This is a genomic window from Chryseobacterium sp. ERMR1:04, assembly GCF_001297705.1.
Classification (GTDB): Bacteria; Bacteroidota; Bacteroidia; order Flavobacteriales; family Weeksellaceae; genus Chryseobacterium.
The window spans coordinates 288,358-346,028 of the sequence record NZ_LIRF01000003.1; the positions used below are offsets into that span (position 1 = coordinate 288,358).

A 57,671-nucleotide genomic window follows, 5' to 3' on the forward strand; every position below is an offset into this window, starting at 1 on the left:
CTTTGAATGAATTAGTGGTTGTAGAAGCGGTATAAAGATTTTCATTATCTACAATTTTATTATTTAAGTTACCAACTGCGACTGCACCACCAGTACCAGCATCTGTAAAATCGGCTGTCATTTGGGCAATGATCTCTTGTGCTACTATAAACTGCCCGTTAACTACAATAACAGTACCTGTAGAATTAGGTACACCTGCAAGATTTTGCCATGTAGGAGCTACCCCTGGTCCATTGGATTTTAATACCTGACCAGCAGTTCCTGCAGATCCTGCGGTAGAAGCATTGCCGCCTACGTTAAGCTCATTAACAAGTTGAAGCGATCCATTAACGTGTAATGTTTTTTGAGGGGTTGTAGTACTGATACCAACTTGCGCATATGATAATGTGATAAAACCTGATATCATCATTACAATAGATAAATTTAATTTTTTCATAGTGTTTGCTTTATTTTATTATACAATAATACGTAAATTTAGAAAAAAAATAATTTAAATGAAAATTATTTTTTACCTATTACCCATAAAATAAGCGCTCCAAAAAAATGAAGCGCTTATCTACAAATACAAATTATGAAATATTAAAATATATTTCTATTTTAATCTTTTTACGGATACTTGTGTTACGGGGCCAGAACCTGTACTTCCTGAACTTAATTGTTTCAAAGTTGTACTGGCAGTCGTGTTGGTTTGTCTAAATGAATACGTCTTTGATGCCAACATAGGAACAGAAGTTATCAGTGTATATGTTTGCAAACCTCCTGAACTTGCTGTAAAAAGATCATTCACACGTGCTATCCATGAATTGGCTGTATTATCCCATACTCCTAAAACGGGAGACGAGGCATTAGTTGTTGAAAGTTGCCCATTGATAGTAACCTGATATACTCCATCAGCAGATACTTTAAATGAATTGCTAGTCGCTGAAGCAGTATAAAGGTTTTGATTGTCTATAATTACGTTATTTAAGTTTCCTATAGCAACTGGTGCTCCGCTACCATCTGTAAAATCAGCAGTCATCTGTGCTGTTATTTCTTGAGCTACGATAAGTTTTCCATTGATTACAATGGCAGTTCCTGTGCCTGAAAAGTTTTGCCATGAAGGAGCTGCGCCTGGTCCGTTAGAAGCTAGCAGTTGACCTGCCGTTCCAGCAGATCCTGCGGTAGTAGCATTGCCTCCCACATTCAATTCATTGACTACTTGTAGAGATCCATTAACATGTAGGGTTTTCTGAGGGGTGGTGGTACTAATACCAACTTGAGCATAAGATTTCATTGAAAAAGCCGATGTGGCCATTACAAGAGGTAAAATAACTTTTTTCATAATGTATGTTTTTTTATTATAATTTCTGAGCAGAAATGGTTTTGTGTTTACTTTATCTCAGCTCAACAATTGAAATATGGAGAATTATAGTTTTTAAGATTAATATTTTTCTTAACGACACGAAATTAATTAAATATTAGGTTAATCGATTAATCAAAATATGAAATAAAAAAATGAAGTATTTCATTTCAATTAAAATATTTCTATTTTTTATAATAATGTCTAAGAAAGGTTTTATTTTCTCATTGGCGTGTTTTTTTAATTTTTATAAATAAATATAAAATAGTATTATGTAGTAAATATAAAATTATTTTTTTTATAATCTATAGAATTATTTGATAATTTTTTGTTAAAGTGTTGTAAGTCTAAAGTTTGTGATATTAATTTGATATTTAATTCCCTTTATCCATAGTACTTTTATTGTTTTATTAAACACTACATCGATACACTAAAGTTTTATTCAATTGCTAAAAAAACACCATAGCAGAGGCTATAGTGTTTTAAATTTTTAGAACATTGAAAAATAGTGAATTAAGCCCCCATATAAGTTATTGTAAAAGATCGAGTACTGATGGTATAATTGGTTCCTGTACATCCATTACATGGAATTCCTCCAAGTTGCACAACCTGACCCTGATTTAAGTATAAAACAATAACTCCACCAGAATTATAGGTATTGCCTGGGGCATTTACATTCGATAAAGAAGAATATTGATATTGCGTATTATCATATTTAACATTCCAGGCAAAGCTATTACCGCCTTTATTAGGAGCCATCATGCTTTGTAATGATACCTGATAATATCCTGCTTTAGGAACAGTATATTCATTATTAGCGGTGTTCCAACCCCCATCATTGGTACTTGTTGTAAATGCAAATTTATTAAAACCACTTGCATCATTGATAACATAGCTATTAGAAGCTGTTCCTGCAGCCACAACGGTTGGAACGAAAGTATTGGTAGAAGTTGTGGAAAGCCTTACCCAAACATTTCCGTCAAAATAATAAAAGCCGGTACTTCCAATATTAATGGCTGCTCCTGATTGTGAGCCTGTTGAAATACTGTTAACATAAATCATAGTGGAAGTTTGAACATTGGCCATGTTTTGTGCTCTTTCTCTGTCTACTCTTGGAATGAGTATTCCATCTGCATTGGTGGTATTACCGGTGGCATTTTTCGCTGTAATATCTAACGTAGACGCAGGAGAAGGGGTGTTTATTCCTACCTGTGCGTATGTTGCAATACTTGTTGAAAATAGAGCGATTAAAGAGTAAATTTTGTTTTTTTTCATTGTGTTGTGTATTTAAATTTATAATTAATTATGTTCGTATTGTTGCTGTGTCGCTGTGAACCAGTGGCATATTTTACATAAACTCTCTCATTTAATTAAAAAATAGTCTGAATAGTGTAAGTGTTTTTAGTTTGCACAAAAATCCTATTCAGTTTTAAATTAATTGAATGTATAAAAGCGGGTAAATAATTGTGGGAGGATTGTCTTAGTGGACAAATTTAATATAGACAACTTAGGTGTTATCAGTAAATAGAAAGGTTTGTTTTTTTATCATTGTGTGTGTAAGTTATTAATTGGGCGCTGCTTTTGAAGAGTAGCTATTTTTTTTCGCTGCAAAGGTATTTATTTTTATTACAATAACAAATGTATTTTTGTTTTTAACAAATAAAAAAATAGGAATTAAAATGTTTTAATTTTAATCAATTGATTATTAGCTGTTTAATATGTATTAATTAATTGTTAATAGTTTTGTTTATTCTCTTTAACTTGAATAAAAGAGATGATACCATATTTTTTTGAATGAAAAATGCCCCTAAAAAGTACTCAACTTTTCAGAGGCAGTGTAAAAGTTAGGTTATTAAAAACCTAACTTATATATAAAAGCTTAATAAGCTCCTTTTTCAATAAAATGGGCAGCCACTTTTTCAGTTAATGCCACCACATTTGGATTGTTGGTATATTTCGTGAATCTTCTTAATCCTGAAAGCATCATTCTCTGTTCGTCTCCTTCTGCGAAAGAAATAATTCCTTCTTTAGCTGCAGAAATGATTTTCTCCACCGCCTTATAAAGGTTTAATTGAGCCATTGCCGCTTCTACAGAATCAGGAGAGAAGTGTTTTTCAGCTCTTAAAATTGCAGATTCAGCCATGTAGATCTGGTTAAGAATTTCAGAAGCATTTAATAATAAATGTTGCTGTTTCTCAATATCCATCATATATTTTTGAAGCGCAGCACCCGCAACCATTAAAAATACTTTCTTAAGATTGGCAATGATTGTTTTTTCTTCACTCATGAATGCAGAATAATCAGGCACTTCAAATGACGGAATTCCCATCAATTCTTTGCTGATTGCCATTGCAGGAGATAATAGGTCTAATTCTCCCTTCATTGCTCTTTTAATTAACATTCCAACAGCTAGCAATCTGTTGATTTCGTTGGTTCCTTCATAAATTCTTCCAATTCTTGCATCTCTCCATGCAGCTTCCATTGGAGTATCTTCTGAGAATCCCATTCCACCATAGATCTGGATTCCTTCATCGGCTGTATTTTGAGTAAGGTCAGAAACAAAAACTTTTAGGATAGATGCTTCTACAGCGAATTCTTCAACTCCTTTTAATTCGGCTTGCTGATGATCCATTCCGCCAGCAACCAATTCTTCAATCTTATCTTCTACATTTTTTGCTAAACGGTAAGAACCTGCTTCACTTACAAAAACTCCGGTAGACATTTCAGCAATTTTCTTTCTGATCGCTCCGAAAGTTGAAATAGAAACACCAAATTGTTTTCTTTCATTTGAATATTGAATAGAATGGTTCAGGATTCTTCTTTGTCCGTCAAGATTGGCCGCAGCTAGCTTAATTCTACCTACATTCAGAGCATTCAAAGCGATTTTGAAACCATTGTTTCTTTCGCCCAACATATTCTCTACAGGAACCTTCATGTCATTGAAGAAAACCTGACGGGTAGAAGACGAACGAATTCCTAATTTATGTTCTTCTTCACCAAATGTTAAGCTGTTTGGATCTTCTAATTCTGAACGATTAATCACAAAACCTGTGATATTTTTATCATCATCAATTTTAGCAAACAAAGTGAAAGTATCTGCAAAACCTGCATTGGAAATCCACATTTTCTGTCCGTTGATGATGTAATGTTTTCCATCTTCAGATAATTTTGCTCTTGTTTTTCCTGAGTTTGCATCAGAACCTGCATCAGGCTCAGTCAAACAGTAAGCACCGAACTTTGTCCCGGTAGCTAAATCCGGAAGATATTTCTTTTTCAATTCTTCACTTCCGTAAAGTAGGGTAGGAAGCGTTCCGATTCCGGTGTGCGCTCCATAAGCTGTTGCCAATGAACCGTTTCCTCCAGATACATAATCGCAAGCTAACATAGTGCTTACGAATCCCATTCCAAGACCACCGTATTCTTCAGGAACTGTAATTCCTAACAGTCCCATTTCTCCTAACTTACGCATTGTTTCTTCAGTTAATGCATAATCTTTTTTCTCGAAACGATCGTGCTGTGGGATCACTTCTCTATCAATAAATTCTTTAGCAGAATCACGAAGCATTCTTTGTTCTTCGCTTAATTCTTCAAGACTGAAAATTTCGTTTGCAAGGATTTCCTTGATCAGGAATTCTCCTCCTTTTAATGTAGCCATATGTTATTTTTTATTTTTTTTAGTTATAATATTCTTTATTAGCTGCTAAATCAAGCCAGCCTTTTTTATCATTTTTGTCAGTAACTTCAATAAAGTTTCCTACTCGAGCTCCTATCTTTTTATATGTTGGAACCTTATTATAAAGAAAAATACCATATAAATTATCTTTTCTGAAAACAATAAGTGGTTCATTTTCCAAATACTTTATTTCATCATATTCAGGAGGCAACAATTGTATTGCTTCTGCTTTTTTGTCGTAAGTATTTGTTTTACTATATTCTCGAGGAGCGTAAACCTGTAAAACAACTGGTTCAATAAGATTTTTTGCTTTTCCTTTTTTCTTTTTATTATTGTTTGGGTTGACCGTTGATCTTTTTTTATATTCTTTATTAGTCAATTTCTCGCCCTTTTCTACTATCTGATCTTCATTTAGCTTATCTCTTAAAGAATCTTTATTGTATGTATATAATCCGTATTTATTCCCATTTTTAGCAATAAACCAATTATCCTGATCATGATTATACTTTTCAATTATTCCTTGTGTATATTTAAAGCTTTGAGATAATACAGGGACTATTAATGGCTTTTCTTCAATTAAAATATTTTCAAATGATATTTTATGTATTGTTTTAAAACTGTCACATGATATGGATGAAGATAAGATCCAATTTATTTCATTTTCTTTTTTTTCGAAAGCTGTATCATGGTAACATTTTCCTGTTCCGCATTCGATAGTAATTGTTTCGAAAGGTATATGATTATTTCCTAAAAAATCTAAATTTTCCGCAGTATTGCTATGTAAAACATTAATATAATCACCGAAAATATAATAAGACTTTATGTTGTCCAAAGGTAATTTTTCAAGTTTTGAATTTAGTATTTCAGTTTTACCATTATTTTGAAGTATTACAAAGTTTTCTTCCGTTTTTATGCTGTCATAGTTTTGATCTAAAAGTCTTGCTCCGAAGTACGAATACAAATTATATTTTCCGTTATTTTCAGCTACAGAATAAAAAGAATCAGTGTTAAAATTTTCATATACACTTTCGTAATCAATCTTTTCATTACTGTTTAATTCATAAGGGATTTCACGGACATAAAATCCTGTTTTTGTCATTATAAATGATTGATCGGAACGATCGGAAAGTTTAAAAATAGGTTTGTCTCTATTCAAATTAAGAATAAATGCTGCAGAGTAATGAGAATTTTGAAGTCTCCATTTTTCAACATTATCATCATCTTTTACAATATACGTTCCGAATCCTTGACTTGAATTTGTACCAAATCTATATCTTTGATTGACGAAAATTTCAGGTGTTAGAAAAAAGGATTTATATAAAATGTTTTTTTCTTTGTCGTGATACGTAAAAACCTTCCCAGCAACAAATTTTTGAAGCTTTTTAATACTTTGAGATTTTATGTCATCCGTATTAATAACTGTTTGATAAGTATTGTTTTCTTTTTGAATATCTTTTTGTGTGAAAATATTCTCACCTTTTCCTTTGATAATAGTATAAGCACGGTACCTCCTTTTATCTTTACTTACTTTATAATTATCATAAACCAACTTGTAGTTTTCTTTTTCATTAGCATAAAGGTCAAAATTAGTCCCTATTTTAACATAGGCAATGTTTTCATAATCAATAATTTGCTGAATACTAATATTCGAATTTTTTATTTTTTGTTTTTCAACGGCAAAACCATTTTTTGTTTTATAGCTATATTGTTGATGGTTAAAAATTTCATCCTCAATTATATTTTCAGGGGATATTAGATTAATTAATTTGCCATTTTCATCAAAATCTTTGACATGTATTAGAAAATAATTTCCTTGATATGCTTTTTCCTGAGCCGGTTGAAGATTTTTCCAGAAAATCTTTTCAATGAACTGATCCTTATTGATTAATTGCTCATTATTAACCTTGGCAACTTTATAATGATTCTGATATTGAATGGTCTGAATGAAATTTCCATTCTCATTATAAATTCGGTTTTCATGAGTATCATTTAAAATCTTTTGAATGTTCCAAAGTGAACCATCAGAATAGCTAAATTTTAATTCTACACCGCTGAACTTCTTGATGTCATCCTGCTTCCATGAATTCGGATAGGTGAAACTACTGTTTTGATCAAATCCATTTTCATCATACCAATATGCTGTACCAATTCTTTCATTGATATTGTTTTTCAGAGAATACCATTGATTCTGAAGATTACCGTTACCGTAAAAATCACGGTTATAAATAATGGAATCGATTGGAGTTGTTTCCTGAATCCTGTAAAAAGCGGCATTATCTTTTGTCGTCTCTTTCCATGACCTGTCAAAATAAGTTGTTTTGTTCTGTTGAGAACTCACCAAAACAATTGTAAAAAGAGATAAAAAAGATAATTTGTTTTTCATGGAGTTTTAAAATTTGGGAAGAAAGAAAGTTCGATCTTCCCAATATAATTTTTATAGCAATTCGAATATACTCGCTGCTCCTTGCCCCGTTCCAACGCACATAGAAACCATTCCGTATTTGTTTCCACGTTTTCTCATTTCGTCAAGCAATTGAACGGTTAATTTGGTTCCGGTGCATCCAAGTGGGTGACCTAACGCGATAGCGCCACCGTTTACATTCAGAATATCAGGATTTAAGTTTAATTCTTTTTTGATGGCAACAGATTGTGATGCGAATGCCTCGTTTAATTCGATTAATTCAATATCTTTTAATTCCAGCCCTGCTTGTTTCAATGCTTTTGGAATCGCATAAATTGGACCCATTCCCATGATTCTTGGTTCAAGACCTGCAGCTGCATAAGCCACTAATCTAGCTTCCGGTTCAAGGCCTAGTTCTTTTACCATTTCTTCACTCATTACCATTACGAAAGCGGCTCCATCACTCATTTGAGAAGAGTTTCCGGCTGTTACGCTTCCTCCGTTGGCAAATACAGGTCTTAGCTTAGCTAATCCTTCCAGAGAAGTGTCTTTTCTTGGACCTTCATCCACCGAAAAATCAAACTTTTTAGTCTGCATTTTCTGATTCTCATCCAGGAAATTATATTCAACAGGAATTGAAACAATCTGGTTAGCAAATTTACCTTCCTGATTGGCTTTTAGAGCTTTCATATGAGATTCAAAAGCGAACTGATCTTGCTCCTCTCTTGTAATATTGTATTGTTTGGCAACCTCTTCTGCTGTGTAACCCATTCCCCAATAATAATCAGGGTTTGTTTTTGCAATTTCTGTTTCAGGAACAGGCTTATAACCACCCATCGGAATATAAGACATTGATTCTGTACCTCCTGCAATGATGCAGTCAGCCATTCCTGCCTGAATTTTTGCAGAAGCAATCGCAATTGCTTCACTTCCTGATGCGCAATATCTGTTGACGGTAACTCCGGGAACTTTGTCTGTATTCAATCCCATTAGAGAAATCAAACGAGCTACATTCAAGCCCTGTTCGGCTTCCGGCATTGCGTTTCCTACGATAAGGTCATCAATTCTGTTTTTGTCTAATTGCGGAAGTTCAGCCATTAATTTTTCAATTACGGTTGCCGCCATTACATCGGGTCTCGTGAATCTTAAACTTCCTTTTGGAGCTTTTCCAACGGCAGTTCTGAACCCTTTTACTATATATGCTGTTTTCATATTTTTTATTGATTAATATTATTTTCTGAGAGTTTTTTGCCTCGTAGAGGTAAACTGTTCATAGCTATTTGTTTGTTTTTGCTTTGCGGAGCTCCGTAGGAGCGACCTGTTAATCTTCAATCCATTCAAATAAATATTTCGAATCATATTCAATTTCAAATTTTGACATAAAACCCAAATATTCTTCTTTAAATGTTTTCTTTTTATGATGCTCTTCTTGGTTTAAAATATATTTAATAACAGAATCTACACTGCTTTTAGAATAGGAGAAAGCTCCATATCCTTCCTGCCAGTTGAATTTTCCATTACTCCAATTTTTATCATTAATAAATTTTGAAGAACCGGCCTTAATGTCTCTTACTAAGTCTGAAATTGAAATAACAGGACTCATACTTACAAGAAGATGGACGTGATCCGGCATTGCAAAAACTGCGAATAATTTTTGATTTCTATTGGAAACAATACCTGTAATAAATTTATGTAATTCTTCTCTGTTCTCTTTTGAAATCAGGTTTTGTCTTCCTTTGACAGCGAAAACAATTTGAATATAAATTTGTGTGTATGTGTTTGCCATAAAACTAACAGGTCGCCTCTACGAGGCTCAATGTTTTTCTAAAATTATTCTGCTGCTATTAACAGTTCGCTCCTACGGAGCTCTCTATTAATTTCTCAATGGTTTTCCGTTCTGCAACATGTACTGAATTCTCTCCAATGTTTTTCTTTCCCCACAAAGCTGTAAGAATGTTTCTCTTTCAAGATTCAACAAGTATTGTTCAGTTACAATTGTTGGTTCAGAAAGATTTCCTCCGACCATTACGTTGGCTAATTTATCGGCAATTTTTTTGTCGTGTGCAGAGATAAAGTTTCCTGTCAACATTTGGTCAGTTCCAACATAGAACATTCCCAATGCATCTTTACCTAATACTTTTACTTTCTGTTCGATTGGTTGAGTATAGCCTTGTTCAGCTAATAATTTTGCAATCTTTTTAGCTTCTGCAATCTGTCTGTTTTTGCTTACGGAAACGATGTCTTTTCCTTTTTCAAGGATTCCCATATCATAGGCTTCATAAGCAGAAGTTGCTACTTTACCCATTGCGATGTTCATGAAAGCTTCACGAAGTCTGTTATTTTTTACATCATCGCTGTGGAATTCTCTTGAAGTTCTCAAGGTCAATTCTTTCGTTCCACCACCACCAGGAATTACACCAACTCCGGTTTCTACCAATCCGATGTAAGTTTCTGCTGCTGCAACCACTCTGTCAGCGTGCATGGTCATTTCACAACCTCCACCAAGCGTCATTCCGTGAGGAGCAACAACAACAGGAATAGAAGAGTAACGAACTCTCATCATTGATTTTTGGAAATAAGCAATCGCCATATTTAAATCATCCCAATCTTGCTCGATAGCCATCATTAAAATCATTGCTAAATTTGCTCCAACAGAGAAATTTGTGCCTTGATTTCCAATTACTAATCCGTCATATTCTTTTTCAGCTAAATCAATTGCTCTGTTTAATCCGTCCAACACTTCGCCTCCAAGAGAATTCATTTTAGAACGAATTTCGAAGTTGATAATTCCGTCGCCTAAATCTTCAATAGAAGCGCCTGAATTACTCCAAAGTGTTTTGTTTTTTCGGATATTATCTAAAATAATAAAAGAATCCTGACCCGGAATTTTGTTGTATTCACCTGAGTTTTTATCAACAAAGATACTTTGTCCTTCATCATTAACTTTATAGAAAGTTTCTACATTTTTAACCCAGTCTGATACTTCATAACCAGCATCTTTAGCCAATTCAATACCTTTTTGAACGCCAACGGCATCCCAGATTTCAAACGGACCGTTTTCCCAACCGAAACCAGCTCTCATAGCATCATCGATCTTGTAAACTTCATCAGAAATTTCAGGAACTTTATGCGAAACATAAGCGAATAATGCACCTAAAGATTTTCTGTAAAGCTCTCCGGCTTTATCTTTTCCACCAATTAAGACTTTAAATCTGTCAATTGGTTTATCAATATTTTTAGTTAATTCCAACGTAGGAAAAGATGATTTTCCTTGAAGTTCATATTCTAAGGTCTCAAGATTTAATCCGTGAATTTCAGATTTTCCATCTGCACTTTTCACTTTTTTGTAGAAACCCTGTTGCGTTTTTGAACCTAACCATTTATTATCAACCATTTTCTGGATGTAATCAGGAAGGGCAAAAACATCATTGAAATTATTGGTTTCAGCGCCGCTTTGACGAACGCCATTCGCAACCATCACCAAGGTATCTAAACCAACAACATCCGCTGTTCTGAACGTCGCAGATTTTGGACGACCGATTACAGGACCTGTTAATTTATCAACTTCAGATACCGTTAATCCTAACTTTTGAACGTTGTGAAGGAGATCCATTATAGAGAACACTCCAATTCTGTTGGCAATAAATGCAGGAGTATCTTTTGCTAAAACAGTTGTTTTACCTAAGAATTTAGCTCCGTAGCTCATGTAGAAGTCAATTACTTCTGGAGCAGTATCATTTGTTGGAATAATCTCTAAAAGAGGAAGGTATCTTACGGGATTAAAGAAGTGTGTTCCTGCAAAATAATGTTTAAAATCATCGCTTCTTCCTTCTGTTAAGAAATGAATAGGAATTCCAGATGTATTGGAAGAAATTAACGTTCCAGGTTTTCTGAATTGTTCAATTTTTTCATAAACTGATTTTTTGATGTCTAGTCTTTCAACCACCACTTCAATAATCCAGTCTGTATTTTTTATTTTTGGTAAATCATCATCAAAATTTCCAACCTTGATTCTATCTGCGAATTTTGGAGAATAGAGGAGAGCCGGACTTGCTTTTTTTAGTTTTTCAAAGTTTTCAGAAGCGATTCTGTTTCTTACCGCTTTGTCATCTTTGGTCAAACCTTTTTTCTGTTCTGCTTCAGTTAATTCAAAAGGAACGATATCCAAAAGCGAAACCTCTACGCCAATATTAGCGAAGTGAGCCGCAATACCGCTTCCCATAATTCCTGAACCAAGAACCGTTACGTGTTTGATTCTTCTTTTCATTTGATTTATTGATTTGTTATTATTTTTTATTATTTAAATCGATCGCAATTTTCATGATCTCAACCATCACTTCTTTAAAAGTATCTAGCTTTTCTGGAGCAATTTTTTCCATCACTCTCTTGTTGAAGTTAACGACAACTTCCTTAGACATGTTTCTGGAATTCAATCCTTTGTCGGTAAGTTTTATAATTACTTCACGCTTGTCTGTAGTTGTTTTTTCCTTGTAAATATATCCGTTGTCTTCAAGAAGTTTTATAATTCTTGTTAATGAAGTAGGTTCAATGGCCATTTTAGGTCCTAAATTCGTACTTCTTGTGCCTTCTTTAGGGTCAATTTTAAGAAGAGTAAGGGCCTGAACGGCTGTTGAATCATGTTCCTGAGCAAGATCTGTATACATTTTAGAAACAGCCAACCAAGTCTGCTTTAAAATTAGATCTACGTTTTCTATTTTATCTTTATTGTTGTCCATCATTTTTTGGGAAATGGTTTAATTCAAATGTAGTAAATATTATGCATGCATAGTATTTATTAACGTTAAATTTTGTTAATAGATTGATAGTTAGGCGATTAAATTGTATGATTAGCATAATACTATGCATGCATAGTATATGAAGTTAATAAAGAAAAGCGTGTATTAGTAAATGGTTTTCACGAAATTAACAATTTCTTCGAAGGATTCGCATTGTTGTTTCAAGGAATCATTAGAAATAACCCAAAAGTTGTGTTGGAGTTCAAAATTTAATAAAGAAAGGTCTTTTTGGAAGTTTTTTTGAAGTAAAGAATACAACATTTCTTTATAAAAATCGGGTGCAATGATTTTTGGAGCTACAAAATTTTCATTAACCTGAAATAAAGAAGCGTTGGTTAGCTCATCATGTTGAAGTAAAATATCTTCCACGATCCCGGAATACAAATGATGGTTTTTTACATACCAAATTTTATCTGCAAATTCTTTTGCCAATCGCCAGTCGTGGGACGAAAATAGAATCAATTTATTCTGTTCTTTGGCTAATTTCCTAAGCGTTTTTAAGATGATAATTTTATTCTTTTCATCTAAATGGGTTGTAGGTTCATCCAGAATAATAATAGGAGAGTTCTGCGTTAAAGCTCTTCCAATAAAAGCCTTTTGAAGGTTTCCGTCAGAGAGGTTTTTAAGAAGAGTATGTTTGTATTCGTCTAAATCTAAAGCTGTAATAATATCAGAAACTTCTTCACGATCTTCTTTTTTAAGCTCAAAATAGAAAGGATAATAAATGTATTTTCCTAGCGAAATAAGATCCTCAACCGTATAATTCTGCGGAATAACAGACTTTGAAAATACCACGGCAATATTTTCTGCAATTTCCTTAACAGAAAGGTTTTTTATATTTTTATTATTAATTGAAATTTCTCCGCTTAATAAAGCATTTTGATGGAGAATAGATTTAATTAAAGTCGTTTTTCCGACACCGTTGTTACCAATCAATAAGCATACGTCTCCTAAATTCAAATGGGCAGAAGCATTTGAAATTAAGGTTTTATTGTAGCCTATGTTTGCTTGGTTTATTTGTAGGTGCATTTTTATTTAATTTTTACTTACACAGATTTACAGCGTTTTTATTTCTTTTCTCGCGGATTTTGCAGATTACGCAGATTTTTTTACGTTTAGCTTGTCATGCTGGAAGCATTTTTACAAAGTTAGTTTAGATTCCTCTGGAATGACAAAATGGGGTTGTATTTTTTAAATATTATTTAAGTTTAATTAAAATATTTTCAATCATCTGCTTAATCAGCAAAATCTGCGAGAGAATTTAAAATTGACAATTAATTCCTTTACAATTCATCATCATACCAACAACTAAACCTTATTCTGTTTCAATAGCATCATCAATATCACAGGAATTCCAAATATAGAGCTTATCACATTCAATGGGATTTGAGATTTTTCAGCAACAATTGAAAATAACAACATCATCAGCATTCCCAAAAACATATTTAAGATCCATTGCTGCCAGAGTTTTGCAGGATTATAAACCAGTCTGCAAAAGTGAGGAACAATAATTCCTATAAATAAAATGGGTCCTAAAAATGCTGTAATAGAAGCGGAAAGTAGGGAAGAGGCTACAATGATCAATAGCTTTAAATGCTGTAAATTAACACCTAAACTTTGGGCATACGAACTTCCTAACGAGTTTCCTATTAAAGGTTTTATGGTTTTAAAACAAATAAATAATCCGATTGAAACTAAAACGGATAAAACATAAATTTGATTTCTCGTCACCATATTATTTGCTCCGAAAGACCATAAAATATAGTTTTTTAAACTTTGATTTTCAGCATAGAATTGAAGCAACGAAACAATGGCTCCGGCAAATGCAGAAACTAAAAATCCGAAAATAATTAAGTAAGATTTATCCTGAAATTTATTCGACATTGATAATAAAATCAACATCAAAGCTAAACTTCCAGCAATGGCAGATAAGCTCAAAAAACTATTTTGAAGAAATTCAGGTAGAGAAATGTTGTAGGAAAAAAAGATATAAAAGGCAACGGACAAACTGGCGACAGAGGTTATCCCTAAAATATCCGGTCCGGCCAATGGATTTTGAAAATATTCCTGCATCAAAAAACCGGAAGTAGGAATTGAAATTCCCGCTAATAGCATCACTAAAACCCGGTTAATACGAATTTCGGCAATTTGATTATTTTCGGAGTTCATGAAGAAGTCCTGAAAGTTGAGACTTAAAAATCCTGTGTTCAGATTAATGATCGCAGTAATAATAATGGCGATTAAAAATAGCAAACACAGGATTTTGAATTTATTTGACATCATTCAGAAAAAATTCTGTAAGATTTATTTTAGCAAAGATTTTATTTTAGAATCCAACATTTGTGAAGTTATCATTCCCAAAGATTCCTCGGTTTTGTCACCTTTTCTCATGTAGGTAAAAGGAATGGCAGAACCTGTCCATTCTTTGAAGTTACTTTTAAAAAAATTGGCATCTAGAAGTTGTCCGTCGAGCAAGACGGTATTTTCACGAATTCCCTGTTTATCTACGAAACTTGGTACTTCTGTGTTCCAAACATCTTTATTATCAATACTTACAAAGGTAATTTTTACAGGTTTACCTTTTAACTCAGCTATTTTTTCTTTAAAATGTGGGATTTCTTGAACACAAGGACCACACCAGGTTGCAAAGAAATTGGTTACATATAAAGTGTCATTCTTTTTTTGTAAATAATCAGATGCCTGCTGTGTCGTCAAAACTTTCAAACCTACTGCCGGGGAAGCCGGTTCTGTGTTTTGTGAAACCGAAACACTATCTGTACTATTTGCATTATCATCAGTTTTCTGACTTTCTTTTTTACAACTAGAAAGTGCAACGAGAACAATCGTGGATAAAATTATCTTCCTCATAAATTATTTTTTAGCTATTTTTGAATTGAAGTATGGAACAACAAATCTATAAAGGGAAACTGACACAGTTTCATTGGCTAAAAATAACGAAAAAGGAAGAACTTACCAAAAATACTTTTTCTTTGGAATTTGAGATTCCTGAGAGCCTGCAGGAAAATTTCGAATTTGAAGCTGGACAGTTTGTAAGTGTGAAATTTCAGTCTCACGGTAAAGAAGTTATTAATGACTATTCGATGACCTCCGCGCCTTATGAGAAAAAAATAAGTTTAGGGATAAAGATTACTTCTCCAGACGGAGCCACTTCACAATTGTTTAAAAACTATCATGTAGGAGACGAATTACTTGTGAGTGAACCGAGTGGAAGGTTTACATTGGGTTCTAAACCTCATGAATTCAGAACAATCGTTGCTTTTGCAGCAGGAATCGGAATTACTCCAATATTAAGTCATTTTAAAAACATTCTTCATACTGAACCAAGAACGAGATTGTTTTTATTCTTTGGAAATAAGAATTCGGAAGAGCTCGTTTACAAAGAATGGCTTGATAATCTTGCTAAAACGTGTGGCGACAGATTACAGATTTTCTATTTCTTTTCTCAGGAAAAAACGGCTGATCAGTTCTTTTATGGAAGATTAGATGCTAAGAAGTTGAATTTAATTATTAATCAGATTCTGCATTTAGATGATACGGATGAAGAATCTACGATTTGGGATGCTGTAGATGAAGTATTGATCTGTGGAAAGGGAGAAATGATCAAGACGCTTGCTAATGCCTGTTATCACCACGGTATTCCGAAGAAAAATATTCACTTTGAGCTTTTTGAAGAATTTAATGATGATATTTATCCAATTGAAAAAGAATTTCCTTTAATTGAAAATGTTGAAGTAGAATTTAAGATGTTTGGAAAGGAATATCACACAGAATTGCCTGACAATAAAGACAAAATTCTTCAGCAATTATTAGGTCAAAAATTTTCTGTACCCTATTCATGCAAGTCGGGGATTTGTGGAAGCTGCGAATGTTATCTTGAAGAAGGAGAAGTTGAACTGTTAGAAAATGAATATTTAACAGAAAAAGAAGAAGCACAAGGTAAAATATTAGCTTGTATGTCTATTGCAAAAACTAAGAAAATAAAGCTTAACTTTGATCTCATTTGAGAGTCTTAAGAAACATATTCAACCTTACATTTATATCAGTAGAAATAGGAGTTCTGCTGATATGTCTGGCTAATGCTTGGGTTTTTGCCCTTACTGGAGGAAGAACATACACCAAGATCTCTAAAATTCCACCCAGAGAGATTGCTTTGGTATTAGGAACGTCGCCCAAAATGAGATCGGGAATGTCTAATCCGTATTTTACGAAGAGAATGGATGCAACAGCGCTGCTATATCATCACGGAAAAATAAAACAGATCATTGTAAGCGGAGAAAAAAGCAAGGGCTATAATGAGCCTGCAGCTATGAAAAATTATCTTGTTTATCAGGAAGGTGTTCCCGAAGAAATCATAACAGAAGACCCAAAAGGTTTCAATACCTATAAAAGTATTTTACGCTGTAAAGATGTTTATAAAAAAGACAATGTGATCATTGTATCACAAGGTTTTCATAATCTTCGTGCCTTATTTTTTGCAAGAAATAATAATATGAATGCATTAGGTTTTGACGCTCAGGATGTCAATAAGCCTGAAAGTTTCTACAGAAATCAATCCAGAGAAATTCTCGCCAGAGTGATTGCTGTAGTATATTTTATATTGGGAATTTCTCCTGATTAAAAAGGGTATCCGAAAGCAATATTTAAGGTAGGTTTGAAAGGTTGGAAGTTTTTCAACCTCCATCTGTCACCTTCAGCTTTATTGGGATCATAAATTTTATATGCAAGATCTAGCCTAAGGGTAATATAAGCAACATTCACTCTTAACCCGAAACCGCTACCGACCCCCATTTGACCTAAGAATTTATTGAACTTAAATTCATCTCCATAACCGTTATTTTGGTTACGAAGACTCCATGTGTTACCGATATCCGTAAAAATAGCGCCTTCATACATTTCGGTAAAAGGAATTCTATATTCAATATTGGTCGTTAATTTCACATTGTCTGTCATATAGGTACGCACTCTTTCATCAACCTGTGAATCGGAAGGACCTAATCCTCCATACGCAACCCAAGCTCTGATATCATTTGATCCTCCATTGAAATAAGACCTGATCACAGGCATCGAAGAGGAATTTCCATAAGGAATACCTAACCCAATAAATTGACGCAATACTAAGGTTTGATTGCCATTGAATTTGAAATATTTTCTTACATCAAAATCAAATTTGATGAATTGTGCATAAGGAATTCCGAAAATGGTTCTTTCCGGATTGGTTACAATACCACCATCATTTCTTTTCTTATTGAATATACTTAATGCATTCCCTGCTAATTCTACTTTTCCATTGAAATAAAATGCATTGGGATAATCTTTTTTTCCAATTTCATTATAAACAAAATTATAGATCATAGAAGAAATAATAACATCCTGAGTCTGTCGGTCTTTGTTTATCAATGTGCCTGTAAATGCGGTTAAGAGGTCAATTCCTCCTTGATTAAGTTGACTTTGATATTCTTTGTCAGATACAATCTCTTTAGAAACTTGATCAATAGTTGTTTTTCCTGCAGTAAAATCTGTGCCAGCTTCAGCATTATACTGAAAATAATCTTTGAAGATTTCGTTTCGTATAATATTATCATTGACGAAATAATCATAATAGGCATCTTTATTCTTTGTTAAACTTAGCTGTGTGTTAAAAAGAGTAAGCCTATGAGAAACTTTGTCGTTGACTGTAGCAAAATAATTGAGTCCCGTATTAAAGTTTACTCTTCCCAAACCAATATTATTTTGAATCGCAGCTCCTAGCACAATAGAAGAAGTAGGGCTGTATCTTTTAGGGAGAAATTTATAGTAATCAAAAGGGATTAAAAGTCTCGGGAAGTTAAGAGAGGCCTGCGCAGAGATTTCATACGCTAAAACTCTCTGACTAATATCTTTTGTACTTCTGATAGAGCCAAAAGTTCCGGAAAGACTTGTCGAAAGGTTTTCTGCGCCGTTGAAAATGTTTCTTGTTGTTAAATCTACAGAAGGAGAAACTCCTAAGTTTAATAACTGAGAATAGTTAACATCGGTTCCTAACTTCAATTCGTATTTTGGAAGGGGTTTTAACAAATACATGACGTCAATAATACTGTCGTTGGGAGAAGTGCCACCACCATGTCGTAAAGAATCTTTTGCCTTCAGAATACTGAAATTGTTCATGGATAAAAGATTTCTCTTGGTAAGGTCTAGCTTCTTCTGGTCATAAACCTGTTTGTTGGCTACAATAACCGCTCTCCATATAGAACGTGTAGTATATTGATTATTTACTTTATGAAACCTGATTCCTCTTAAACTGTCTTTGGTTGTATTCTTAGGGTACTCATTGGCTTCGTCTACAATAGCAACATCTATATTTCCTATGGTTGCTTTTTTGTAAGGGGTATCTAAAGAATCTTTATGAACCTCAAGAGTCAAAGGGATTTGTTTTCTACTTTTTAATGAATCAGCTACGAAATAAATTTCATCATTAAGATTATTAAATTTATAATAACCATATTCTCTCATCAGGTCGGTAATTCTAGTAACCTCTTTTTCGAGAACAGTCTGATCAAGAACTTTCCCTGATCTTACAAGACTTTGATGAATTTTTTGCTGATAAATATTTTTAATTGTAGGATCCGGAATATTGTAATAATATTCTTTAATAAGAGAAGGATCTTTATGGGTGATAAAATAAGTGACAGCCGCTTTTTTAGAAGCTGAATCTAATGCCTGTTTAAATTTCACATCAGCATCCCAATATCCTCGGTAGGTTAATCTTTTCTTAATAGATTCAGCGCTTTTTTCAGTTTTTGTCTGATCTAAAATTACAGGAGGCGAACCCCAATTGTGGTATAATCTATCGATTAACAAATTTTTTCCCACACTGCTTTTCATGTTATACTTAATGAAAAGAGAATCTCTTAATTTCTGATCTCTCATTTCATTAGGATAGGTCATGTATTCATTAAGAATGGTGTCGTATTTAGGATTTGCTGCATTGTATAGCCATAAACCTAAAGGCATGAAAAGAAATTGCTTTTTATTTGGCTTTTGCTGAACATAGTTTTTCAGTTCACTATCGAAAAGATCTTTCTTATCTTCAAACTCAAAATTGTTTTGCGTGAGCAAATATTCACCGTTTGGAACTTTCTTTGTTGTACTACAAGCATAAAGAAGACCAACAAATGTTGCAAATGAGATAATTTTATAATATTTTTGAGGAGAATTCTTATAATGCTTACAGCTCATACAATAAAAATTTTACAGACTTTAGATAAAAAGAAGTTCAGACAAAAATACAATTTGTTTTTGGTTGAGGGTAATAAAATCATTTGCGAACTTTTTAATTCTAACTTTAAAATTAAAGAAATATTCTCTACCGATCCTCAAAAATTGGACCGTACAGATGTACCCATCACTCATGTATCTGAAAATGAGTTGAAAAAAATTAGTTTCCTGAAAAATCCTAAAGATTCTGTGGCTCTCTGCTATTTGAAAACGGAAGAAAAATTTCATGATCAAAATATTCAACTGGTATTGGATGGTATTCAGGATCCAGGAAATTTAGGTACGATTATCCGATTGGCAGATTGGTTTGGGATAGAACAGATTATTTGCAGTGAAGATACGGTGGATGTCTATAACCCTAAAGTTATCATGTCGACTATGGGATCTTTTACAAGAGTAAATGTAGTTTATACAAATCTTGTAGAATATCTTTCTAAAACAGAAAATGTGAACATTGGAACAGATATGGAAGGAGAAAATATTTACACCTTTCAAAAACCCGAGAAATTTAATCTAATTCTAGGCAACGAAGGCAATGGAATGCGTCCTGAAACCGAAAAATTACTTCAAAAAAGTATTAGTATTCCGAGATTTGGAAAATCTCAATCTACGGAAAGCCTGAATGTTTCAATGGCTGCTGGAATTATCTTAGGGCAATTGTTTTCAAAGTAAAAAATATTTTTAGATATCAGATGCAAGACTGAAATTTCTAGCATCTGATACCTAATAAATTATATAAGTTGTTCCATACTTGAAACGCTTTTACTTTTTTGATAGCTTTCTAATTTCTTTCTTACAAATTTTAAAGCAATAGGAGCGAGGTAAATCATTGCAGCGCCCAAAATCTTTTTCTTCCAATTAGGGCTGCTCATATTTTTCTTGGCATAGTTTCCTACCAACGCAGCAACTCCAAGTTTGATAATACTGTCTACAGCATTTCCTTTAAATGCAGAACTGGCAAGACTCATCGCTGAGTTTCTGTTGATCAACATATCTTTAACCTCTGAGGTTAGTTGTTTGGCAATAACATCTTTTCTGAGAACAATTTTTTCATCGCCTTCTTCATCTGTTTTTTCCTGCAGATACTGATCTGTTAAACCGTTTGTAAATGCACTTAAACTTTCTTTTGTGTTTTTAAAAGTCAGCAAATTCTCTAAATCACTGATCTCACCTTTCAATAATTTTTTCTTAATTCTTAATTCTTGTAAGCTTTCGTAATTTCTACCCATAGTTTAATGATTTAAAAATTTAATAACTTGATCTGCCACAGAGTTTACAATCCTATTTTTGAAGGCAATAATAAAGATCATGACTAAAAAATAAAATGCAGCAACAATTAAAAATCCATAAGATGTATTATCGAGAGCTTTACCTATCAGGAATGCAATTCCGAAATTAAAGAGAATAATAAAAAAGGCAAAAGCAATAATCAATACAACAAGATAAGTGATAATACCTGCAGAAAGTGATGACTTTTCAGTCGCTTCAATTTTCAGAAGATCTATTCTCTTAGATGCGTATTCTTTAATAGTTTCTATCATCATTGTTTTTTTTAAATTTACAAAAAAAGGAACTTTCGTGCACAAAGTTCCTTCTCATAATTTACTTCTAAAAATAAATTATTTATTTTTTAAGATCATTTAATTCTGCTTCTACGTTTTTTACTACATCTGTAGTTTTAGAAACAATTTGATCTTTATATTTATCATAACCATCCTTCATAGTATGTGCTACGTTATTAGCTGTTTCTTTGAAAGTAGATGAAATGTTACCATACTGGTCTTTCACTTTTTCAGAAACTTCACCATACTTTTCTTTTGCCTGATCTTTAAGATCGTTAGCCTTAGTTTTAATTTTTTTTCTAGTTTCTTTTCCTTCTTCAGGAGCATAAAGCATTCCTAAAATTACACCTGCCGCAGCACCTGCAAGAAGTCCCGCTAATATACCCGCTGTATTTTTTTCTTTTCTAGACATTTTTCGTTTTTTAAATAGTTAATAAATATTAGTTTTTTACGCTTTAAATCCTACAATTAATGTACCAAAACAGGCTATTTTCTATTAAAAATTATTAAAAGTTTTTAATATAGGAAAGAATACTTTCAATGGTTTCTTTTTTTGTGAGGTTGGTATTGTCTATTACAATGGCGTCGTGAGCCTGCTTTAATGGGGCAATTTCTCTTTCGCTGTCGATTTTATCACGGATAATTAGGTTTTCCTTTACTTGCTGTTCGTTGGCCTCAATACCAAGGCTTAGAAGTTCGTTATATCTTCTTTTTGTTCTTTCATCAATACTGGCAGTAAGGAAAAATTTGAAGTCAGCATTTGGCAGAACTACTGTCCCAATGTCACGTCCGTCCATAATAATTCCGCCTTTCTCTGCCAAGGTACGTTGAGATTGAAGTAAAAAGTCTCTTACTTCTTTTTGTTTAGCAACTAAACTTACGTTATCAGAAACCTGATTGGTTCTGATTTGTTTAGATATATCGGTTTGATTAAGATAAAGAACCAATTCGCCCTCGTTATTTTTAAACTCAAGTTGAATTTGATCTAAAGAAGAAAATAGTTTTTCAAGATTTATAGCTCCTTTATCATCCATACAGTGTTGCAGGCCAAACCAAGTAACACCTCTGTAAAGCGCACCTGTATCCAGATGAACGAGTTCTAGTTTATCGGCAATGACCTTGGAGATTGAACTTTTTCCAGTAGAGGAGTACCCATCGATAGCTATTACAGGTTTTTTCATACCGCAATTTTCAAAATTTTTTCTGAAAAACCAAGAGATACTAAGAAATTTTCTTCATTAAGATATTAATTTTTTCTGATGAAGAAATTAATATCTGTGTCCGCTAAGATCTAAAGAAATTCCTATTTGGTTGACATTTGATGCGTTGTGATATCTTACGTGAGCATAATCAATCCTAAATTTGGCAATTTTAATCCCAAAACCTCCGGAAAGACCTGAAAAGTTTCTTTGATCTGCTACGGCCAATTCGTTTCCTCTTTTTACGTTATATCCTAATCTGATGTTAAAACCTTTTTCAGGGAATAATTCTGCACCAATAGAGAAGTGGTCGGCAATTTTTCTCCCCACATTTACTTCCTGTCCGTTTACATTATAATCTGATGAAATATCAAACTGTTGTAAATCGTGAGCAGTAATGGTAATGGCTAAAGGAATTGCTTTCAGAATTTTGGTATATCCTAAATCTACTCTGAAGGGAAGATTCTCTCTCGTTCCGTTGAAAGATTTAAACTGATATCCGAAATTTCTGGCTACCACAGAAACAACTTCTTTGCTTTTCTTATTGTGATAAGTAACCCCTAAAGTTCCTCCAATGGCAGAGGAAGAGTAATTATCAATTTTTGAAGTGATGAAGTTGATTCCTCCACCAATTGTCCAGTCTTCTTCAAACTGATAGGCATATCCGGCTCCCACAGCAACATCCGAAGCGGTGAAGTTTCCATTTTCAAAACCACTTTCATCCGTTCTCGGGATGTCACCATAGCTCATGTACCTTGCATTGATGGTGGCCATGTGACCATTCTCAAAATCTTTGGCGAAAGCTATTGTTCCGTATTTTGAATCCGCCAGATAGGCAGCTCCATTTACAGAAAGCTGTTTATCAGAATCTTTATTTAGTAACGCGGGGTTTGCAATAGCAAAGGAAACATCATAATCTCTTATGGTAATTGCGTCTCCACCTAAGGCTGCTTGCCTTGCAGATACAGGAATATTTAAAAATGGATAAACATTTCTTCCTGATTGCGCATAAGACACAATACCTGACAGAAATAATGAAAAAATGACAATTTTCTTCAATTCAATTTATAATTAATGCAAAAATAATCCTTTTTCGTACGTATCAAAATATTTCTCACATTATTTCTGATTAAATATTTTTCTTATTGCAATATTTTTAATGATTATATTTGCAAAATCAAATTTCAGGGAGCTATCCCTTCTTAAAAAGTTATTAAAAATTAAAGATGAAATATAAAAGAATCCTTCTAAAACTTAGTGGTGAAGCCTTAATGGGTAACAGACAATATGGTATTGACACTGAAAGACTACAAGAGTATGCAGTGGAAATAAAGAAAGTAGTAGAAAGAGGCTGTGAAATTGCCATTGTAATTGGAGGAGGAAATATTTTCCGTGGAGTAGCCGGTGCTGCGAAGGGAATGGACAGAGTACAGGGAGATTATATGGGAATGCTTGCCACTGTAATTAACGGAATGGCTTTGCAAGGTGCTTTGGAAGATGCAGGAATCAAAACGAGACTTCAGTCTGCTATTGAAATGGATAAAGTAGCTGAACCTTTCATCAAAAGACGCGCTGTGAGACACCTTGAGAAAGGTAGAGTAGTGATCTTTGGAGCTGGAACAGGAAATCCTTATTTCACAACTGATACAGCTGCTACACTAAGAGCTATCGAAATCGGAGCTGATGTTATCTTAAAAGGAACAAGAGTAGATGGTATCTATGACAGCGATCCTGAGAAAAATGCGGATGCCGTGAAATACAACTCTTTATCTTTCGACGAAGTTTTTGAAAAGAATCTTAAAGTAATGGATATGACTGCATTCACTTTAAGTCACGAAAATAAATTACCCATCATTGTATTTGATATGAATAAAGAAGGTAATTTAGTGAAGATTGTAGAAGGAGAAAATGTTGGAACTCTAGTCAATTTATAATTAAGTTCTGGGTTTAGAGTTTTTTTGTTTTAAAAAGGACTCGTTACCCGTTACTTATTATTCATAAAAAATGTGTAACTATTCAAATTTTAGATATATAATGGAAGAATTAGATCTTATAGTAGAAACTGTAAAACAAGACATGGAAGCAGCTATTAAGCATTTGGATCATGCATTTCAAAGAATTAGAGCAGGACGTGCATCTACATCTATGGTTCAGGATGTTATGGTAGAATATTACGGAGCTCCGACTCCTATTAACCAAGTTGCCAACGTTTCTGTTCCTGATGCTATGACTATCGCTATTCAACCTTGGGATAGAACTGCAGTAGGTGCGATAGAAAAAGCTATTATCAACTCTAACTTAGGTTTTGCTCCTTCAAACAACGGGGAAACGATTATCCTTAATGTACCCCCTTTAACAGAGGAAAGAAGAAGAGATTTGGCAAAACAGGCTAAAGGAGAAACTGAAGATACAAAGATTGTTGTAAGAAACGCAAGACAAAACGGTTTGAAAGAACTTAAAAGACTAGAAGGTGTTTCTGAAGATGTTATAAAAGGAGTGGAAGAAGATATTCAGGCTCTTACAGACAAGCACGTAAAGGCTTGTGATGATCATCTTAAGACGAAAGAAGCTGAAATTATGAAAGTATAATTTTCAGTTTTTGAAAATAAAAAAGAGGTTCCAATTTTTTGGAACCTCTTTTTGTTGGTATGAATGATTGATTATTTACAGTTTTCGTTGTAATCGTAGATCACTTCGTTTACGATAGAAAGGTTATCAGACATTGCGTTGTCAATTTCGTTTTTAATGAATTTTCCTAATCCAGATCTTTTCTTTGCATCATTTTTTAGAGAACCATATTCTCCTTTTGTAATTTTACCTCTTACATACGGACAGTCAGCAACAATTATTTTAGCTTTATCAAGCGTTAATTCTTCTACTTTGCCTCCTTTTTTTGAATAGATATAAGATGGACTTTGTTTTAATCTTCTGGTTTCTTCTTCAGCCACTGCAACCTGACCTCCCGCAGAGAACGTAGTTGGGTAACCATATAATTTATACACTTTTATCTTTCCATCTGTGATTAATTCTGCAAACTGATTAGATTTTGTAAGATTGTTAAAAGCCTTTATACCTCCGCTTAAACCTCCCGTAGCAGTATTGAACCCTTCTTTGGTGTTGGTATATTTTACAACTTCAAAATGTCTTTCAGTATCATTTTCGTAAGCCATATATGCTTTCAGATCATCTGAATCATACGTCTTAAATTTCTGTCTTTTTTTAGAGCTATCAATATCAGAAGTAGCAATGAATTTTACTTTTTTCTGATTCTGCCACGGGCTATTATCACTTCCATTCAACCTTACAATACCTTCAATTTTCTTTCCTCCTTTATCGATTATATAACCATATTTTTCACCTGCTCTCATTTCGTAATCCATATTATCTTCCTGTGCGTATGCATTGAAAGAAGCAAGGCTAAATAATCCAACTAATAATAATTTCTTCATATAATTTTATTTAATTTCCCAAAGATAATTTTTTATCTTGAAAATAAATATAAGACGAAAAATTTTAATATATACCAATGAAAAAGATCCAGAATTTTCTGGATCTTTACTTTTTGAAGTAAAACTACTGATATCTTTTATGTTCATCGCTTTTCTTCGAGAACAGTTTTGTAATGGGTTTCAATAAGCCTTTGTATTTCTCAGCATCAAATAACTGTGAATCTGTAAGCGCTTTATAAGTCATCCAAACGCCAAAAGGGAAGAGGATGATGTTGGGAAGCCAAGCCGCTAGATAAGGGTTCATTTTTCCTGCCCAGGCAATGTTTTCAACACCAACATTAATAACATAGAATATAATGAAAATTACAATTGCGATGATCACCGGAAGTCCCATCCCTCCTTTTCTAATGATGGAACCTAAACTTGCTCCAATTAAAAAGAATATAATACAGGTAAATGAATAGGTGAGAATTCTTTGCTGATAGATCACCACTTTACTGAAGTATTTTACGTTGGGATTTATTTCGTTATTTTTTGTCTCTAATGTAGATTTTAAATTGTCTAATCTGTTATGAGCATTGTAGATCATTTCCAATTTCTTATCGCTTTTTACGGTGTCTAATTTAACCTGAGCTTTCGGAATGGCTTTAGATTTATTTTGCTCCATATAGGTGATGACAGAATTGGTCTGATTCAAAACATCTCCACTGGAAGTTGCAAAGAATTTCTCATTATCCTTTTTATTCTTATCAATCGTTTTTTGAAGTTGGTTAAAAGTCTGGAAACGGTAATCATCAGTAATCTGCTCCTCATCAATTGCTTTATTAATGATTTCACTAATATCAAAATGGGAGGTTAATGTATCAAATTTTATCGCTTGATCGGGTTGCTTCAGCCTTACGTTGTCAGGTTTTCCACTAAAGTTATCTTCAAAAATATACCCGTTAAAAAGAACCAATTTTAAGAAATTCTTATTCGCTGCAGGAACAAATTTTCCTTTCTCCGCTACAATGGATTGTTGGTTTTCATAGGTACTTGCTTTTCTGTGAACAAAAACGCCTTCTATATTTTCACCATTCTCCCCATAAATTTTATCAAACTTGACCATGTATCCAGGAAGCTGATCGATAAACTGTCCCGGTGTGAAATTCAGCGCAGGTTTGGTCTGAGCAATATTAAAAAGCATGTTTTTAGCCTTTCTCTGAAAATCCGGAATAATATTATTCGAAAAGAAAAAGAGCATAATGGCCAGCGCAGTAGATACTCCTAAAAGGGGCATCATCACTCTGGTTAAAGAAATTCCGGCAGCTTTCATGGCTGCCAATTCGTACCGTTCTCCAAATTCACCGAAAGACATAATACTAGCCAAAAGAATAGTAAGCGGTAGAACCATACTTATTACACTTACCCCAAGGTAAAAAAGTAATTTCAGGATCTCCCAAGTACTTAGGCCTTTTCCCATAAATTGCCCCAATTGCACCCATACAATATTTACAATAAAGATGAAAAACAATACACTAAATATGAAAAAAAACGGTCCAAAGAAGGTTTTTATGATATATCGGTCTAGTATTTTTAACATTCGCCAAAATTAATGAAAAAGCCACAAAGTTTTCTTTGTGACTTTATATTTTATTATTTTTTTATCATTAAGTAATAATACTAAATTGTAACGCTGAAAATCTGCTTTTTACAATTCTGTGATTACGTAATTCTTATATTTATTTTTATCAAATACAAACATGTTTGCATCCAGATCTTGATTTTCTTTGTATTCTTTAATGGCAATTACGGCAACATCTTTATTATTTCCGTGTTGTTCTAATTTTACCATTTGTTTTTTAGCAGAATCTACAAAGATGTACACATATTTTAATCCGTTTGCTTTAACCGGAGTTAATTTAATGAAATCTGTGTTTACGCCATTTACATTTTTCTTCCCATCGTATGTTACATTATAATCATTTCTATAGGTAGAAAGATAATTGATAGGGGAGAACATGGTGCTGTTGGCATTAGGTTTTGCTACAGTAACCTCCATGTCTTCTGTATTGATGTTGTAAATCTTATTTCCATCGAAGATCTGTTCTGTATCCATGATCTTCAGTTTGTATTTATCTCCAGAAGCATAATAAATTCCAGGTTCTGTTTTTCCAACTTCTCCATTTACTCCACTTCCAAAAGAGAACTTAAAATAGGTGTTCTTTTTAGATTTGTAATTTGCTGTGATGTCGTCTAATATTTTTTTAGCCTTTGCATCAATTTTTTGTGCATTGGTAAATCCAACTGCTCCTACAACAAATCCTCCTAATATTATTTTTGAAATACTGTTTTTCATTTTTTTTAATTTTATACTCTTTATACATTTTCCAACTTCAAAAGGTCAACATCAAATAGCGTTTTCCCCTTTATCTACGCAGATCTTCCAAAAACTGTTCCAAAGAATGAAGGTCACTGATAATCACTTCTCTTGCTTTCGCGCCATTGAAGCCGCCTACGATACCGCTTGCTTCCAATTGATCCATGATTCTTCCTGCTCTATTGTATCCTAATTTTAATTGTCTCTGAAGCATAGAGGTAGATCCTTGTTGCGTAGAAACAATAATTCTTGCAGCATCCTCAAATAACGCATCTTTTTCGTTTGGATCAAAAGCTCCGACATTACTTGTTGCTTCTTCTGAAACATATTCAGGAAGAAGGAATGCAGAAGCATATCCTTTTTGTTCCCCGATAAATTCCGCCAGTCTTTCTACTTCCGGAGTATCTACGAAAGCACATTGAAGTCTTAAAATTTCATTTCCGTTAAAGTAAAGCATATCTCCTTTACCAATCAACTGATCTGCTCCGGGAGAATCCAGAATCGTTCTTGAATCCACACTTGAAATTACTCTAAATGCTGCTCTCGCCGGGAAGTTAGCTTTAATCATCCCTGTAATTACATTTACAGAAGGTCTTTGTGTAGCAACAATTAAGTGAATTCCTACTGCTCTTGCCAGCTGAGCCAATCTTGCAATAGGTAATTCTACTTCTTTTCCTGCCGTCATGATTAAATCTGCAAACTCGTCAACAACCAAAACGATGTAAGGTAAATAACGGTGCCCATTTTCAGGATTTAGTTTTCTTTCCGTGAATTTCTTGTTGTATTCTTTTAAGTTTTTACAGAATGCATTTTTAAGTAGGTCATATCGTTGATCCATCTCTACACAAAGAGAATTCAACGTATTAATTACTTTATTGGTGTCGGTGATAATAGCATCATCTGTATCCGGAAGTTTCGCTAAATAATGTCTTTCAATTTTTGAATATAAAGAAAGTTCCACCTTTTTAGGATCCACCATCACGAATTTCAATTCACTTGGGTGTTTCTTGTAGAGTAGGGAAGTAAGGATGGCATTGATACCAACTGATTTCCCTTGTCCTGTAGCACCCGCCATCAATAAGTGAGGCATCTTTGAAAGATCGGCCATGAAGACCTCATTCGAGATTGTTTTTCCAAAAACAACCGGAAGGTCCATGTCTGTATTTTGGAATTTATGCGATGCGATAACAGAGCGCATAGAAACCATGGTAGGATTTTTTCTGGGAACTTCAATTCCGATTGTTCCTTTTCCTGGCATTGGAGCGATAATTCTAATTCCTAATGCAGAAAGATTCAAGGCAATATCGTCCTGTAGTTTTTTAATGGCTGATACTCTGATTCCCGCTTCTGGAACAATTTCGTATAAGGTAACAGTTGGTCCTATCGTAGCTTTGATTTCAGAAATTCCAACATTGAAATTTTTTAACAGCCCTACAATTTTATTTTTATTTTCTTCTAATTCTTCCTGATTGATAGAAATTTCCTCATTTCCATAATCTGTTAAAAGATTAACCGGAGGCATTTGGAAATTAGCCAAATCTAATTTGTGATCATAAAGACCGTGTTTATCTACAAGCTCTTTAGATTTTCTGTCGGATTCATCTAAAACATCGATAACAGGTGCTACTTCTATATTGAATTTAATCTCTTCTTTAACGATTGGTTTTGGAGGATTAATATCAAATGCTTCCTCCGGAGTTGAAACCGGCACCGCAGATTTTGTTTTTAGATTTACATTAACAGGTTGTGAAAAATCATTCTTACTTTCTTCAAATGAAGTATGATTTGGAGTTGTAATGGTAACAGGATCCAGAACGGTTGAAACAGGAAGAACCTCAGGAAATCCTTTAGGAACGCTTACTGGTTTTACAGGTTCTTCAACTTTTATTTTTTGAGGAATATCCGTTACCGAAACATTGCTACTTTCATTGGCGCTGCTGCTGTTATTATTATTATTATTATTATTATCCGGAGCCTCTTGAATTTCTTCTTCCAATTCTTCATCGGCTTCAAAATCTTCATCAGAACTTGGGATCATAGATTTTACTTTCCCGATTGTATTTTCATTAATCTTGTCGAATTTTGCTTTCATCGAACTTGGACGAAGATTAAATTCTAAAATAAAATACAATGCAATACTCGATACCAAAACCGTCCAAAGCCCAACACTTCCTATGATGGCATTAAGAGAATCCATAATTTGATATCCGTACACCCCACTTAAAACGCCTTGTCCTTTTGTTATGGCTCCAAATAAAACAGGAAGCCAACAAATGAAAAATAATGAATGGCCAAAGGTCATCCAAGGTTTAAAGATCTTCTTTTTAAGGATCATGGTTCCTATGACCATAAAAAGAAATGCTATAATAAAAGAGGCAACGCCTATGCTTTCAAAAATACAATGCAATACTCGATACCAAAACCGTCCAAAGCCCAACACTTCCTATGATGGCATTAAGAGAATCCATAATTTGATATCCGTACACCCCACTTAAAACGCCTTGTCCTTTTGTTATGGCTCCAAATAAAACAGGAAGCCAACAAATGAAAAATAATGAATGGCCAAAGGTCATCCAAGGTTTAAAGATCTTCTTTTTAAGGATCATGGTTCCTATGACCATAAAAAGAAATGCTATAATAAAAGAGGCAACGCCTATGCTTTCAAAAATGAAAAGGTTTCCGAGCCAGTCGCCCAGTTTTCCAAAAATATTCGAAGATTTTATACCCTTGTCGAGCATTGTTCCTGCCTGACTTTGATCTGCTTTCCAATTCATTAAATAAGAAATGAACGAGAAAACAAGTACTCCAGAAAAAAGTATAAAAGTAAGCCCTATGAATATACGGGGCTTGGATAAAGTTCTGCCTTTGTCAGGCGATTCCGTTTGTTGTTTTTGTGTCTTTTTGTCCATAATATCAATGTTGGCAAATTTAGTGTTTTTTAAACACCAATAAATATTTTTAATAAAAATAGAACTGTAAATTATGTTAAATTTTTTAAAATAAAGTTCACTTTTAAAAGGAATTTTCGATAACTGAAGTAATTGATTGGTTTTAGTGGAAATAATGTGAGACAAAATGCTTTTTTGAACTAGTTCAATTTTTTTGAATTCAAGGCTCTGTAATTTTGCATCATAATAATTAAACAGTAGAAATTATGAAAAATTTATTTAAAATAACAATGACCATGGGGATGGTCTTAATCTCATTAATCAGAATTAACGCACAAAAAAGAGAAAACATGGAAAATACAGCATTATTAATCATTGACGTTCAAAATGATTATTTCAAAGGAGGAAAAATGACGTTGGTAGGAGCGGAAGAAGCCGGTAAAAAAACACAACAGGTTTTAGCATATTTTAGAAAAAATAATCTTCCCATAATCAATATCAAACATATTGCAACCAATGAAGGAGCAGATTTCTTTTTGCCGGATACAAAAGGCGCAGAAATTAATTCTGTGGTTGAACCAAAAAGTGGTGAAAAAGTAATTGTAAAACATTATCCAAACAGTTTTAGAGATACGGAACTTTTGGAATATTTACAGTCAAAAGGAATCAAAAATCTTGTCATTACAGGGATGATGACGGATGTTTGTGTAGAATCTACGACAAGAGCTGCTTTCGATTTGGGCTTCAGTAATACCATTATCAGTGATGCAACAGCAACCAGAGACAGAGAGCTGTTTGGGAAAGTTGTAAAAGCTGAAGAAATTCAGAGATCATTCTTAGCAGGGATTTCAAGATTAGGTAATCTTTACGCTAGAGTTATTACAACTGCTGATTTGTTAAAAGGGAAATAGCAATATTTAAATCAATGATACATAAGGATACCGATAATTATTGGTATCTTTATTTTGCGTTAAATAGTAATGATGCTCGATTTACTTTATAAAAATATCACTCGTCATATTTCACTTTCAGAAGAAGAATTTCAACGTTTTTCGGAACCTTTTGAGTTTAAAAAATTTAAAAAGAAAGAAAGTATATTGAGAGAAGGCGACTATTGCCTTTTTGAAGGCTTTGTTTTGAATGGTTGTTTTAAAGTATATTTTTTAACAGAAGACGGGTTTGAACAAACTTTATATTTTGCAGTTGAAAGTTGGTGGATTACAGATATTGACAGTCTGATTAATAATGTTCCAAGCACGTTGAATATTGAAGCATTGGAAGACAGTGAAGTCTTGATGATCTCAAAAAAGGATAAAGAGCTTCTTTACGAAACGATGCCGCAGGTTGAAAAACTTTTCAGGATGATGAATCAGCAATCTTCAGTGGCTTTGCAAAGACGTATTTTATCTTTAATGAATAAAACGGCAGACAAGCGCTATTTGGAGTTTTTAGAAAAATATCCAACGCTTGAACAGCGATTAACACAACAGCAAGTGGCTTCTTATTTGGGAATTTCTCATGAGTTTTTAAGTAAAATAAGAAAGAAAACAATACTAGGAAATAGATAGCTTCAATCACGGGAATAGCTATTTTGTATTCACATTTTCAGGCTTTTCAATATTAAATTTTCCTCAATCTATTTTTGCTTATTAAGAATGTTTCAAAATAGCGAATGTAGGCTTCAAAGTGACAAAAAACAGCTTTTTTTATCCTCTTTATAGTTTATCATGCTTATTTTTGCATGTCAAGTAAAATAAATCATGAAGAAGCTCCAAGATATTCTTATCTCAACCAGAACAATGGCTGTGCTGTTACTGGTATTCGCATTTTCGATGGCCTATGCCACGTTTTTAGAAAACGACTACGGAACTCCAACAGCAAAAGCTTTAATTTATGAAGCAAAATGGTTTGAACTCATTATGGTTCTGCTTATTTTAAATTTCATAGGAAATATCGGAAGATATAGACTTTGGAAAAAAGAAAAATGGCCGGTTTTGGTATTCCACCTTGCATTCGTATTTATTTTTGTGGGGGGTGCAATTACCAGATACATTAGTTTTGAAGGGCAAATGCACATCAGAGAAGGTGAAACTTCAAACGAAATTGTAACCGACAAAAATTTCTTTAAAATTCAGATTGAAGAAAAGGGTGATGTTCTTAATTACCAAGACGTTCCTTATCTGATGTCTCCTTTACACAAAGATTTGAATGCTACGTACGATTTCCGAGGAAAGGAAATTAAAGTAGTCACTAAGGATTATGTGCAAAGAAAAAAAGACAGCTTAGTTGCTGATCCTAGCGGTGCCGAATATCTACATTTGGTATCTACAGGAAAAACAGGAAGACAAAACATCTTTATCAAACCGGGTGAAACAAAGTCTATTAACGGTACTTTGGTAACATTCAACAGAGCGATTGAAGGTGCAGTTGAATTCAAAACTGAAGGAGGTAAAATATTCATTAAAACTCCTGTGGATGCTACGTATATGACGATGGCAACTCAGGCGACAGGAAATACAACGAAAGACGAATTCCAGCCTTTAGCATTAAGAAGTTTATACAGTATTAATGAGTTAAAGCTAGTTGTTCCTGAAGGTCTTAAAAAAGGGAAACTCCTATCTATAGAAGGTGATAAAAAGAAAGACCAGAACGTTCCAGACGTATTAACGGTAGAACTTCAGGGTCCAAAAACAAAACAATTGGTAGAGCTTTCTGTGGAAAGAGGAAATCCAAATGCTTACAAACAAGTAACCATGGATGGGTTAAACATTATGGTTGGTTTCGGTCCTAAAGTGTATAACACACCTTTCGCGTTGAAATTAGATGATTTCGTAATGGAAACTTATCCTGGAAGTTCATCTCCAAGTGCATATGAAAGTCACATTAAAATCATTGATGAAGGAAAACAAACGCCTTATAAAATTTATATGAACCACGTTTTAAATCATGGCGGTTACCGTTTCTTCCAGTCTAGTTTTGATCCGGACAGAATGGGAACAGTACTTTCTGTAAACCACGATTTCTGGGGAACTTTGATCTCTTATATTGGGTACGGACTATTATTCTTAGGAATGTTTATTATTTTCTTCTGGAAAGGAACTCACTTCTGGAAATTAAATAAAATGTTGACGGATGTTAACAAAAAGAGAGCAACAATGGTTGTACTATTGTTCTTAAGTTTAGGCTTAAATGCTCAGAAAATTGATACACACGGAACAATAGACGGTAGTACAGAACATGTTCATGTAGAAGGTGACGGTCATACTCATGACATGGCTCCAGCTCAATCAGCACCAGAACAAAATTCTTTGGCTGCGCCGCTTACTAAAATGAAAACAATCTCACCTGATGAGATTATTGCAAGAAATAAAATCAGTGCAGAGCATGCCGATAAATTTGGATATTTATTGGTTCAGAATATTGAAGGAAGAATTGTTCCTATCAATACTCAGGCTTTAGATATTTTAAGAAAACTTTACCAAAAAGATGCATTCAGAGGTACAGACGGAAAATCTTTAACGGCTAACCAATGGTTTATCTCAATTAATACGGATACTCCGAGCTGGACGATGGTTCCGATGATTAAAGTAGAATCAAAAGGAGGAAAAGCGCTTTTAGAAAAAACAAAAGCCAATGAAGATGGATATACTTCTTTGATGAATCTTTTCCCGGCTGATGCCAATGGAAATTTAACGTATATTTTAGAGGCAGATTATAACACGGCATTTCGTAAGAAAGCATCAGAACAGACTGAATACGACAAGCAGATTATAAAAGTAAACGAAAGAGTTCAGATTTTCAACGAGTTCTTCAGCGGTCAGTTTATGAGAATTGTTCCTGTGAAAAACGATGCAAATCACACTTGGCATTCTTGGTTGGATCAGAAATTTGAACCGGATATGGAATCTCAACAAGTAATGGGACCTTATTTTGCAGAAGTATTGGCGGCTCAAAAATCAGGAGACTGGAGTAAAGCAGATGCTGAATTGGCAAAGCTTTCAGAATACCAGCAAAAATGGGGGAAAAGTGTAGTTCCTTCAAAGACTAAAGTTGATTTAGAGGTTTTCATGAATGAAGTCAACATCAACTTCAAATTGTTAATTTTCTATACAATAATTGGAGGACTATTGTTGCTTTTAGGTTTTGTTGAATTATTTAAGCCTAATAAAGTTTTAAACAAAACGATTAAAGTCATTATTGCTCTTGGAATAGTAGGATATATCTTTCACTTCCTAGGATTGGTGGCAAGATGGTATATTTCAGGTCACGCACCTTGGAGTAATGGTTATGAAGCAATTATCTTTATTTCTTGGGTTGGAATTTCAGCTGGTTTAGCGTTATACAGAAACTCAAATGCATTAATTCCTGCAGCAGGATTTATGGTTGCAGTAATTATGATGGGATTTGCGCACGGAGGTTCAGCGCTTGATCCACAGATCACGCCATTGGTACCTGTATTGAAATCATATTGGTTGATTGTTCACGTGGCGATTATTGTTTCAAGTTATGGTTTCTTTGCCCTGTCAATGATTATTGCGGTCATCAGTTTAGTATTTTATATTATTTCTAGTAAAGAAATGTACAAAATTCATCATGATACAACATTAAAAGAATTGGTGATTGTATCTGAAATGTCTCTTACAATCGGTTTATTTGCATTAACAGTAGGTAACTTTTTAGGAGGAATCTGGGCAAATGAATCTTGGGGTAGATACTGGAGCTGGGACCCGAAAGAAACTTGGGCTTTCATCTCAATCATGGTCTATGCTTTTGTTTTACACATGAGATTGGTTCCAGGATTAAGAAGCAAATGGGCTTTCAACGTAGCAACAATGTTTGCATTCTGTTCTATGGTAATGACGTATTTTGGAGTAAACTATTACTTAAGCGGACTTCACTCTTACGCAGCAGGAGATCCGGTTCCGGTTCCGGCTTGGGTATATATAGGACTTGCATCTATGGTTATTTTATCTGCCGTTTCTTATGTTAAGTTTAAAGCTTTAAATAAAAAATAAGATTTTTAAAATCATCAATAAATCAAATCCCGAAAAGTAATTTTCGGGATTTTTGTTGTTATATATAATAAAGACATAGAAGGCAAAATGTAAGTTTATCTGCACTTTTATCTGGGCGAAATATTTGAAAATTTTCAAAATTCTGAGTCGTCATCGGCATTCACCATTTGTCATTGCTATTCTTTAAAATATTGTTTTTTATTTATTTTTAGTATTGTATTTTTTTCTAAATTTAAAGAAATGTAATACCATTATTCAACCTTGATTGTTTCGTTTTAAAAATTAATCATTTAATAGTGAATTTTTTTTTCACTGATGAGATTGATATAAATGACTCGAGGTAGCGTAAACTAAAAAAATAGAAATATTATTTTGTTTTTGAATAAATGGTTAGAATTTTAAACTAATAACCCTGATATAATGAATGAATTAAACGACTTGTTTCGCAAAAATAAGCCTATTGATAAAGGCTTGTTGAAATCCGGCTTACAGAGCTACAGTAAAATAGGCAATGTACAAAATGTACAGGATGATAAAATAGATAAATTAAAAGATCTATTTTCAGTGTTTCGTGCTTTAACAGATGAGAATTTACAGAAATCAGCATCTGAAGAACATGAAAATAAAGCTTCATTAGAAACACTCTCACAGGCAATCCAGGTTTTCACGCAAGCACCTTCTTTACCTCAACAAGAGATGATGGCTTCAAAAGGCACTTTGAAATCTGATTTAAATGATTCAACACATCTATTATTGAATCTATTGAAATCCAGTACTTCAATTGAAGAAATCATTTCCGAAGTAAAAAAACTTCTTGAAGAAAATCTAAAATCCAAAGAACTTGTATTGGAATTGCTGGATGTTCTTTTATTAATTGACTCTGAGCTAGAACAGCGCTTGATGTTAGAGTACTTATATGCGGCGTATAGCATAGAAACAGAACAGGAAGACAGTGCTTTAAAAGAAAAGGTGTTAGAATGGCAGCAATTATTAATTTCAATTGCCAGAGAAGAGATGGGACACTTGATTACCGTTCAGAATGTGCGTAAAAGTCTCGGGCTTAATATGTATTTTAAGGTAAACGATCTGTCGGAATTAACGAATATCTTTCCTTACATTTCAAAACTGGAACCTTTTTCTAAGACTTCATTAGCTAAATATATTTTTGCTGAATCTCCCAAAAATTGGATCAATACTAACGATCCTTATGCTGAAAAAGTGAGGGCATTAATTGATGCTGAAATCAAATCTGAAAAAAGCGTATCCAATAATGATATTTCTAACTTGGCAAGCTACTTCGCAAAATACGGGATACCGATTAGCGTTTTGTTTAATGTTATTCTACTGATATTGGAACATTTTACAACAGCAACGGATTTTTCTGTTCCGTCTGTCACCGAGCAGGCCCGCCCTGAACAGTGGAATAGAGGCTATAGTAGTGACGAACGAATCCTGATGATTAATGGTAAAGAAATAAAAATCCCGGCGTCACATGTTTTAGTGCAAACTGCTATGACCCGTTGGGAATGTATTGAAGCCATAAAATTGGTTGCCGAACAAGGAGAAGATGCACCAGATGAATCTATACATAAAGATACCAGTACCCATTTCAATCGTTTTCTGAAGATATTTAAGGAATGGGATACATTGGGAGATGGAAAAGGGTTTAAACCATCAAAAAATATGGCGACAAATCCAAGTACAAGTACCGGTGATGTAGGGTCTAAAATAGAAACATCACTAATTCAAGATCCTACAACGCTAAAATGGGCTCGGTTACTGAATATCAGATACAGCCTTTTAATTGCTTTTATAGAACATTCTTTTAATATAGAAGCTAATTTTGCAAACCAGGCTTCGTCTTTAAGAGGGCTTGTAATTAACAGTAGTTTTGGCGAAATGTATCACTTAAAAGCAATTTCAGCGGTATTAAGCAGTTTACCGATGGTTGAAGGAAATACAGAATTATTAGCAGGTCCTCCATTTGAGATGCGTCCTATTTTGGCAAAGCGATATTCAAAAGTATTGCAACAGGATGCTGATGTTTCAAAGTCCAATTTCGAAGATTTATATGTTAAGTTTATACAGGAATCTAACGCTGTAATAAAAGAGATTCCTGATTATGAGAATAATCGTTTTTTACTCAATTTACAAAATAACGATCGTGAATTATTAGCCTTATTACTTCCTCAATCCTAAACTTTACACCAACCATGAAATCAACAAATCAAATTATAGAACTTCGTATTTTTCCTCCAATTGCTGTTGCCAGATTTGGCTCTGCAGATACTCCATTAGAGGCTTATAGCGTTACCATAGACGAGAAGGACGCTTTAGATTTCCGAACCATTGTTCCTGAACCGAGTTATATGGTTAATGCGGATGGAACAATTTCTGTGGCTCCGGCATTAGATGAAATTCAGTTCAAAGTACTAAAAGATGATAAGCTGGTCATTAAACCCGTAGCTCCATTTTTAGAAGTCTTTGTTCGTACCAAAGAAGACGAGGCCCATTTTATTCCTCTTACGCTTGAAGTATTGGAGGATTGTGGATTACAATTATCAGACTTGAACTTCCGTCTTACGTTGGAGAATCATAAAATCTTTAGACGTACTGAGAAAGCTAATGATAAAATTTATGTGCAGCTAGATTCCTCTGAATTGGAACACAAACATGCAAAACATGCTTTAGATGCACATTGTGTCAATTTCACAAAAGGAGCGACCATGAACATGGGGCATTTCCAGTTTGTTAAACCTACGGTAGATACTGATCATAAAGGCATCAACCAAATTCGTTTTAGATTTACCCCGCCACATGGTAAAGTATATGGTGCAGATTCAGCATTTATTGATGAAATTATAGCTAAGAATGTGCTCCCAGAAGACATGAATTCTTACCTGAAGAGTCTTCAGGATTATCAACGGATTTACGACAGTAAAAAAGGAGACTGGACAAAATATAAAGAAGGAGAAGGACCCACAAAAACAAATCCTGCCCAGATTTTTGCAGGCTATGACGAAGGAGATTTACATTATAGTATTGGGTTGTTCGATGATGCAGGTGATGGCTTTTTAGAAGTAACGCTCAATACGCCTGAACAAATGCTTAAAGCAAGAGCTTCTTTGGTTACGGCACCTCCCGCGTTTGCTCCGGATATATTGCCTATTCGTGTGGTTACAGACGAATTAGAACAGCTTTTGTATGGCCCTGATCTTAATGAAAACGATACGGTATATATTGATGATATCCAAGAGATTATGCGTAGAGCATTTGAGACCATACGTTTGATGAATACCGCTATGATGAATGGCAACCCGTATTATGGCATTCCTGCCACGGCAAGTACAATGCCCAGACAGGATACTAATGATACACATCGTGTTTTTGAGCCGGTTATGGCTCCGGAAATTGTTGATAATTTGGCGGTAAGAAAATTGCACGAACGTATTTTCAACAGTTTAGATACCGGAATCGCCCCGTGGTTTATCAATTCCATTCGAATGCCTTATGAAATTGGAAAATTAGATAACGAAACCCGAAGAAAAATGCCTGCTATGATGCGGGGTGCAGATGCGCGGGCACTAACTTTAACCTATCGCCAGATAAACACCATTATCAGAGCGATGGCACAAGGATCTTTACAAAGACTTATTAAAGATGCAAGTGCTTCTGGAAATGCAATTGCTATTAAAGATTATAAAGCACAGTTGCATTATAAAGGATTGGGAAATCCTTTCTGTATCTTACCTTCGGGAGCTATTTCAAATTGTTTCCCCGGTCTTGAATACGACTTTAAAAATTTATGGCCCCGTGCTTTTGAAGGCATCGAATTATCTGAGAATAACAATTTCGTAATGAACGTTAATGAAAGGTACTCGGATTTGAAGCATCGCCGTTTAGTGGGAATCAATGAAAAACCAACTATGGTAAAAACAGATGGTCCGGTTCTGCCCAATCTTCCTGCATCAAGCAATACGTCACTATCTACTGCTGCTAATCCTGATTCGGCGGTATTTATGGAATGGTCTAATAATTTAGTATATACTTTACAGAGAGCAGGCGAGGAGGTGTATTGTTATTTTACAAAAGATGTAATAGAGAGAGAAATCCTGATTACTGAAGAAGATCTGATCAAATTTAAAAAAGAGATTGATGAGAAAGGAAAGCTATTTTATACAACGGATAGCGGGATAGAGCTACGATGGGTGAGGTTAAAAGTGAGATCCTTTTTTGAGGAAAACTCAATAGAATTTAATAAAGATTTGGTGAAACCGGGTGAGTTTACTCGTGGTTTATGTTCTCCATGGCAAAATGATTTTAAAGAATGTGCTTGTTATTATTGGGCAGCGAGCAGACCAGATTACGTAAATATTGAAACAAGTAAGGCAGGGTATACAACAGGAGACAACTGGATGGCTAAAGACCGTACAGGAACTTACATTCCGGATAATAGACTAGACACCAACTTACTGTCTTATACCGATTTGTTTGCAGATTGGGAACAAGATTTACATTTTATCATAAAAGGAAATGATGAACAATATTCTTAATTCATCTAAAAAACACAAAATGAATACGATTTCAAATCAAAAATCAATTTATGATCAGCTTGCAAGGCAGGCAATATTAGATTCTAAGCCTTCTAATAAAGAATATAATTTTATTAATAGTGGACGCGAGCCCCTACTTTTCATTACCAATGGAAGTAGGTTGCTTCGTTTGCCCGTTGATGTGCGTGGTCCTTTACAAAAATTACAAAGCCATAATGAAAAATCACTTATTGATACCTTATTGTTATCCTATCAAAAATATGAGCATGAATTCATAGATCCCACCCCTGTACAAAATCCCAAAACCTACGCTTTGTCTTTAGCTATTGCACAGAGCTGTAATTTGGGATGTAGTTATTGTTATGCGGCACAAGGCGGATTTGGAGGAGCTTCTAAGATGATGGATGTAGAAACTGCAAAGCAATCAATCGATTTTATTTTGAATGATAAAGTAGAAGGAGAAAAAATTCAGATTAGTTTTATGGGAGGAGAGCCTTTGATGAACCGAAAAGGAATTCAGTCTACGACTATCTATGCTCAAAATCAGGCTCAGGCAAAAGGGGTAGAAGTTAATTTTTCTATTACCACTAACGGAACCTTAATTCGTACAGAAGATATTCTTTTTTTTGAAAAACATGGTTTTGCGGTTACGATAAGTTTAGATGGAGGCAAGGAGGAACATGATCTGCAGCGTCCTATGAAAAACGGAAAAGGTTCTTTTAATCTAATTCTTAAAAATATTGAGCCGATGTTACGAAGTCAGTCGAAGATGCAAGTGTCTGCACGGATCACGGTAACGCCGCAGAATATTAATGTTTCAGAAACGCTTCAAAACTTTATAGATTTGGGATTTCATAGTGTAGGATTATCACCATTACTTAATGCGAACGACCATCATAATGAGCTTAATGGAGAGCAATTGGAACATTTACTTTCTGAAATGATAGCGTGTGGATTGGCTTTTGAAAAGGCAGTTTTACAAGGAAAGGCGTATCCTTTTTTAAACATGATGAATGCCTATAAAGAAATTGAAAAGAATACCCATAAACCCTATCCTTGTGGTGCAGGCGCCGGATATTTAGGAGTATCGGCAGAAGGAGATTTTGCAGCATGTCATCGTTTTGTGAATGATGATAAAGGCGCAATGGGATCATTAAGTGCAGGAATTGATTCTTTAAAACAAAATAAATGGCTTGAGGAAAGGCATGTACTCAATCAGAAACCTTGTCATCAATGCTGGGCCCGTTTTTTATGTGGAGGAGGTTGTCATCATGAAATTATTGATAACGGCAGAACTGCTTGTGAATTTATACGAAGCTGGTTAACATTTTGCCTTCAATCTTATGATCGGGTTACTAAATTTACAGCGGTTCAGTAAAGATGTCAATAGAGTATGATATCGGAATTGTGGGTGCGGGACCGGCGGGATGCATCGCAGCTATAGAATTGCAAAAGCTTGGCTATAAAGTCCTGTTGGTTGAAAAAAGTGTATTTCCGCGTTTTCATATTGGATTTAGCTGTTCTCCAGGATTATTTCATTGGTTGGATGTTTTGAATCTAAGAGATCAAATTGCTCCTGCAATACTGGGTAATGATAGCAAAACAGCGTTGCTTTGGGAGGAGTCACAAGTTATTACCAAAGAAAATCATGGAGTCAGTGTAGATCGTGGAATGTTTGATCAATTACTTTCTCAATATGCAAGTCGGTTGGGAGTGAAGATAATTCAGCCTGTTAATAAACTGCAATTGCAAGAAAATAAGGATCATACCTGGACTTTATTCTTACAGCAAGATCATCAGGATTTACAATTTAAAGTACGTTTTTTTGTTGAAGCAACTGGACGAAAATCCATTATTAAAACCACAAAAGTAGCCTATTTACCACCCTTGAATGCTACTTATACTTTCTTACCGGCTTCTTTTAAACATTCAATTATCGAAGCGGGTGAGAATGGCTGGTTTTGGGGAACTCCTTATAAAGAGAAGTGTTTGTTAGCTTATTTTGGTAATCCATCCCATATTAAATCATTCAATACCGTTGCAGAATATTTAAATGATGGGCTGAAACAATTGAAAACGGTCAATTTAGAAATTCCGCAAGCATTACAGGTATTCAGTTGTAATGCATCGTCTTACTATGATCAAAATCCGGTGTCACTCGATCATATAAAAATAGGAGATTCGGCGTATACCACAGATCCTATTTCTTCTCAAGGGGTTGTGAAGGCTATTAAAACTGCAGTTCATGCTTCGAAAGTAGTTCATACCATCTTAAATCGTTCAGAAGATGCTGAAACAGCAATTGATTATTATGAAAACCTAATTCATACAGATGTTGTTAAAAACACGCAATGGATCAATACATTTTATAGCAAGCAACAACATTTTGACAGTTCTTTTTGGCGGCAATATAAATTGCCATCACCAACTCCTTTAATCCAGGAGCAGAATATACAATTACAGGCAAATGATCTTTTGATCATTAATCCCGCTATTATTTTTAAAAATACTTCTGTATTGGGGAGTGATTTTATTGAACAAAGACAGGGAATACAACTCAATGCTCATGAAAATCCTTTTGTATTTATAGATCAGATTTTAATTGTTGATTTGTTAAAAGAAGTGCATCAAAAATCGGTTAAGGATATCATCAATTTTTTATATAGAAAATATACTCAGGTTAATCCCAAGGATTTATTTCAATATTTAATAAGTAATCGCCTGTTGGTTAAATTTTAAACATTTTTACCTTTTACAAATCATCTGTCCTTTTATTGTCATTGACTTTTACCATTAAGGTTTTAGAATAGTAAGCTTGAGCTTTGGTTTAAAAGGACCTGCTCAAGAAAATCCGTGATTTTCCTTAACAACTAAAGTTTTCTTAATAGGTTGAAAATTCTATATGTTCACTATCTATTATAATTTAACCAACTTCTAAAACAGATTAAATAATTTCAAGTTTAAAACGCATAATTCAAAATTTACTCATATCTTTATGATATCAAAATAGTATCACTTTAAAAATTATAATTATGGAAAAAGTTTTAAAACCAATGTCAGGTTATCTTGCTTTGGTAATTTGTTTAGTCTTGTTTATTGCCTCTGTATTTTTATTTATTACAGGAATGGGCCGTGAAAATATTGCAAATATTGCGTTGGCAGGTCTGTGCTTTATTGTCTTTTTCTTTTTTATTAAAGGATTAATGATCATTCAGCCTAACCACTCAAGAGTATTAAATTTCTTCGGAAAGTATGTGGGAACAGTAAAAGACAACGGATTGTTTTTTATTAATCCTTTATATTCTTCACAGAAAATGTCGCTTCGTTCTGAAAACTTACAAGGACAGACGTTGAAAGTAAATGATAAAATGGGAAATCCAATCGAAATTGCAGTCGTAATGGTTTGGAAAGTAGGAGATACCTATAAAGCAGCTTTTGATGTGGAACGTTATTCAGATTTTGTGAAAATGCAGAGTGAAGCAGCGGTTCGTCATTTGGCGATGAGCTTTCCGTATGATAATTTAGAAGATGATCATGCGCCGATTACTTTAAGAGAAGGGGGAGACAAGATCAATTCTATCTTGGAACAGGAATTAACAGACCGACTTTCAAAAGCAGGGATTGTTATTCAGGAAGCCAGAATTTCACACTTAGCGTATGCGTCTGAGATTGCAGGAGCAATGCTTCAAAGACAGCAGGCAACAGCAATTGTCGCAGCAAGAACTAAAATTGTAGAAGGAGCAGTGGGAATGGTAGATTTAGCCTTAAAAAAGCTTTCAGAAGGAAATATTGTTGAATTAGATGATGAAAGAAAAGCAGCAATGGTAAGCAATTTAATGGTTGTTCTTTGTGGTGAAAAAGCGGCACAACCTATTTTAAATGCAGGAACTTTGTATAATTAATCTAAAAATTAAGAAGCAAAATTTCCTCAAAGTTTGTCATTCCGTAGGAATTTAAACAGTGATGTTAATGAATATAATTTTAGTTATTAAATATAGATTCTTCACTTCACTTTGTTCCGTTCTGAATGACAAAGTAACGTAAATCCTTTGCGTTTAAAAAAAGCATTATAAAACAAGTAAAATGAAATCAGAAAAAGCTCAAAACTCTACCGAAAACAAAAGCAAAAAATCTTTCGTCATAAGGATAGATGAGTCTACTTACAAACTTTTGGAAAAATGGGCAGGTGATGAATTCAGAAGTGTAAACGGACAGATTGAGTATTTGCTACATCAAAAACTGGTAGAATCCGGTAGAAAGAAAAAAGAATAATTTGGTAATTTTCACGAAAAATAAATCATTTAAATTGACAAAATAATTGAGTCTTTCCCCTATTTAAAATTCCGTTGAAATGATAGGTATTTAATAGGAGTTATCTTAAAAACGATGCGAAATCTGTAAAACTAGGGAGAGAATAAAAAAGCAGATCAGTTTCAAAAAATAAAAAAGCAGAGAAAATATTCTCTGCTTTTTTATTGTATTCAAAATTTATCAATTAATTAATCAAACATTCCTGTGAAATAACCACTTATAATGCTCCAGAAATTCTTTCCAAGAAAATAAATTAAAGTAGAAGTAATGATTCCTTTTACGGTAAAGAATATAATTCCGCCAATTCCAAATTTCTTCAGAAGCTGTTTCCACTTAGAGTTTTTCTTTTCTTCTACGGGTTCGTTTACCGTTTTATTATTTTCCATTTCTGAAATTCAAATGATTACCCTACAAAGATAAGCATGTTTATAATTAGTCCAAATAAAAAGTCGCTAAAAAATTAAAATTTTGGGATTCGCATAATATTTTTATCTTTAGGGGAAACGAAAAGTAATATTTATGTCTAAAAAAGTCAAAGATTTCGGAATCGAAAAAACACTCAAGAACCTAGGTATTAAAGATGAAAACAAAGGAACTTCCATAGGTGGAAAATACTTTGCTTCGGGGAAGACTATTGAAAGTTATTCTCCTGCCGATGGAAGACTGATTGGTAAAATAAAGACTTCCGGAGAGAGCGATTATAATGTGGTGATAGAATCTGCTCAAAAAGCATTTCAGGAATTTAGAATGATTCCCGCTCCAAGAAGAGGAGAGTTAGTAAGACAGTTAGGATTAAAACTAAGAGAATATAAAGATGATCTGGGTAAACTTGTTTCTTATGAAATGGGTAAATCGTTGCAGGAAGGTTTAGGTGAAGTTCAGGAAATGATTGATATCTGCGATTTTGCAGTTGGTTTATCAAGACAGCTTCACGGGTATACCATGCATTCAGAAAGACCTGGTCACAGAATGTACGAGCAATATCATCCAATTGGAATTGTAAGCATTATTACTGCTTTCAACTTTCCGGTAGCGGTTTGGGCTTGGAACACAGCTTTATCTTGGATCTGTGGGAATGTTACGATCTGGAAGCCATCAGAAAAAACACCTTTCTGTGCGGTAGCTTGCCAAAACATTATGGCTGAAGTATTAAAAGAAAACAATATTTCTGAAGGAGTTTCTAGTTTAATGGTTTCTGATCATGAGATGGGTCAAAAATTAGTAGAAGACAAAAGAGTTTCTTTGGTTTCTTTCACAGGTTCTACAAGAGTCGGAAGAATGGTTTCTACTAAAGTGGCAGAAAGATTCGGAAAATCAATCCTTGAATTAGGAGGAAACAACGCGATCATTATATCTAAAGATGCAGACATTAACATGTCAATCATCGGAGCTGTTTTTGGAGCAGTAGGAACTGCTGGACAAAGATGTACAAGCACAAGAAGACTGATTATTCACGAAAGTGTATATGAGGAAATAAAGAAAAGATTGGTGAAAGCTTACGGTCAGTTGAAAATTGGGAATCCATTGGATGAAAATAATCACGTTGGACCATTGATCGATGTTCATGCAGTGAATCAGTATGAAGAAGCCATCAAAAAATGTAAAAAAGAAGGTGGAAAATTCATCGTTGAAGGAGGTGTATTAGAAGGAAAAGAATACGAATCCGGATGTTATGTAAAACCATGTATCGCTGAAGTAAAGAACTCTTACGAGATTGTTCAGCATGAAACTTTTGCACCAATTTTATATTTAATTAAATACAAAACGTTGGAGGAGGCTATCGCAATTCAGAACGATGTTCCTCAAGGTTTATCTTCTGCGATCATGACTCAGAATTTAAGAGAGGCAGAATTATTCCTTTCTCAGGCAGGTTCAGACTGTGGAATTGCCAACGTAAACATCGGAACTTCAGGTGCTGAAATCGGGGGTGCTTTCGGTGGTGAAAAAGAAACAGGAGGCGGTAGAGAATCCGGTTCTGATGTTTGGAAATACTACATGAGAAGGCAAACTAACACTATAAATTACACGGCTGAACTTCCTTTAGCACAAGGAATTAAATTCGATTTGTAAACCAAAGCTTTAAATCAAATAAATCATTCAAAGATTAAAGAATATCATTCGCATGGTCTGATTTTAAACTTCTTTAATCTTTGAATAAAAACCTTTCAATTCACACCAAAATATGGAACACACATTAGATATACAGGCAAATAAAGTAAAAGAAACAGTAGGAAAGCACGTTTTAGCAGACGGTTTTGATTTCGTGATGGATATCGAAAGATCTCACGGATCATGGTTGTATGACAAACTTTCAGACAGAGAATATTTAGATATGTTTTCAATGTTTGCCTCAGCATCCATCGGTTATAATCACCCTTACCTTGTTGAAAGATCGGCTTGGTTAGGAAAAATGGCTGTAAATAAACCTACGTTAGCAGATGTTTATTCTGAGGAATATGCACACTTTTTAGAAGTTTTCGAAAGAGTGGTAATTCCTGAAGAATTGCAATATGCTTTCTTTATTGAAGGAGGAACTTTAGGCGTAGAAAATGCTATGAAAGCATGTTTCGACTGGAAAACCCGTAAGAATTTTGAAAAAGGACTTCAAACAGAAGCCGGAATTTGTATCCATTTCAAGCAGGCATTCCACGGAAGAAGCGGTTATACATTGAGCTTAACCAATACTTCTGACCCAAGAAAATATCAATATTTCCCGATGTTCGACTGGCCAAGAATCTTAAATCCGAAGCTAAGTTTCCCAATTACAGAGGAGAATTTGGCAGAAACAATTAAGAATGAAAGATTGGCGCTGTTAAATATCGAAGAAGCGATTTTAATGAACCCGAATAAAGTAGCTTGTATCATCATTGAGCCAATTCAGGCTGAAGGTGGAGACAATCATTTCAGAGATGAGTTTTTATTAGGCTTAAGAAAAATTTGTGATCAGAATGAAATCTTATTGATTTTTGACGAAGTACAAACAGGTATTGCGATTACAGGAAAAATGTGGGCTTTCCAACATTTCACTGCAAAGCCGGATATTATTTCTTTCGGGAAAAAAGCGCAGGTATGTGGTGTTTTAGCAAACAAAGAAAAATTTGATCAGGTTCCGAATAACGTTTTCAGAGAAAGTTCAAGAATTAACTCCACTTTCGGAGGTAATTTTATTGATATGCTTCGTTTCCAATTGGTGATGGAAGTTATTGAGCAGGAAAACCTTGTGGAAAATGCTAAAATTGTTGGAGAATATTTATTGGATGGGCTGAAAATTTTGGCTCAGAAATATCCTGAGAAAATTTCAAATGCAAGAGGAAGAGGGCTAATGTGTGCGATAGATTTGCCGTCGGGAGAAGAAAGAAATCACTTAGTAAATGAGCTTTTTAATGATGGTTTGATCATCTTATCATGTGGAGATCAGGCAGTTCGTTTCAGACCTCACTTGAACGTTACCAAAGAAGAAATTCAGTTGGCTTTAGACAAAATTGAAAATAATATTAACAAAATTTAAAACTGAAGATTTGTAATTTTAAAAAAAACATTGTACATTTAGATACTCAAACGATATAGAATATGGAAAGAAGTACGAGAGTATCCGTTTTTGAAAGTGATAAACCTTCAGAAATACAGTTAATCAAATCTAAATTGGATGATGCACAAATTACAAATGCAGTTGAAAACAGTTATTTAACTTTTACAACAACGCCGACAGCAACATCATTAAAAATTATGGTAGATTTGGAAGAAGAAAACAAAGCATTTGAAATTATTGATGCTTATCTTCAACAAAGTGAAAAACAATAAAAAACAATTTCATAATTTTAAATTTTACTACTTCGAACCGAAAATTAATCTTAATTAATTTTCGGTTTTTTTAGTTGCTTTTTTGAAATAATTATTGAGTTAAATGATGAATTATCGGGACAATACAAGAATGTATTAAAGGCAAATTTCACAAACCGAAAGAATATTAAAATGATTAAAAATCTGGATATTCTTCTAATTTTTACGATTGATCCACTTTTGCTTAAAGGATAAATTTATTTTCATTAAAACAATGGTTTAACGTTTAATCAGTTCTTAATTTTTTAATATCTTTAGATTAAATTTTAAAATTATTAATAATGACAGAAGAAATAATAGGGTATTCAGGAGCAATTATATCATCCGTATCGTTTTTACCACAAGTTATAAAATTATGGAAAACAAAATCTGGTAAGGACCTTTCTATGGTTACCTTATTTTTCCTTACCCTAAATGCTATACTTTGGGTTATTTATGGGGTAATGAAAGATGCCAAACCACTTTGGGTGACCAATATTCTCATGCTAAGCATGTTGATTATAATGATTTTTCTTAAAATCAGCTATAGAAAAAATGGACCTCTTCCAAAAAAATAAAGCTGAAGTTACATTATGAGACGGCTTTAATAAACTCTTATTTGAACAAAATTTAATCAATTTATTTAATTAAAAAGTCTGATATTCAGTAATTAAATAATTATTTGTAGTAAAAATATAGAATTTACATTTAACTTATGCTTATTAAAATTATCAATAGATGTAGTTTCTATCAACCTTTCGGGGTTAAAATAAGTCAGCATAAACATTGACTTTTTTAAATATTCCAATTTTCAATATATAATAAACATGACGAAAGAAATTAAACTAAGGAAAGCAGAAATTAACGACAGAGATCTAATCTGGGAAATTATACAGCAAGCAATTGAAAGAAGAAGAATCGACGGAAGCACACAATGGCAAAATGGATATCCCAATCTTGATACCGTAGAAAGTGATATTGCAAAGAACTTCGGCTATGTTTTAACAGTTGATGGAGAAATTGCGGTGTATGTTGCCCTAATTTTTAATGACGAACCTGCGTACAGCACCATTGAAGGAGCTTGGTTGAGTGACGGAGAATTTGTTGTTGTACATCGGGTAGCGGTGCTTGAAAAGTTTGCGGGACAAGGATTGGTGAAAAAACTTTTTGATCATATTGAACTTTTTACAAAAGAAAATGGGGTACAAAGTGTAAAAGTAGATACCAATTTCGACAATATTGCGATGCTGAAAATCTTAGAAAAGCAAGGCTATTCCTACTGTGGAGAAGTATTTCTTGCCGGTGGAATGCGAAAGGCATTTGAGAAGATTATCATTTAATCCAAAAGTTAAATCAATCTTTATTGAATTTTTAGAAGATACTCTATTTATAAACTCTATTAAGTTTGTTCGTTTAGTTCTGAACTAATTTTTTACTTTTGCTTCAAATTATATACAATGCATAAAAGTATAGAAATTGATGAAAAAATTTTTCAAGATGCTGTAAAGTTCTACGGCACCGTTTTTAATCTACCACCGTTAGCTTCAAAAATCTATGCCTACCTTCTTTTCGATTATGATAAGGTGGGTATTACATTTGATGAGTTTGTTGAAGTGCTTTCCGCAAGTAAAAGCTCCGTTTCTACGAGTATTTCCTTATTGCTAAGCTCACAACTTATTATTGATCATAATAAAATGGACGAGCGGAAGCGGTATTTTTTCATCAATGATGAGTACAAAAAGATAAGATTTGAAAAAATAGTTCAAAAGATGAAAGACGAATTAAAATTATTGGATGATTTAAATAATTTCAAAAAAGTTCAAGATGAAGGGTACAACGAGAAAATAGAAGCTTACAAAGCTCTCTTAGATAAAAACATAATAAATATTCAAGAATCTCTTAATAAACTATAAAATGAATAATAAGCTAGTTATACTTTCTATTGCAGCGTTTTCACTCACAGCCTGCAAAAAAGAAGCTCCGAAACAGGATGGCGCAAAACCATATCCTGTTATTACAGTGGAGTCAAAAAATATCGTCGGCTATCAGACGTTTCCTGCTACCATTCAGGGTAGAGTAAACAATGATGTACGTGCGAAAATACAAGGATATATCACTCAGGTTTTAGTGGATGAAGGGCAATATGTTACAAAAGGGCAACCTTTGTTTCGTCTTGAAACTAATATTCTGAACGAAAATGCAGCAGCAGCAAAAGCAGGAATCGGGGCAGCTCAATCAACAATTGCAGCTTCTCAGGCAGCTGTAAATGCAGCTCAGGTTGAAGTGAATAAACTAAAACCTTTGGTGGCTAAAAATATCATCAGTGATGTTCAGTTACAGACTGCGCAGGCTAATTTAGCTCAGGCACAGGCTCAATTGCAACAGTCGATGGCAGCAAAACAACAAGCTTCGGCTAATTATAAAGGAGTAGAAGCCAACATCGAATATTCTATTATCCGTGCGCCTATTTCAGGAGTTATTGGGAAGCTTCCTTTAAAAGTGGGAAGTTTGGTTGGTCCGACAGATCAAACTGCTTTAACAACCATTTCAGATACTTCAGAATTGTTTGCTTACTTCTCAATGAATGAGAAAGAATATTTCGATTTCTTGGAAAAATCTCCTGGGGCTACAATGCCTGAGAAGATCAGAAATCTTCCTATGGTAGAATTACAATTAGCGAACGGAAGTATTTATTCTGAAAAAGGGAAAATACAAGCGATTACAGGACAAATTGACCCTACCACAGGAACCATTCAGTTTAGAGTTGCTTTCTCAAATCCTCAAAAATTATTGAGCAATGGGAACAGTGGATCCATCAGACTTCCGAAAACTTATGATAACGTATTGGTAGTTCCTGAAAGTGCAACGTTTGAGCAGCAAGGTATTGTTTACGTGTATAAAGTAGAAAAAGATACGGCTAAAAATGTTGTAATTAATGTGATCGACAGAATAGACAATATGGCGTTAGTAAAATCAGGGGTAAACAAAGGGGAAACGATTGTTGCTGCAGGTATCGGAGCATTGAAACCGGGAACTGCGATCATCAAAAAACCAATTAAAATGGATAGCCTTGTACAATCTATAAAACCGAAATTCTAACATGATAAAGAACTTTATTAACAGACCGGTTTTATCCACCGTAATCTCAATTTTGATTGTGATTCTCGGTGTTTTGGGATTGATATCCCTGCCAGTCACACAGTATCCTGATATTGCGCCTCCTACAGTAAGTGTTACAGCAAACTATACCGGAGCCAATGCGGAAACCGTGATGAAAAGTGTTGTAGTACCGTTGGAAGAGCAGATCAATGGGGTGGAAGGAATGGATTACATTACTTCCAGTGCAGGAAATGATGGTTCAGCACAGATCCAGGTATTTTTTAAACAAGGAATTGACCCGGATATTGCTGCGGTAAACGTACAGAACCGTGTTACCAGAGCAACGCCACTACTTCCAAGTGAAGTAACGCGTTCTGGAGTTGTAACACAGAAACAGCAAACGAGTGCTTTGATGTATATGTCTTTCTATTCTGAGAATAAAGATTTAGATGATGTATATCTTCAAAACTTCTTGAATATCAACGTTATTCCAAGCTTAAAAAGGATTAATGGAGTAGGTGATGCCAACGTTTTCGGGGGTAAAAACTACTCAATGAGAGTTTGGTTGGATCCTTCAAAAATGGCAGCGTACGGATTAACTCCGGATGATGTTACTGCAGCGATCAATGAGCAGAGTAGAGAAGCTGCCGCTGGTTCTATCGGACAAAACAGTGGAAGTTCTTTCGAATACATCATTAAGTATGTCGGAAAATTCAACGAAAAAGATCAATACGATAATATTATCATTAAAGCGCTGCCGGATGGTCAGAATTTAATGCTGAAAGATGTTGCTAAAGTTGAACTGGCAGGACAGTCTTACACTGGAGTCGGGGAAAATGGAAACTATCCATCCATCAGTATGGGGATCTTCCAGACGCCGGGATCTAATGCTCAGGAGATCATCAAAAATATTAAAACGTATCTGAAATCAGCAGAAGGAAGTTTCCCTAAAGGCGTAAAATATACTTTTAACTTTGATACCAATGAATTCTTGGATGCATCTATTGAAAAGGTAGTTCATACCTTAATTGAAGCATTTATCTTAGTATTTATTGTGGTTTATATCTTCTTACAGGATTTCAGATCTACTTTAATTCCGGCCATTGCGGTTCCGGTATCTATTGTAGGAGCGTTCTTCTTCCTGAATTTATTTGGATATTCATTAAACCTTTTAACGTTATTCGCATTAGTTCTTGCGATTGGTATTGTGGTGGATGACGCGATTGTCGTCGTCGAGGCCGTACATGCCAAGATGGAACATGGTATTTCCGATGCCAAGAAAGCGACGGTAGAAGCGATGGATGAGATTACAGGCGCTATTATCTCTATTACATTGGTAATGGCAGCGGTATTCGTTCCGGTAACATTTATTACAGGTCCAACAGGAGTTTTCTACCAACAGTTTGGTATTACCTTGATTATTGCGATTATTATTTCGGCAGTCAATGCATTAACGTTGAGCCCGGTTTTATGTTCATTATTCTTAAAACCTCACACAGAGCATCATGCAGAATACAAGAGCATGAATTTCCTTCAGAAGTTTTTCTATAAGTTTAATATTGCTTTTAAAACAACTACAGAACGTTACGGAAGAGGATTTGTATTCTTATTAAGACATAAATGGGTAACGTTAATCATCTTTGCGGTGACCGGTGCTATTCTATTTTGGGCGAATTCTACAATGAAGAAAGGTTTCGTACCTACTGAAGATAGAGGAATCATCTTTACCGATGTACAGCTTCCTCCAGGGGCTTCAATGGAAAGAACATACAATGTTTTGAAAACGCTTCAGGCGAATGCAATGAAAGTTCCTGGAGTACAAAACGTTACCATTTCTACAGGTAGAGGGTTCTTATCAGGAAATGGGAGTAATAACGGTCTTGCTTTCATTAAGTTAAAACCATTTGAAGAAAGAAAGAGTGGAGGTCAGACCTCTGAAGATATTACTAAAAAGCTATTCGGTATCTCAGGTAAAGTTCCGGATGCGAAAGTAGTATTCTTCCAACCGCCAAGTGTACCAGGTTTTGGTAACAGTGCTGGTTTTGAAATGGTATTGTTGGATAAATCAGGCGGTGAATATGCCGATCTAGATAATAAAACAAATGAGTTTATCGGGAAATTGATGCAAAGACCCGAAATTGAATTTGCTCAATCTTCATTTAATACAAAATATCCTCAGTATCAAATGGACATCAACGTTCCTTTGGCTAAACAAGTAGGTGTTTCTGTAAGTACGATCTTAAGTACAATGCAGGGATATATTGGAGGGGTTTACACCGCTGACTTTACGAAATACGGAAAACAGTTCAGAGTAATGGTTCAGGCACTTCCTGATAACAGAAAGAGCATCGAGAATTTAAATGAATTGTACGTAAGAACTGGTTCTGGAGTAATGTCACCAATTTCTCAGTTTGTAACGCTTAAAAAAGCATACGGTCCACAATCGGTAAGTAGATATAACTTGTTTACTTCTGTGAAGATTACAGGAGCCAACTCAGCAGGATTCAGTTCCGGAGATGCAATTACAGCGGTTCAGGATGTAGCGAAAGAAACATTAAATCAAAATTACGATGTAGAGTTTACGGGGTTAACAAGAGAAGAATTAAATTCCGGATCTCAAACATTATTGATCTTTGGTTTAAGTTTAGTGTTTGTTTACTTCATTCTTTCTGCACAGTATGAAAGTTATATTCTTCCTTTGGTTGTGGTAATTTCTCTTCCTCTTGGGGTAATGGGAGCTTATTTCGGTCAAAAGATAATGGGCTTGGAAAACAATATTTATTTCCAGATCGCCTTGATCATGTTGGTAGGATTGCTCGCAAAAAATGCCATCTTGATTATTGAATTTGCTGTCCAGAGAAGGCATCACGGTGAAACCATTGTTATGTCTGCCATCAATGCTGCAAAAGCGAGGTTAAGACCAATTTTGATGACGTCATTTGCTTTTATCTTTGGTTTATTACCATTGGTGTTGGCAAGCGGAATTGGAGCAGTTGGTAACCGATCTATTGCAACGGGTGCGGCAATTGGATTATTAATAGGTACAATTTTAGGACTTTTTGTAATTCCTGTATTGTATGTGATTTTCCAAACCTTACAAGAAAAGGTGAAGCCTATTAAAAGAGAAGACATCAATTTAGCAGAATAAAAAATAATGAAGAGTTTATTAAACATCATAAAAGGAATAACTTTTTCAGTCGCAATTCTTGCAGCCGTTTCATCTTGTATGGCGAGGAAAGAATATGAAAGACCGAAAAATGTTGTTGACGAAAAGCTTTTCCGTACAGATATGCTTCCTAAAGACAGTGTTAGTATCGCGAATGTTTCTTGGAAAGAAATTTTTACCGATCCAATACTTCAAGGGCATATTTCAAAAGCTTTAGAAAATAATTTAGATATAAGAATTGCCCTGCAGAGTATTACTTCTGCAGAGGCTTATTTGAAGCAGAGTAAAGCTGCTTATCTGCCTACACTTTCCGTAGGTCCCAATTATACTTTCCAGACACAGTCTATCAATACACAATTTGGACAGATTCTTGGAGAAAGACGGTATGTAAATCAATACGATATCACCGGAAGCATTGGCTGGGAAGCGGATATCTGGGGTAAACTGAAAGCTCAGGAAAAAGCACAGTTGGCTACTTATTTAGGAACAGTAGCTGCTCATAAAGCAGTGAAAAGCAGTTTGATTGCATCTGTTGCTTCTGCATATTATCAATTGTTGACGTTTGATTCTCAGAAAAAAATTATTACTGAGACCATCGCTGTTCGTGAGAAAAACTATGAAACCACTAAGGCCTTGAAAATATCAGGAACGGTTACAGAAGTTGCTGTTCAACAAAGTGAGGCATTGGTTTTCAATGCACAATCTATGTTGATTGATATTGATACTCAGATTCAGTCATTAGAAAATACAATGAGCTTGTTAATGGGAGAACCTTCTCACGCGATTGAAAGATCAACGTTGGAAACTCAGAAAATTCCTATTGATCTGAAATTAGGGTATCCTGCTCAATTGTTAGCTAACCGTCCAGATGTAATGCAAGCAGAATACAGTTTGATGAATGCTTTTGAATTAACCAATTCTGCAAAAGCTCAGTTTTATCCTACGTTGAAAATTACAGGAAGTGGAGGGGTACAGTCTGTAGATATTGATCATTTATTCAGTGTAAATTCTTTATTTGCAAGTGTAGTTGGAGGCTTACTTCAGCCTATTTTAAATAAGAGAACCATCAGAACCAACTATGAAGTAAGTTTAGCCAATAAGGAAACGGCGTATTTGAACTTCAGAAAAACGGTTCTTACCGCTGGAAAAGAAGTTTCTGATGCGATAAGAGTTTTCTCTGTTCAGGATTCTTTTATTGAGTTAAAAGAAAAAGAATTGAATGCCTACAAAAAATCTGTAGATTATTCTCAGGAATTGGTGAACTACGGGATGGCTAATTATCTTGAAGTATTGAATGCCAGCGTAAACTCATTAAACGCAGAGTTGAATATTTCAAATGCAGAATACAGTAAAATGAAAGCCGGAATAGACCTTTACCAAGCTTTGGGAGGCGGATGGCAATAATTAATATTGTATAAATTATAAAAATCGCATGTTAAAATTAACATGCGATTTTTGTTTTTTCAGGAGGTGAATACGACTAATAAAAAGAAATATAATTACTGATAAAGAATTGACAGTTAAATGATTTCATTCTTACTATATCGTTTGTGGAAAATTGAAAGGGATGATTATCGCATAGCTAATTAGGGTTTTAATTAAATTTTATTCAATTAAAAACTTGTATATATGGTTTAAATACTTACTTTTGTACCGCTTCGAAAAAACAAGGGGAATTAGCTCATCTGGCTAGAGCGTTAGACTGGCAGTCTAAAGGTGACGGGTTCGATCCCCGTATTCTCCACAACACCTAAAGTCGTATTTAATACGGTTTTAGGTGTTTTTTTTTTGAATTGAATAAACCTTTAGTATTTACGGGATTCCATAAAAACCGAATTCTTTTAAATAATATATTTGCTGGAAATTATAACCATGAAAAAGATTTTATTTCTTTTATGCATTACTTTATCGGGTTTTGCTTCTTCGCAAAAAATAGATCAAGAAATTATCAAAGACAATGATGCAACAAAAGTAAACAATTATACAAATGCATTGTCTTGGGCGGCACAAAACTCTAAAGAGCTTAGGATTAAAAATATTTTGGTAAGTGATTCTAATTTAGGAGTTGTTTCGTTGAATATTAATGCAACTTTAGGTAGTGGGATTGGTGTATATTATAATACAGAATTTAATTTGAAAATAGAGGTAAAAGATAATAAATATAAGATTTCATATCTCTCTCCGATAATCATGATAAGTATGAAAAATGATGATTATTCTCAAACCACAATGAGAGGTTTGAAGTTGATACGAGAAAGGTTGAAATTAATTGAATCTCTATCAATGGATAAGTTTGATAGTAAATTAGAATGGAATTATAAAGATGTAATTTTAGCTAAAGATGACATCGCATTGGACGAAACTAAAAAAAAGTTTTTAAATGACATTTTAGATAGAATGATGGAATTGCAAACTAATTTGAATGATAGTATTTTCGAAGCAATGTTAAAAAATAATGAGTGGTAAAGATCTAATTATGAGAAAAACATTGTTATTTCTATTATTTCCTGTAATGTGTTTAAGCCAAACGACTAAAGAGTTTAATGATATTGTTTCACAATTTGGAAATACCTTTGATTCTTTAGAGAAAAAATTGAATAAAAAAACATATGATAAGGAGATTGATTTTGGTTTAGAAAGTCGAATTTATGATTTTCCATATTTTAATGTTTTGGCTTACGAGCGAGATGAAAGTAAGACAATTACAGAATTTAGTTTTCTATCTAAAAAAGGTTTAGAGAATAAAGAGTCATGGTATAACATATGC

General features: G+C 34.1%; 49 protein-coding genes and 1 tRNA gene (2 of these 50 only partly in view). 26 read left to right on the top strand and 24 right to left on the bottom strand.

Translation table 11 applies throughout. The annotated features are described in order from the left end of the window. From AMQ68_RS01415 to AMQ68_RS01470, 12 genes are all read right to left on the bottom strand, one after another. Nucleotides 1-436 carry the 5' portion of a hypothetical protein gene (locus AMQ68_RS01415; protein ID WP_054508856.1) on the bottom strand. The gene continues 305 nt to the left of window position 1, outside the view, so the window shows 436 of its 741 coding nt (coding positions 1-436); the start codon lies at nt 434-436; its stop codon lies off the left edge, out of view. A gap of 156 nt (nt 437-592) precedes the next feature. After that, nucleotides 593-1,321: a hypothetical protein gene (locus tag AMQ68_RS01420; RefSeq protein ID WP_054508857.1), complete on the bottom strand. Its 729-nt coding sequence runs from the start codon at nt 1,319-1,321 to the stop codon at nt 593-595. Between the two features lie 531 nt (nt 1,322-1,852). Beyond that, the gene (locus tag AMQ68_RS01425; RefSeq protein ID WP_054508858.1) at nt 1,853-2,614 is read right to left on the bottom strand and encodes a hypothetical protein; all 762 of its coding nucleotides are present in this window, start codon (nt 2,612-2,614) and stop codon (nt 1,853-1,855) included. A 604-nt stretch (nt 2,615-3,218) separates the two neighbouring features. Next, nucleotides 3,219-4,994, bottom strand: a complete 1,776-nt coding sequence (locus AMQ68_RS01430) for an acyl-CoA dehydrogenase family protein (protein WP_054508859.1) — start codon at nt 4,992-4,994, stop codon at nt 3,219-3,221. A 19-nt stretch (nt 4,995-5,013) separates the two neighbouring features. After that, the gene (locus tag AMQ68_RS01435; RefSeq protein WP_054508860.1) at nt 5,014-7,395 is read right to left on the bottom strand and encodes a hypothetical protein; all 2,382 of its coding nucleotides are present in this window, start codon (nt 7,393-7,395) and stop codon (nt 5,014-5,016) included. Between the two features lie 51 nt (nt 7,396-7,446). After that, the gene (locus AMQ68_RS01440; RefSeq protein ID WP_054508861.1) at nt 7,447-8,625 is read right to left on the bottom strand and encodes an acetyl-CoA C-acyltransferase; all 1,179 of its coding nucleotides are present in this window, start codon (nt 8,623-8,625) and stop codon (nt 7,447-7,449) included. Between the two features lie 109 nt (nt 8,626-8,734). Continuing rightward, a complete protein-coding gene (gene tnpA / locus AMQ68_RS01445; RefSeq protein WP_054508862.1) occupies nt 8,735-9,199 on the bottom strand; it encodes an IS200/IS605 family transposase in 465 nt (154 codons plus the stop codon). An 87-nt stretch (nt 9,200-9,286) separates the two neighbouring features. Continuing rightward, nucleotides 9,287-11,680 carry a 3-hydroxyacyl-CoA dehydrogenase/enoyl-CoA hydratase family protein gene (locus tag AMQ68_RS01450; protein ID WP_054508863.1) on the bottom strand — a complete coding sequence of 798 codons (2,394 nt, stop codon included), beginning with the start codon at nt 11,678-11,680 and terminating at the stop codon, nt 9,287-9,289. Between the two features lie 19 nt (nt 11,681-11,699). Further along, the gene (locus tag AMQ68_RS01455) at nt 11,700-12,149 is read right to left on the bottom strand and encodes a MarR family winged helix-turn-helix transcriptional regulator (protein ID WP_054509975.1); all 450 of its coding nucleotides are present in this window, start codon (nt 12,147-12,149) and stop codon (nt 11,700-11,702) included. Nucleotides 12,150-12,314: 165 nt separating this feature from the next. Then, nucleotides 12,315-13,238 (bottom strand): ABC transporter ATP-binding protein, encoded by a 924-nt coding sequence (locus AMQ68_RS01460; RefSeq protein ID WP_054508864.1) that lies wholly within the window; start codon nt 13,236-13,238, stop codon nt 12,315-12,317. A gap of 279 nt (nt 13,239-13,517) precedes the next feature. Beyond that, the gene (locus AMQ68_RS01465) at nt 13,518-14,489 is read right to left on the bottom strand and encodes an iron ABC transporter permease (protein ID WP_185113390.1); all 972 of its coding nucleotides are present in this window, start codon (nt 14,487-14,489) and stop codon (nt 13,518-13,520) included. A 24-nt stretch (nt 14,490-14,513) separates the two neighbouring features. Further along, nucleotides 14,514-15,077: a TlpA family protein disulfide reductase gene (locus AMQ68_RS01470; protein ID WP_054508866.1), complete on the bottom strand. Its 564-nt coding sequence runs from the start codon at nt 15,075-15,077 to the stop codon at nt 14,514-14,516. A 32-nt stretch (nt 15,078-15,109) separates the two neighbouring features. Between AMQ68_RS01470 and AMQ68_RS01475 the strand changes: the two genes are divergently transcribed. Both AMQ68_RS01475 and AMQ68_RS01480 read left to right on the top strand, forming a co-directional pair. Then, a complete protein-coding gene (locus tag AMQ68_RS01475) occupies nt 15,110-16,234 on the top strand; it encodes an iron-sulfur cluster-binding domain-containing protein (protein ID WP_054508867.1) in 1,125 nt (374 codons plus the stop codon). Beyond that, complete coding sequence (locus AMQ68_RS01480; RefSeq protein ID WP_054508868.1) at nt 16,231-16,848, top strand: vancomycin high temperature exclusion protein; 618 nt, start codon at nt 16,231-16,233, stop codon at nt 16,846-16,848. The genes AMQ68_RS01475 and AMQ68_RS01480 overlap by 4 nt, the downstream gene beginning before the upstream one ends. On the opposite strand, the gene AMQ68_RS01485 is transcribed toward AMQ68_RS01480, so the two are convergent. Continuing rightward, nucleotides 16,845-19,445: a BamA/TamA family outer membrane protein gene (locus AMQ68_RS01485; RefSeq protein WP_054508869.1), complete on the bottom strand. Its 2,601-nt coding sequence runs from the start codon at nt 19,443-19,445 to the stop codon at nt 16,845-16,847. The genes AMQ68_RS01480 and AMQ68_RS01485 overlap by 4 nt on opposite strands. Here AMQ68_RS01485 and AMQ68_RS01490 point away from each other — a divergent pair. Then, nucleotides 19,431-20,156 (top strand): RNA methyltransferase, encoded by a 726-nt coding sequence (locus tag AMQ68_RS01490; RefSeq protein ID WP_054508870.1) that lies wholly within the window; start codon nt 19,431-19,433, stop codon nt 20,154-20,156. The two genes, AMQ68_RS01485 and AMQ68_RS01490, sit on opposite strands and share 15 nt — an antisense overlap. 59 nt (nt 20,157-20,215) lie before the next feature. Here AMQ68_RS01490 and AMQ68_RS01495 read toward each other — a convergent pair whose 3' ends face one another. The 5 genes from AMQ68_RS01495 to porQ all read right to left on the bottom strand — a co-directional run bounded on the left by AMQ68_RS01495 (nt 20,216) and on the right by porQ (nt 23,304). After that, complete coding sequence (locus AMQ68_RS01495) at nt 20,216-20,713, bottom strand: hypothetical protein (protein WP_054508871.1); 498 nt, start codon at nt 20,711-20,713, stop codon at nt 20,216-20,218. A gap of 3 nt (nt 20,714-20,716) precedes the next feature. Next, nucleotides 20,717-21,028 carry a phage holin family protein gene (locus AMQ68_RS01500; protein ID WP_241775018.1) on the bottom strand — a complete coding sequence of 104 codons (312 nt, stop codon included), beginning with the start codon at nt 21,026-21,028 and terminating at the stop codon, nt 20,717-20,719. Nucleotides 21,029-21,107: 79 nt separating this feature from the next. After that, a complete protein-coding gene (locus AMQ68_RS01505) occupies nt 21,108-21,458 on the bottom strand; it encodes a YtxH domain-containing protein (RefSeq protein ID WP_054508872.1) in 351 nt (116 codons plus the stop codon). A 94-nt stretch (nt 21,459-21,552) separates the two neighbouring features. Then, entirely contained in the window at nt 21,553-22,227 is a 675-nt protein-coding gene (cmk, locus tag AMQ68_RS01510) for a (d)CMP kinase (RefSeq protein WP_054508873.1), read from the bottom strand. An 87-nt stretch (nt 22,228-22,314) separates the two neighbouring features. Then, nucleotides 22,315-23,304 (bottom strand): type IX secretion system protein PorQ, encoded by a 990-nt coding sequence (gene porQ, locus AMQ68_RS01515; protein WP_054508874.1) that lies wholly within the window; start codon nt 23,302-23,304, stop codon nt 22,315-22,317. A gap of 167 nt (nt 23,305-23,471) precedes the next feature. Here porQ and pyrH point away from each other — a divergent pair, with 167 nt between their 5' ends. Then, a complete protein-coding gene (pyrH, locus tag AMQ68_RS01520; protein WP_054508875.1) occupies nt 23,472-24,179 on the top strand; it encodes a UMP kinase in 708 nt (235 codons plus the stop codon). Nucleotides 24,180-24,279: 100 nt separating this feature from the next. Further along, nucleotides 24,280-24,834, top strand: coding sequence for a ribosome recycling factor (frr, locus tag AMQ68_RS01525; protein ID WP_054508876.1), 555 nt, complete (start codon nt 24,280-24,282; stop codon nt 24,832-24,834). A gap of 71 nt (nt 24,835-24,905) precedes the next feature. Here frr and AMQ68_RS01530 read toward each other — a convergent pair whose 3' ends face one another. From AMQ68_RS01530 to AMQ68_RS01550, 5 genes are all read right to left on the bottom strand, one after another. Beyond that, nucleotides 24,906-25,694 carry a hypothetical protein gene (locus tag AMQ68_RS01530; protein WP_054508877.1) on the bottom strand — a complete coding sequence of 263 codons (789 nt, stop codon included), beginning with the start codon at nt 25,692-25,694 and terminating at the stop codon, nt 24,906-24,908. Between the two features lie 124 nt (nt 25,695-25,818). Next, a complete protein-coding gene (locus AMQ68_RS01535) occupies nt 25,819-27,276 on the bottom strand; it encodes an LptF/LptG family permease (protein ID WP_054508878.1) in 1,458 nt (485 codons plus the stop codon). A gap of 108 nt (nt 27,277-27,384) precedes the next feature. Continuing rightward, entirely contained in the window at nt 27,385-28,032 is a 648-nt protein-coding gene (locus tag AMQ68_RS01540; protein WP_054508879.1) for an outer membrane lipoprotein carrier protein LolA, read from the bottom strand. 70 nt (nt 28,033-28,102) lie between these two features. Next, entirely contained in the window at nt 28,103-30,403 is a 2,301-nt protein-coding gene (locus AMQ68_RS01545; RefSeq protein WP_241775019.1) for a DNA translocase FtsK, read from the bottom strand. 40 nt (nt 30,404-30,443) lie between these two features. After that, nucleotides 30,444-30,962, bottom strand: a complete 519-nt coding sequence (locus AMQ68_RS01550) for a DNA translocase FtsK 4TM domain-containing protein (protein WP_123905577.1) — start codon at nt 30,960-30,962, stop codon at nt 30,444-30,446. Nucleotides 30,963-31,207: 245 nt separating this feature from the next. Between AMQ68_RS01550 and AMQ68_RS01555 the strand changes: the two genes are divergently transcribed. The 9 genes from AMQ68_RS01555 (at nt 31,208) to AMQ68_RS01595 (ending at nt 44,781) form a co-directional block, all read left to right on the top strand. After that, a complete protein-coding gene (locus tag AMQ68_RS01555) occupies nt 31,208-31,852 on the top strand; it encodes a cysteine hydrolase family protein (protein WP_082383945.1) in 645 nt (214 codons plus the stop codon). Between the two features lie 69 nt (nt 31,853-31,921). Beyond that, complete coding sequence (locus AMQ68_RS01560; protein WP_369678590.1) at nt 31,922-32,509, top strand: Crp/Fnr family transcriptional regulator; 588 nt, start codon at nt 31,922-31,924, stop codon at nt 32,507-32,509. Nucleotides 32,510-32,701: 192 nt separating this feature from the next. After that, complete coding sequence (gene ccsA / locus AMQ68_RS01565; protein WP_054508882.1) at nt 32,702-35,956, top strand: cytochrome c biogenesis protein CcsA; 3,255 nt, start codon at nt 32,702-32,704, stop codon at nt 35,954-35,956. Nucleotides 35,957-36,376: 420 nt separating this feature from the next. Further along, a complete protein-coding gene (locus AMQ68_RS01570; protein ID WP_054508883.1) occupies nt 36,377-38,155 on the top strand; it encodes a ferritin-like domain-containing protein in 1,779 nt (592 codons plus the stop codon). Between the two features lie 14 nt (nt 38,156-38,169). Beyond that, nucleotides 38,170-40,509 carry a hypothetical protein gene (locus tag AMQ68_RS25450; RefSeq protein WP_054508884.1) on the top strand — a complete coding sequence of 780 codons (2,340 nt, stop codon included), beginning with the start codon at nt 38,170-38,172 and terminating at the stop codon, nt 40,507-40,509. 19 nt (nt 40,510-40,528) lie between these two features. Further along, the gene (locus AMQ68_RS01580) at nt 40,529-41,887 is read left to right on the top strand and encodes a radical SAM protein (RefSeq protein ID WP_123905578.1); all 1,359 of its coding nucleotides are present in this window, start codon (nt 40,529-40,531) and stop codon (nt 41,885-41,887) included. Between the two features lie 2 nt (nt 41,888-41,889). Further along, nucleotides 41,890-43,248, top strand: coding sequence for an NAD(P)/FAD-dependent oxidoreductase (locus tag AMQ68_RS01585; protein ID WP_054508885.1), 1,359 nt, complete (start codon nt 41,890-41,892; stop codon nt 43,246-43,248). A 293-nt stretch (nt 43,249-43,541) separates the two neighbouring features. Continuing rightward, nucleotides 43,542-44,411, top strand: a complete 870-nt coding sequence (locus AMQ68_RS01590) for an SPFH domain-containing protein (protein WP_054508886.1) — start codon at nt 43,542-43,544, stop codon at nt 44,409-44,411. A 181-nt stretch (nt 44,412-44,592) separates the two neighbouring features. Beyond that, nucleotides 44,593-44,781 carry a hypothetical protein gene (locus AMQ68_RS01595; protein ID WP_054508887.1) on the top strand — a complete coding sequence of 63 codons (189 nt, stop codon included), beginning with the start codon at nt 44,593-44,595 and terminating at the stop codon, nt 44,779-44,781. A gap of 227 nt (nt 44,782-45,008) precedes the next feature. Here AMQ68_RS01595 and AMQ68_RS01600 read toward each other — a convergent pair whose 3' ends face one another. After that, nucleotides 45,009-45,206: a hypothetical protein gene (locus AMQ68_RS01600; RefSeq protein WP_054508888.1), complete on the bottom strand. Its 198-nt coding sequence runs from the start codon at nt 45,204-45,206 to the stop codon at nt 45,009-45,011. A 133-nt stretch (nt 45,207-45,339) separates the two neighbouring features. On the opposite strand from AMQ68_RS01600, the gene AMQ68_RS01605 reads away from it, so the two are divergent. The 12 genes from AMQ68_RS01605 to AMQ68_RS01660 form a co-directional block, all read left to right on the top strand. Then, complete coding sequence (locus AMQ68_RS01605) at nt 45,340-46,890, top strand: aldehyde dehydrogenase family protein (protein ID WP_054508889.1); 1,551 nt, start codon at nt 45,340-45,342, stop codon at nt 46,888-46,890. A 112-nt stretch (nt 46,891-47,002) separates the two neighbouring features. After that, complete coding sequence (gene lat / locus AMQ68_RS01610) at nt 47,003-48,328, top strand: L-lysine 6-transaminase (RefSeq protein ID WP_054508890.1); 1,326 nt, start codon at nt 47,003-47,005, stop codon at nt 48,326-48,328. 62 nt (nt 48,329-48,390) lie between these two features. Continuing rightward, on the top strand, nt 48,391-48,621 hold the full coding sequence (locus AMQ68_RS01615; RefSeq protein WP_054508891.1) for a DUF2007 domain-containing protein: 231 nt from the start codon (nt 48,391-48,393) through the stop codon (nt 48,619-48,621). A gap of 320 nt (nt 48,622-48,941) precedes the next feature. Beyond that, complete coding sequence (locus AMQ68_RS01620) at nt 48,942-49,217, top strand: SemiSWEET family sugar transporter (RefSeq protein WP_054508892.1); 276 nt, start codon at nt 48,942-48,944, stop codon at nt 49,215-49,217. 249 nt (nt 49,218-49,466) lie between these two features. After that, entirely contained in the window at nt 49,467-49,979 is a 513-nt protein-coding gene (locus tag AMQ68_RS01625; RefSeq protein WP_054508893.1) for a GNAT family N-acetyltransferase, read from the top strand. A 117-nt stretch (nt 49,980-50,096) separates the two neighbouring features. After that, a complete protein-coding gene (locus AMQ68_RS01630; RefSeq protein WP_054508894.1) occupies nt 50,097-50,552 on the top strand; it encodes a hypothetical protein in 456 nt (151 codons plus the stop codon). Between the two features lies 1 nt (nt 50,553). After that, nucleotides 50,554-51,738 carry an efflux RND transporter periplasmic adaptor subunit gene (locus AMQ68_RS01635; protein ID WP_054508895.1) on the top strand — a complete coding sequence of 395 codons (1,185 nt, stop codon included), beginning with the start codon at nt 50,554-50,556 and terminating at the stop codon, nt 51,736-51,738. A 1-nt stretch (nt 51,739) separates the two neighbouring features. Then, a complete protein-coding gene (locus AMQ68_RS01640) occupies nt 51,740-54,886 on the top strand; it encodes an efflux RND transporter permease subunit (RefSeq protein WP_054508896.1) in 3,147 nt (1,048 codons plus the stop codon). A gap of 6 nt (nt 54,887-54,892) precedes the next feature. Then, a complete protein-coding gene (locus AMQ68_RS01645; RefSeq protein WP_054508897.1) occupies nt 54,893-56,308 on the top strand; it encodes a TolC family protein in 1,416 nt (471 codons plus the stop codon). A gap of 266 nt (nt 56,309-56,574) precedes the next feature. Then, nucleotides 56,575-56,648, top strand: a tRNA-Ala gene (locus AMQ68_RS01650). A gap of 128 nt (nt 56,649-56,776) precedes the next feature. Further along, nucleotides 56,777-57,370, top strand: a complete 594-nt coding sequence (locus AMQ68_RS01655; RefSeq protein ID WP_054508898.1) for a hypothetical protein — start codon at nt 56,777-56,779, stop codon at nt 57,368-57,370. Continuing rightward, on the top strand, nt 57,360-57,671 hold the 5' portion of the coding sequence (locus tag AMQ68_RS01660; RefSeq protein WP_054508899.1) for a hypothetical protein. Its footprint extends 243 nt past the window's final position; the window shows 312 of its 555 coding nt (coding positions 1-312); it begins with the start codon at nt 57,360-57,362; its stop codon lies beyond the right edge, outside the window. Before AMQ68_RS01655 ends, AMQ68_RS01660 begins: the two co-directional genes overlap by 11 nt.

What these genes read in the sequence shown, in the direction of transcription:
- AMQ68_RS01440 (WP_054508861.1), bottom strand. Translation starts at nt 8,625, where the DNA reads ATGAAAACAGCATATATAGTAAAAGGGTTCAGAACTGCCGTTGGAAAA.
- AMQ68_RS01530 (WP_054508877.1), bottom strand. Translation starts at nt 25,694, where the DNA reads ATGAAGAAATTATTATTAGTTGGATTATTTAGCCTTGCTTCTTTCAAT.
- tnpA (WP_054508862.1), bottom strand. Translation starts at nt 9,199, where the DNA reads ATGGCAAACACATACACACAAATTTATATTCAAATTGTTTTCGCTGTC.
- cmk (WP_054508873.1), bottom strand. Translation starts at nt 22,227, where the DNA reads ATGAAAAAACCTGTAATAGCTATCGATGGGTACTCCTCTACTGGAAAA.
- AMQ68_RS01470 (WP_054508866.1), bottom strand. Translation starts at nt 15,077, where the DNA reads ATGAGGAAGATAATTTTATCCACGATTGTTCTCGTTGCACTTTCTAGT.
- AMQ68_RS01535 (WP_054508878.1), bottom strand. Translation starts at nt 27,276, where the DNA reads ATGTTAAAAATACTAGACCGATATATCATAAAAACCTTCTTTGGACCG.
- AMQ68_RS01605 (WP_054508889.1), top strand. Translation starts at nt 45,340, where the DNA reads ATGTCTAAAAAAGTCAAAGATTTCGGAATCGAAAAAACACTCAAGAAC.
- AMQ68_RS01630 (WP_054508894.1), top strand. Translation starts at nt 50,097, where the DNA reads ATGCATAAAAGTATAGAAATTGATGAAAAAATTTTTCAAGATGCTGTA.
- AMQ68_RS01450 (WP_054508863.1), bottom strand. Translation starts at nt 11,680, where the DNA reads ATGAAAAGAAGAATCAAACACGTAACGGTTCTTGGTTCAGGAATTATG.
- AMQ68_RS01540 (WP_054508879.1), bottom strand. Translation starts at nt 28,032, where the DNA reads ATGAAAAACAGTATTTCAAAAATAATATTAGGAGGATTTGTTGTAGGA.
- AMQ68_RS01490 (WP_054508870.1), top strand. Translation starts at nt 19,431, where the DNA reads ATGCTTACAGCTCATACAATAAAAATTTTACAGACTTTAGATAAAAAG.
- AMQ68_RS01655 (WP_054508898.1), top strand. Translation starts at nt 56,777, where the DNA reads ATGAAAAAGATTTTATTTCTTTTATGCATTACTTTATCGGGTTTTGCT.
- AMQ68_RS01425 (WP_054508858.1), bottom strand. Translation starts at nt 2,614, where the DNA reads ATGAAAAAAAACAAAATTTACTCTTTAATCGCTCTATTTTCAACAAGT.
- AMQ68_RS01465 (WP_185113390.1), bottom strand. Translation starts at nt 14,489, where the DNA reads ATGTCAAATAAATTCAAAATCCTGTGTTTGCTATTTTTAATCGCCATT.
- AMQ68_RS01590 (WP_054508886.1), top strand. Translation starts at nt 43,542, where the DNA reads ATGGAAAAAGTTTTAAAACCAATGTCAGGTTATCTTGCTTTGGTAATT.
- AMQ68_RS01555 (WP_082383945.1), top strand. Translation starts at nt 31,208, where the DNA reads ATGAAAAATTTATTTAAAATAACAATGACCATGGGGATGGTCTTAATC.
- AMQ68_RS01600 (WP_054508888.1), bottom strand. Translation starts at nt 45,206, where the DNA reads ATGGAAAATAATAAAACGGTAAACGAACCCGTAGAAGAAAAGAAAAAC.
- AMQ68_RS01625 (WP_054508893.1), top strand. Translation starts at nt 49,467, where the DNA reads ATGACGAAAGAAATTAAACTAAGGAAAGCAGAAATTAACGACAGAGAT.
- AMQ68_RS01455 (WP_054509975.1), bottom strand. Translation starts at nt 12,149, where the DNA reads ATGGACAACAATAAAGATAAAATAGAAAACGTAGATCTAATTTTAAAG.
- AMQ68_RS01615 (WP_054508891.1), top strand. Translation starts at nt 48,391, where the DNA reads ATGGAAAGAAGTACGAGAGTATCCGTTTTTGAAAGTGATAAACCTTCA.
- AMQ68_RS01585 (WP_054508885.1), top strand. Translation starts at nt 41,890, where the DNA reads ATGTCAATAGAGTATGATATCGGAATTGTGGGTGCGGGACCGGCGGGA.
- AMQ68_RS01595 (WP_054508887.1), top strand. Translation starts at nt 44,593, where the DNA reads ATGAAATCAGAAAAAGCTCAAAACTCTACCGAAAACAAAAGCAAAAAA.
- AMQ68_RS01495 (WP_054508871.1), bottom strand. Translation starts at nt 20,713, where the DNA reads ATGGGTAGAAATTACGAAAGCTTACAAGAATTAAGAATTAAGAAAAAA.
- AMQ68_RS01460 (WP_054508864.1), bottom strand. Translation starts at nt 13,238, where the DNA reads ATGCACCTACAAATAAACCAAGCAAACATAGGCTACAATAAAACCTTA.
- AMQ68_RS01545 (WP_241775019.1), bottom strand. Translation starts at nt 30,403, where the DNA reads ATGGTCATAGGAACCATGATCCTTAAAAAGAAGATCTTTAAACCTTGG.
- AMQ68_RS01620 (WP_054508892.1), top strand. Translation starts at nt 48,942, where the DNA reads ATGACAGAAGAAATAATAGGGTATTCAGGAGCAATTATATCATCCGTA.
- AMQ68_RS01570 (WP_054508883.1), top strand. Translation starts at nt 36,377, where the DNA reads ATGAATGAATTAAACGACTTGTTTCGCAAAAATAAGCCTATTGATAAA.
- frr (WP_054508876.1), top strand. Translation starts at nt 24,280, where the DNA reads ATGGAAGAATTAGATCTTATAGTAGAAACTGTAAAACAAGACATGGAA.
- AMQ68_RS01475 (WP_054508867.1), top strand. Translation starts at nt 15,110, where the DNA reads ATGGAACAACAAATCTATAAAGGGAAACTGACACAGTTTCATTGGCTA.
- AMQ68_RS01635 (WP_054508895.1), top strand. Translation starts at nt 50,554, where the DNA reads ATGAATAATAAGCTAGTTATACTTTCTATTGCAGCGTTTTCACTCACA.
- AMQ68_RS25450 (WP_054508884.1), top strand. Translation starts at nt 38,170, where the DNA reads ATGAAATCAACAAATCAAATTATAGAACTTCGTATTTTTCCTCCAATT.
- AMQ68_RS01430 (WP_054508859.1), bottom strand. Translation starts at nt 4,994, where the DNA reads ATGGCTACATTAAAAGGAGGAGAATTCCTGATCAAGGAAATCCTTGCA.
- AMQ68_RS01640 (WP_054508896.1), top strand. Translation starts at nt 51,740, where the DNA reads ATGATAAAGAACTTTATTAACAGACCGGTTTTATCCACCGTAATCTCA.
- AMQ68_RS01550 (WP_123905577.1), bottom strand. Translation starts at nt 30,962, where the DNA reads ATGGACAAAAAGACACAAAAACAACAAACGGAATCGCCTGACAAAGGC.
- AMQ68_RS01485 (WP_054508869.1), bottom strand. Translation starts at nt 19,445, where the DNA reads ATGAGCTGTAAGCATTATAAGAATTCTCCTCAAAAATATTATAAAATT.
- pyrH (WP_054508875.1), top strand. Translation starts at nt 23,472, where the DNA reads ATGAAATATAAAAGAATCCTTCTAAAACTTAGTGGTGAAGCCTTAATG.
- ccsA (WP_054508882.1), top strand. Translation starts at nt 32,702, where the DNA reads ATGAAGAAGCTCCAAGATATTCTTATCTCAACCAGAACAATGGCTGTG.
- lat (WP_054508890.1), top strand. Translation starts at nt 47,003, where the DNA reads ATGGAACACACATTAGATATACAGGCAAATAAAGTAAAAGAAACAGTA.
- AMQ68_RS01580 (WP_123905578.1), top strand. Translation starts at nt 40,529, where the DNA reads ATGAATACGATTTCAAATCAAAAATCAATTTATGATCAGCTTGCAAGG.
- AMQ68_RS01435 (WP_054508860.1), bottom strand. Translation starts at nt 7,395, where the DNA reads ATGAAAAACAAATTATCTTTTTTATCTCTTTTTACAATTGTTTTGGTG.
- AMQ68_RS01500 (WP_241775018.1), bottom strand. Translation starts at nt 21,028, where the DNA reads ATGATGATAGAAACTATTAAAGAATACGCATCTAAGAGAATAGATCTT.
- AMQ68_RS01560 (WP_369678590.1), top strand. Translation starts at nt 31,922, where the DNA reads ATGATGCTCGATTTACTTTATAAAAATATCACTCGTCATATTTCACTT.
- AMQ68_RS01645 (WP_054508897.1), top strand. Translation starts at nt 54,893, where the DNA reads ATGAAGAGTTTATTAAACATCATAAAAGGAATAACTTTTTCAGTCGCA.
- AMQ68_RS01505 (WP_054508872.1), bottom strand. Translation starts at nt 21,458, where the DNA reads ATGTCTAGAAAAGAAAAAAATACAGCGGGTATATTAGCGGGACTTCTT.
- AMQ68_RS01420 (WP_054508857.1), bottom strand. Translation starts at nt 1,321, where the DNA reads ATGAAAAAAGTTATTTTACCTCTTGTAATGGCCACATCGGCTTTTTCA.